Below are 57,671 nucleotides of genomic sequence, written 5' to 3' on the forward strand. Positions count from 1 at the left end.
GAAAGCGCCCTACTCTCGTCCATTCCCACGCGACTTTGGATCGGCGGACCGGTGGATGCCACCGGTGGCGCGACCTTCCCGGTGCACAATCCGGCGACGGGTGAGGTCATCGCCCAGGTCGCCGACGCGGCACCCGAGGACGCGGTGCGCGCCCTCGACGCGGCCGCGGCCGTGCAGGCCGAATGGGCCGCGACCCCGGCCCGGCAGCGCGGGGAGATCCTGCGCGCGGTGTTCGAGGCGATCACGGCGCGGGCCGAGGAGTTCGCCCTCCTGATGACCCTCGAAATGGGTAAGGCCCTGCCGGAGAGCCGCAATGAGGTCCGCTACGGCGCGGAGTTCTTCCGCTGGTTCAGCGAGGAGGCGGTCCGCATTCACGGCCGCTACCAGCCCGCCCCGGCCGGGACCGGGCGAATCCTGGTGCACAAGCAGCCCGTCGGCCCGTGCCTGGCCATCACGCCCTGGAACTTCCCGCTGGCCATGGGCACCCGCAAGATCGGCCCGGCGCTGGCGGCGGGCTGCACCATGATCGTGAAGCCCGCGGGCGAGACCCCGCTGACCATGCTGCTGCTGGCCCAGCTCTGCAGCGAGGCCGGCCTGCCCGACGGCGTGCTGTCGGTCATCACCACCTCGCACTCGGGTGCGGTCACCGCGCCGCTGCTGAACGACCCGCGGCTGCGCAAGCTGACCTTCACCGGTTCCACGCCGGTCGGCAAGAAGCTGGTCGAGCAGTCCGCGCACGGCCTGCTGCGCACCTCGATGGAGCTCGGCGGCAACGCCCCGTTCGTGGTCTTCGACGATGCCGACGTGGATGCCGCCGTGCAGGGCGCGCTGCTGGCCAAACTGCGCAATGGCGGCGAGGCGTGCACCGCGGCCAACCGCTTCCATGTCCAGAATTCGGTTCGCCAGGAATTCACCGACAAGCTGGTGGCGGCCATGGCGGAGTACCGGCTCGGCAATGGTGTGGACCCGGATACCACGCTGGGCCCGCTCGTCAACGAGAACCAGCTCGACACCGTGAACGAGCTGGTCGACGACGCGGTGTCGGCGGGCGCGCAGGTGAAGCTGGGCGGCAAGGCCCCCGGCGGCCCGGGCTGGTTCTATCCGGCCACGGTGCTCACCGATATCCCGGCGCAGGCCCGCATCCTGCGCGAGGAGGTGTTCGGCCCGGTCGCCCCGATCGTCGGCTTCGACACCGAGGAGCAGGGCCTGGCCGCGGCCAACAACACCGAATTCGGCCTGGTCGCATACGTGTACACGCGCAGTCTGGACCGGGCGCTGCGGGTGGCCGAGGGCCTGGAGAGCGGCATGGTCGGAGTCAATCGGGGCGTCATCTCCGACCCGGCCGCGCCCTTCGGCGGCGTGAAGGAATCCGGTTTCGGCCGGGAGGGCGGCTTCGAGGGCATCGAGGAATACCTCGACACCAAGTACATCGCCCTGCCCTAGCCGGCCGGCGCGAGACCGTTCAGCACCGAGTTCAGCGCCAGCGCCCAGCGCCGGTCCACGGATTCGGTGGTGCCGCCGAGGCGTCGCGCTGCCTCGGCGGCCGCCATGCCCTGTACCAGCGCCACCACCACGTGGGCGATGTCGGTGGCGTCGCCGCGCACCACGCCCGCGTCCACGCAGCGTTGCACCAGGTCCACTATGAAAACCCGCAGTGCGGCACTGCGTTTCAGCTCCTCGGGGCCGGGGTCGAAGTCGGTGAACGGCCGGGCGAACATGATCTCGGCGAGTTCCCGGTTGTCGAGCATCCATTCCCGGTAGGCATGCATGACGGCCTCGAGATCGGCTCGTGGATCAGTGGTCCGGGGGACCTCGTCCAGGTGCGCACGCAGTAAGCGGAAGCCTTCGAAGTACACCGCGCGCACCAATCCGGCCTTGTCACCGAATAGTTCGTACAGCGCGGGGGTGGAAGTCCCCGCCTGGTTTGCGATGGTCCGGGCGGTGAACCCGGCGACGCCGTCCCGAGCGAGCAGTCCGACGGCGGCGGTCAGGAGCTGCTCGCGAAGCTCGGGGGTTCGCTGTTTGGCGCGGGGCACGGCGACCAGCCTATCGAAACAGTGTCACGATTCCTGCCATTAATCGGGACAGCGTTTCGAAACAGTGTTACGTTCTGCTCGTCGGCATCGGACACACCCGCCCATGAGGAGAGCAGCAATGGGACAGCAGCAGCGAACGGCCACGCTCGGCGACCCCGAAACCTGGGGTGAACTGCGCGAACGCACGGTGACCTGGCACGACCCCGGGGCCACGGTGGCGCTCGGGCTTTCGATGAGCGGTTCCGAGTACCTGACCGCCATGGCCGAGGGGAGGCTGCCGTCCTCACCGATCGTGTCGACCGCCGGAATGGAGGCGGTCCGTATCGAACCCGGCGACGTGCTCATGCGCTGCGTCGCCGACGAATCGTTCCTCAATCCGATCGGCGTGGTGCACGGCGGGCTGATCAGCATGCTGCTCGACTCGGCCGCATCGGCCGCGGTGCACAGCACGCTGCCCGCGGGCGTCGGCTTCACCACAATCGAGATCAAGGTGAGTTACCTGCGCGCGGTGCGCGCCGGCGACGAACTGCTGGTGCACGGCTGGGTGGTCAAGCCGGGCTCGCGGATCGCGTTCGCGGAGGCGGACATCCGCTCGGCGGAGGGCAAAACGGTGGCCACGGCCTCGACCAGCCTGCTCGTCATCGGCGGCTGAGCTCCGGACAAGACAAAACCGCCCCGGGGTCGAAACACCCGGGGCGGTCTGGGGAAGCTGCATCCGTGGCGCGCATGCAGCGCGGTCTGTGTAGGGCCGCACTTCGCGGCGCACCGCATGTTGTATCGAGCACGCGATGCCCGGCGTTAACGGGCCCTGGCGAAGGCGGCAGGGCCGAGGTTTCGGGGGTTTCGGGGGGTTACGAGAGTTGTCAGTGTCCGAGGCGGCCGCGACCCAGGCGCAGCAGCAACATCGCCAGGGTGTGGCCCTCCTGGCCCAGCTCGCTGAATCGCTCGAGCACCTTCATCTCGCGGGAGTGGACGAGCTTGGGCCCGCCGTTCGCCATACGCGTTCGCCCGATGATGCGCGAGACCTCGGTGCGGCGCTTGATAGCGGCGAGGATTTCGGCGTCCAGCTTGTCGATTTCCAAGCGCAGCTTGTCGATCTCAGCCTCGGAGGGCAGGGCGGAGTCCGAGCCGGTGGCAGACTCGGAATGTCCCGTCGTCGAGATGCTCATTCTTCAACTCCTCGTGGTCCAGAACGTCGATCGGCGGGTGGACCCAACCTGTTACCGATCGGTTCTTCACCAAGAATCAGACCTGTTGGCCATACATTGTCCCCCTGGGACCGCACCACATTGTCCCCCCGGGATCGGGCTCAGGTGCAATGCGTCGCCTCGGAGCCGGTCATGCGACGAGTGTGCCATGCATAGGGACCTATGCAAAACAGGTACGTTTGTGAATCTCCTGAGTTTCCCGACCGGGTGCGGTTCACCGGATGTTCGCCGGACCGGCACTTATCGGACACCTGCGCGGTCCGCCCCGCCGCCTGTCGGTGCGCGCCGGTAGCGTGGATGGGCGATGAATACGACGGTGGCACAGGACGAGCAGAAGACCGAGCGGTTGCTCGAGGGATTGAATCCGCAACAGCGCGCCGCGGTGATGCACACCGGCACCCCGCTGCTGATCGTGGCCGGGGCCGGGTCCGGAAAGACCGCTGTCCTCACCCGTCGCATCGCCTATCTGCTGGACGCTCGCGGGGTGCGGCCCGGCGAGGTGCTGGCCATCACGTTCACCAACAAGGCCGCCGCCGAGATGCGCGAGCGGGTGGCCGGGCTGGTCGGCCCGCGCGCGGCCGGCATGTGGGTGTCCACCTTCCACTCCAGCTGCGTGCGCATCCTGCGTACCCAGGCGTCGCTGCTGGCGGGGCTGAACTCCAACTTCTCCATCTACGACGCGGACGATTCCCGGCGGCTGCTGGGCATGATCATTCGCGACTTCGAGATCGACGCGAAGAAGTACTCGCCGCGCCTGCTGGCCACCGCCATCTCGAACCTCAAGAACGAGCTCATCGACCCGCCGCAGGCCGCGGCCGACGCCGAGACCGAGGACAGCGAGCTGCCGCGCATCGTGGCCCGGGTCTACGACGAGTACCAGCGGCGGCTGCGCGCGGCCAATGCCCTCGACTTCGACGATCTGATCGGTGAGACGGTGTCGCTGCTGCAGCGGCATCCACAGGTGGCCGAGTACTACCGGCGGCGCTTCCGGCACGTGCTGGTCGACGAGTACCAGGACACCAACCACGCGCAGTACGTGCTGGTGCGTGAACTGGTGGGCCACCATCGGGGCGGGCGGGGCGACGATGCCGCTGCCGAGGATCGGGTGCCGCCCTCGGAACTGTGCGTGGTGGGTGACGCGGACCAGTCCATCTATGCCTTCCGCGGCGCCACCATCCGCAATATCGAGGAGTTCGAGCGCGATTTCCCGGATGCGGAAACCATTCTGCTGGAACAGAACTACCGCTCCACCCAGTACATTCTGACCGCCGCCAACGCGGTGATCGCCCGCAACGAGGGCCGGCGCGAGAAGAAGCTGTGGACCGATCAGGGCGACGGCGATCTGATCGTCGGCTATGTGGCCGACAACGAGCACGACGAGGCCTCGTTCGTGGCCCGCGAGATCGACAGGCTGGTGGACCAGGGCGACGCCAACTACGCGGATGTGGCCGTCTTCTACCGCACCAACAACAATTCGCGGGCGCTGGAGGAGATCTTCATCCGTATGGGGCTGCCCTACAAGGTGGTCGGCGGGGTGCGCTTCTACGAGCGCAAGGAGGTTCGCGACATCGTGGCCTACCTGCGTGTCCTGGAGAACCCGGATGACGCGGTGAGCCTGCGGCGGGTACTCAACACCCCGCGCCGCGGCATCGGCGACCGCGCGGAGGCGTGCGTGGCCGTGCACGCCGAGCAGCGGAATATCGGCTTCGCGCAGGCGCTCCGGGACGCGGCCGCGGGCAAGGTGGCTCTGCTCAACAGCCGCTCGCAGCGGGCCATCGCCGGATTCCTGGAGCTGCTGGAGGAGATCCGGGCGGCGGGCACGCAGGCCGACATGGACTTCCCGGATGTGGGTTCGGTGGTGGAGGCGGTGCTGGACCGCACCGGCTATCGGGCCGAGCTGGAGGCCTCCGACGACCCGCAGGACGGCGCGCGCCTGGACAATCTCAACGAATTGGTCAGCGTCGCACGCGAATTCAGTTCCGAGGCGCGCAACAATGTGGAGGCCGCGCGGGCCGAGGGCATGCTGCCCGAGCAGGCCGAGGGCGAACCGGAGCCGGGTTCGCTGGCGGCGTTCCTGGAGCGCGTCTCGCTGGTGGCCGACGCGGACCAGATTCCCGAAGAGGGTTCCGGCGTGGTCACGTTGATGACCCTGCACACCGCCAAGGGCCTGGAGTTCCCGGTCGTGTTCGTGACCGGCTGGGAGGACGGCCAGTTCCCCCACATGCGCGCCCTGGGCGATCCGACGGAGCTGCAGGAGGAGCGCCGGCTGGCGTATGTGGGCATCACGCGCGCCCGCAAGCGCCTGTATCTGACCCGGGCCGTGGTCCGTTCGGGGTGGGGGCAGCCGGTCTCCAATCCGGAATCCCGCTTCCTGCAGGAGATTCCGGGCCATCTGATGGATTGGCGGCGGCTGGAGCCGGCCCCGTCGCAGACCTCGCGCGGTTTCCGCCGGCGTGGCGAAGACGAAGGGCTGGAACGGGATTGGACCCGCGGTGACGGCTGGTCGGAGCCGCGTCCCGGTCTGCGCGATCGCGGCGAGCGGCGGCCCGCGCCGGCCGCCGCGGGGGTCAAGCGCAACAACACCGGTCTGGTGCTGGCCGTCGGCGACCGGGTCAACGACGACAAGTACGGCCTGGGCCGGGTGATCGCCGCCGAGGGCTTCGGCTCGCTGGCGACGGTCACCATCGACTTCGGCACGGCCGGCAAGATCCGGCTGATCCCGCAGTACAGCCGGACCCTGACCAAGCTCTGATCAGCTGGTGTGGCGGCTGAGGACGTCGTAGGCGCGCACGGCGTCCTCGGGAAAGACCAGGATCCGGAAGCGGTCCTGGAGGTTTCGCCAGCGGTGGATGCGCGCCCGGCCCATGGTGGCGCGCACCCCGTGGGTGTGCAGCAGCTGCCGGACGGCGCGCGCGGACTGCATGTCGTAGACCGTGGCGGCGGGCACCAGCAGCCCGTATTCCTCGCCGTCGGTGCGTGTCCGGAGTTTCATCCTCGACTCCCGTTGTCCTGCTTGGCTTTCAGCATGGTGAGCTGTGCGTGCTCCTCATCATGATGCTGGGCGGCGAGGAGCGCGCGCTCCTCGGGTGGGTCGGCGGTGAGGAACCCGCCGGGTCCGGGTTTGCCCGCGGAGCCGAGCGTGCTCATCTTCTTGGGGACGGCCGCGCCCTGGTACTCCAGGGGAATCGGATGGCCGTGCCGGTCCACCGGACCGAGCGACTGGTGCACCTCGATGTACTCGCCGTGCGGCAGCCGTTTGATGATGCCGGTCTCGATGCCGTGCTCGAGCACCGCCCGGTCGCTGCGCTGCAGGCCCAGGCAGAACCGGTAGGCCACGGCGTAGGCCAGCGGCGGCAGGGTCAGCAGCGCGATCCGGAAGAACCAGGTGGTCGCGTTGAGGGAGACGTCGAACTTCAGCGCGATGATGTCGTTCACGCAGGCGACGGTGAGCACCAGGTAGAAGGCGATGGCCATGGCTCCGATCGCGGTGCGCACCGGCACATCTCGCGGCCGCTGCAGCAGATTGTGGTGCGCGGTGTCCTTGGTCAGCCGCTTCTCGATCCAGGGGTACAGCGGGATCACCGCCAGCACGATGCCCATCACCACCGCCACCCAGAAGGGCGCGGGAATGGTGTAGCGGCCCAGGTAGATCTCCCAGGGCGGCATGAGCCGGGCCAGGCCGTCGGTCCACATCATGTAGAAGTCGGGCTGGGATCCGGCCGACACCTGGGCCGGGTTGTAGGGCCCCAGATTCCAGATCGGGTTGATCTGGAAGAGCCCGCCCATGAGCGCGACGGTGGCCAGGGTGAAGGCGAAGAACGCGCCCTGGTCCAGGGAGAACACCGGAACGATGCGCGCGCCCACCACATTTCGCTCGGTGCGGGCGGGCCCGGGGAACTGGGTGTGCTTCTGGTACCAGACGAGTGCGATGTGAGCGCCGATGAGCGCCAGCATGATTCCCGGGAACAGCAGCACGTGGGTGATGTAGAGCCGCGGGATCAGGACGGTGCCGGGGAATTCCCCGCCGAAGAGGAAGAAGTGGATCCAGGTGCCCACCACCGGGACCGCCATGGTGATGCCGCCCAGCGGTGACCTCAGTCCTGTGCCGGAGAGCAGGTCGTCGGGCAGCGAGTAACCGAAGTAGCCCTCGAACATGGCCAGGATCAACAGGACCGCGCCGATCACCCAGGTGGCCTCGCGGGGTTTCCGGAAGGCGCCGGTGAAGAACACCCGGAACATGTGGATGATGATCGACGCCGCGAACAGCAGGGCGGCCCAGTGGTGGACCTGCCGCACGAACAGCCCGCCACGCACGTCGAAGGAGATGTCCAGAACGCTGCGGTAGGCGGCCGACATCCGGACGCCGCGCAGCGGCTGGTAGCTGCCGTTGTAGGTCACCTCGGTCATGGACGGCTCGAAGTAGAGCGTCAGGTAGACCCCGGACAGCAGCAGAATGATGAAGCTGTAGAGCGCGATCTCCCCGAGCAGGAACGACCAGTGGGTCGGGAAGACCTTGTTGATGGAGCGTTTCAGGCCCGCGGCCAGGTGATACCGCTGGTCGGCGGCATCGGCGCGGTTCGCGGTGGCGTTCATGAACATGAGACGCCGGAGCGGGCCGAAACGTGACACCTGGATCGAGGAGTTGTCCCGGATCACACCCCCGCGCCTCGGGCTGCGGCGGGAAGCGTGGGGTCGCAGCCCGCGCGGTGTCGTCGGGGCGAGTGTCAGCCGATGCTGGTCTGGGTGTCGACGTAGGCGCGCTGGATGATCGCCTCGGTGTCCACGCCGGTGGGCAGCGTGCCGAAGGCGATGCCCCAGTCGCCGCCGAACCTGGTGGCGCAGAAGGCGTCCGCGACGGCCTGGTGGCCGTGCCGGACCAGCTGCGCGCCCTGCAGTACCAGCGCCATCAGTTCCACCACGCGGCGGGCGCGGTACTCGATGTCGGCGAAGTCGGTGAGCTCCTTGCCGATTCGGTCGATGGCCTCGTCCAGGTGGCGGTCGGCGCCGCGGGACAGGTTCACCTCGGTGAAGAACGCCTCGACCGTCTCCGGCTGCCGGCCCATGGCGCGCAGCGCGTCCAGCGCGGCCACATTGCCCGAGCCCTCCCAGATGGACATGAGCGGGGCCTCGCGGTACAGCCGCGGCATGCCGGACTCCTCGGCATAACCGTTGCCGCCGAAGCATTCCAGCGCCTCGGCCGCGTGCGCGGGGGCACGCTTGCACACCCAGTACTTGGTGACCGCCAGCGCGATGCGGCGCAGCGCCGCCTCGGCGGGATCGGCGTCGGCGCGGTCGGTGGCACCGGCCAGGCGCATCATGATGGTCGTCGCGGCATCGGATTCGATCACCAGGTCCGCCAGCACATTCCGCATGGCGGGCTGGTCGACCAGGTGCTTGCCGAACACCTGGCGATGCCGGGCGTGGTGGGTGGCGTAGACGACCCCCGCGCGCATGCCGGTGGCCGAGCCGATCACGCAGTCCAGCCGGGTCATATTGACCATTTCGATAATGGTCTTCACGCCCGCGCCCTCCGCGCCGACCAGCCAGCCGATGGCGTTCTCGTACTCCAGCTCCGAGGAGGCGTTGGACTTGTTGCCCAGCTTGTCCTTGAGCCGCTGGATGCGCAGCGCGTTGCGGGTGCCGTCGGGCAGCACCCGGGGCAGCAGGAAGCAGGACAGGCCGCCCGGCGCCTGGGCCAGGGTCAGGAACAGGTCGCCCATGGGGTGCGAGGTGAACCACTTGTGGCCGACGATGCGGTAGGTGCCGTCGGCGAGCGGGGTGGCCGTGGTGGTGTTGGCGCGGACGTCGGAGCCGCCCTGCTTCTCGGTCATGGACATGCCCGCGATGAGACCGGCCTTGCTGGACGGCTCGCGCAGGCCGAAGTCGTAGACGCGAGAGGCCAGCAGCGGCTCGAACTTCGCGGCCAGTTCGGGATTGTGGCGCAGCGCCGGCACCACGGCGTAGGTCATGGAGATGGGGCACATGTGCCCGGCGTCGGCCAGACCCCAGGTGAAGAACTTGGCGGCGCGGGCCACGTGCGCGCCGGACCGGTCGTCCTGCCAGGGCGAACCGTGCAGACCGTGCGACACCGCGGTGTCCATGAGGTTGTGCCAGTACGGGTGGAACTCCACCTCGTCGATGCGGTTGCCGTAGCGGTCGTGGGTGTGCAGGATCGGCGGGTTCTCGTTGGCCAGCCGGCCCCACTCCTGCGCGGCCGCGCCGCCCGCGAGCACGCCCAACTCCCGCACCTCGGCCTCGGCCCAGCCCGCACCTTCCCGGTGCAAGCCCTCGAGCAGCGCGGGATTGCGCGAATTGTCGAAGGGGACGATGGGCGGCACCTGGTTGAAGACGTCGTGCGTGTGCATTGCGGGTGACTCCTATTCGTGTGGGACGCCGCGAGATTCGGGGTGGTCACCGGAGGCGTCCGGCTGGACACCGAGGGCGCGCAGGGCGAAGGCGACCAGTTCCGGCAGCACCGATTCGCTCTGGAGTTGTTCGGAGAGCGGGCCGACGAGCACCTCGCCGATGGCACCGACCAGCGCGGTCGCGGAGGTGCGCGGATCCTGCGGGGGCAGTTGACCGGTGGCGATGCCGTCGGAGATGGCGGACACGTAGGTCTCGGCGAATGCCCGGCGGAAGCGCAGGCGTTCGGCGTCGACGGCGGCGTCCACCGGTTCGGCGAGCAGCACGTAGGCGAGTTTGGGGTTCTTGAGGGCGCGGCCGGCGAAGGTCTCGACCGCGGCGGTGACCCGGTCCGGGGCGGTGCGCCCCTCCCCCGCCGCCCCGGCGGCGGCGACGGCGTCGACCTCGCGGGTGACGACCTCACGGAAGACGGCGGTGACGAGTTCGGCCTTGCCGCTGAAGTTCTTGTACACCGTCCCGGTCGCGACCCCGGCCTCGGCGGCGACCGCGGCCATGGACAGTCCGGCGAACCCGTCCCGGGACAGCACGGTCATGGCGGCGCGCACGATCGACCCCGCCTGAGCATCCAGGCGGGCCTGGACAGCGGGGGTTCTGCGATAGGCCATACAAGAAGTGAACCACCGATTCATTTCTTGACGCAAGCCCCGGTTTACGGCGTACTGTCGGCGCTGTGACAGTACGAGTGGAGCGCAACGGCCCCGTCTACACCGTGATCCTGCACCGCCCCGAAGCCCGCAACGCGGTCGACGGCCCCACCGCGAAAGCCCTGGCCGACGCCTTCCGCGACTTCGACGCCGACCCCACCGCCGCGGTCGCCGTGCTCTGGGGCGACGGCGGCACCTTCTGTGCCGGCGCCGACCTCAAGGCCCTCGGCACCGAACGCTCCAATCAGGTCACCGAGGACGGTGACGGGCCCATGGGCCCGACCCGCATGAAGCTGTCCAAGCCCGTCATCGCCGCGGTCTCCGGGTACGCGGTCGCGGGCGGCATCGAGTTGGCGCTCTGGTGCGATCTGCGAATCGCGGAGCAGGACAGCACCTTCGGCGTGTTCTGCCGCCGCTGGGGCGTGCCGCTCATCGACGGCGGCACCGTCCGGCTGCCCCGCGTCATCGGCGAGGGCCGCGCCATGGACCTGATTCTCACCGGCCGGGCCGTCGGCGCCACCGAGGCGCTGCAGATCGGGCTGGTCAACCGGGTGGTGCCGAACGGCGACTCCCGCCGCGCCGCCGAGGAACTCGCGCTCGAGCTGGCCACGCTGCCGCAGACCTGCCTGCGCTCGGACCGCATGTCGGTGCTGGAGCAGAACGGCCTGGAGGAGTCCGAGGCCATCGCCAACGAGCTGCGCCACGGCACGAAGGCCCTGATGGACGGCGCATTGGACGGGGCGCAGCGCTTTGCCTCGGGCGAGGGCCGCCACGGCCGCCCGGCCTGATCCGGGCTCCGGTTCGATCGATCGCGCGAAAGCCCCGAATACGCGCGGCAGCACCCCATCGAACCGATCGGTACGCTAGCCGTTCGATGGATCGGCTGAGCGTGCTGGACGAGATCTTCCTGCGGTCGCATCGGGGCATGGGCACCCCGATCGTCCTGCAGGGGCTCTGGCGTACCGCCGAACCGGTCCATCCGGCCCTGCTCTGGCGGGTGCACCGCGATCTGCGCACCGGGCCGCTCGGCCGCCGGGTGGTGCGCTCGCGGGTGCTCGGGGCACGCCCACGCTGGCAGCCGAACGAGACCGCGCACCCGTTCACCATGACGCCGGAGCCGATTCCGCGTGCGGCCGTACTGGATTGGGCCGACCGCCAGGGCGCGGACCTCGATCCCGAGGCCGGGCCGGGCTGGCGGCTGTCGGCGGCACGTCTCGACGACGGCGGCTGCCTGGTCGCGCTGACCTGTTCGCACGCGCTGGCCGACGGCCGCGCGCTGACCCTGGCCATCGACAACGCACTGTCCGGCATCCCACTCGCGGCGCCCCGTGCGGGACATTCGGATTGGGCCGATGCCCGGCACATGTGGGCCACGGTCCTGGGTGGGACCGCTCGCGCGCTGCGGCGCGGCATTCCCGCCCGCCCGGCCGCACCCGAGGCGCGAAAAGTGGTGCCGGGCACCGTGAATGCCCTGCCCGGAACCGCCACCACCTGCGGGACGGTGCTCGAGATCCCGGCCCGGGACTGGAACCGTGTCGCGGTCGCGCACGCGGGCACCGCCAACAGCCTGTTCGTCCATCTGATCGCGAAGATGCTGTGGTCCAGCGGTTTTCCCGCCGACACCATTGCCGCCAGCCTCCCGGTCGACACCCGCGACGAGCCGCGCGTGGACAACGACATGTCCATGACCGAGGTCGCCATCACCCGCGACGACACCCCGGCGACCCTGCGCCGCAAGGCCCGTGCGGCCTACGAGCACCGCATGACCAGCCCGGGCGGCATCCCCGAGGAGATCCTCCAGGTCATGCCCGACCGGTGGGCGTATCGGCTGGCGCGGGGCGCGGGCGAGCGGGACGTCCTGTGCTCCAATATCGGCAACCTGCCCGAGTCGCTGCTGGCGCTGGGTCCACACTCGTGCACCGGGGTGGCGGCCCGCGCCATCCACCCCGGGCTGCGGCCCGACGCCCTGCCCCGGACTCGGCTCTCGGGGTACCTGACCCGGATCGCCGACACCTACACGCTGTCGCTGATCGGCCTGGATCCGGACGCCATCCCGACCTCCGCCGCGCTCACCGCGCTGGCCGAGACGGAACTGTCCGCGCTCGGCCTGTCCGGTACGGCCTGGTGACCGCCGCTCAGGTGAGGGCGGGGATCCGAACCCCCTGCCACGCCAGGCGTTTGGCGCGGTCCGGGTCGAGTTCGACGCGGCCGGGCGAATCGATGATCAGCGTCGCGCGCTGCTCCTCGGTGTAGGCGGGCCAGGCCGACAGCGGAGTTCCGGTGCGGGCGAAGGCCAGCCAGTTGTCCTGGAACTGGCTCGACACCTCACGGAAGCCGCGGTGGCCGCCGAGCGTGGTCATGGCACGGCCGAAGGACGAATCGACCGCACCGAAGACGGGGATCAGATCCAGGGCGTGCGTGGCGCCGAAACCACTCAAATGCATTGCGCGCGGCGCGAAGTCGTAGCGGTACGCGTAGGTCGGCGCATACCGGCTGTGCGCCTCCATGACGCGGACCGAGGGCCGCCAGAAGGTGAAGTCGCCGCCCATGCGGACGGCGGCCCGCTTGCCCGGAAAACCGGGATAGGCCGCGGTGACCCGGGATTCGACGGCCGCACCGAACTCGGCCAGCGTCTCGTGCAGCCGCTCCTGCGAGGTCGGCATGGACTGGCCGAGTTTGGTGAAGACGGGGCTGTCGCCGCCCTCGCCCAGGGCCTGGTCCACGTGGCGCAGCAGCCAGCGCATGCGATCGGGGGTGGTGGGCAGGGTGTCGTCGAAGCGCACGAACAGGGTGGCCTCGTCCCGGTTGGTCCCGATGATGAGCGGCACCCGGTGCGCGGTGCCGGCGGCGAACGCGGCCAGTGGTGCGGCGGGCAGGAATTCGCCGTCCACCACCGGGGCCACCGGGAACAGCCCCGGCTGCTCGCGCATGATCCGGGCGACCGCGTGATCGACGGCCTTGCGGATATCGTTCGCACCGGCGGTGCGCAACGCCTTGGCGGCGTCCCCGGGGGCGATGCCGAGGTCGTCGAGGCAACGGCGGGCGAACAGCCGGGCCTCGGCCTGACTGGGAGCCCAGTCCGCGGGCGGGCTCTGGGCGATGCCGCGGTGGAACAGCCCGGCCGCGGCGGGGGTGGCCATGAGGGCCAGCACCGCGTGCGCCCCGGCCGATTCGCCGAAGATGGTGACATTGTCCGGGTCGCCGCCGAACGCGGCGATATTGCGCTGCACCCATTCCAGGGCCGCGACCTGATCGCGCAGGCCCAGGTTGGAGTCGAATCGGCTGTCGGGCGTGGAGTATTCACCGAAGTCGACGTAACCGAAGGCGCCGAGCCGGTAGTTGACCGACACCACGATGACGTCGCCGCGGAGCGCCAGCCGGGCGCCGGAATACAGCCGCAGCGCGGAGGTTCCGATCATGTAGCCGCCGCCGTGGATGAACACCATGACCGGGCGGGGCGTGGCCGACGGCGCGTTCGGCGCGGTCACGTTCAGCGTGAGGCAATCCTCGCCGGTCAGCTGCGCCTGCCGCGGCCCGATCCGCGCGCCGTCGCGGTGTTGCATTGCGGCACAACCGAAGTCGGTGGCGTCGCGCACCCCGCTCCACGGTTGCACCGGCCGCGGCGCCCGGAAACGGAACTCCCCGATCGGAGCCGCCGCGAAAGGAATGGACCGCCAGCGTGAAACGCGGCGGCCCCGGAGTCCGCGAACCGTGCCGTCCGCGGTCGTGATGTCTGTCGTTGCCACCATTCACAAAGGGTAGTCCCAACTCTCGGGGGCTCCCAGGGTCTCGGCCCGCGGACTCCGAAGGTGGCGGGAACGGCCGACCCGCCGGCCGGCGGGAACGGCCGGACGGCGGGTGGTCGGTTACTGCAGGTAGCCCTCGACCTGGCGGGCGGGGTTGACCTGGGCCTCGTCGGGGTTGCGCCCCTGGTCCATGCGGGCGCGGCGCTGACGCAGCAGGTCCCAGCACTGGTCCAGCTGGACCTCGATCTCGGCCAGCTGGCGGCGCTCGGCCTCGGGGTCGAGTTCGCCACCGGTGGTCTTGGCCCGGAGCTCGTGCTCACGATCCACGAGTTCCTTGATGCGCGCGTGGATGTCCTTTTCGGTCATGCGGACCACTCTACGACCCGGGCCAGCGCCGCCCCCGCCGACCGAACCGCGCGGGGCAGCTCCGCCGCAGGCAGGGCGGCATATCCGAGGGCGACGCCGAAGGTGCGCCGGGCGCCCAGATGGTGGCGGGCCAGCGCGTCGAGGTGGACGCCGAGCTCGCGGGCGGCGGCCACCGCGCGGTCCTCCTGCTCCGGGGTGGCGAGCGGCACGAAGACGTGTGATCCGGCGTCGTCGCCACGTACGTCCAGGCCGCGGCCGCGCAGCTCGTCCACCACCAGGGCGCGGCGGGCGGGCATGTCGCGGCGCAGGCGGCGCAGATGGCGGGCCAGGTCACCGTGCCGGGCCAGTTCGGCCACCACCTGCTGACCCGCCGGGGCCGGACCGGTGCCGGTGAGTTCGCGATGGGCGAGCACCGCCGCGGCGACGGCCGGATCCGCCACCAGCCAGCCGATGCCGAGGGTGGGCGTGAGGATCTTGCTGGTGGTGCCCAGATGCACGACCACATCGGGAGCCAGGGTGGCCAGCAGTGGCAGCGGCGCGGTGTCGTACCGCAATTCGCCGTCGTAGTCGTCCTCGACCACGAGTGCGCCGCTGCGGCGGGCGAATTCGATGAGCTCGACCCGGCGGGCGGCGGGCATGCGCGCGCCGAGCGGAAACTGGTGCGCGGGAGTGCAATACACCAGGCCCGCATCCTCCGGCAGCAGGTCCACCCGCAGGCCCTCGGCGTCCACGGGCACCGGGACCGGCCGCATACCCGCCGCCCGGAACGCCCCGGCCGCCCGCTGATAGCCGGGGTCCTCGATGGCCACCACGTCGCCGGGCCGCAGCAGCGCCGCCGCGAGTTCGCCCGCGGCCGCACTGGTTCCGGCGGTCGCGAGCACCGTGGTCCCGCTGCCCGCGCCCAGCCCGCGATGCCGCAGCAGGTGTTCGGCGACGGCCTCCCGATAGTCGGTCTCTCCGCGTCGGTCCTTGCGGATCAACGGCATTCGATCCGAGGCGGCCCGCCACGCCCGCCGCCAGGCGGCCGGGTCGATGGCCTCGATGGACGGCGCGCCCGCGCCGAGATCCAGCAGTCCCGCCAGCGGTTCGGGCAAGTCGGGCCCGCCGGTCTGCGCGCCCACCGGTGCGGGCGCGGCCGTCAGGTAGGTGCCCGAGCCGTGCCGCCCGTCCAGCCAGCCCTCGGCGTGCAACTGGTCGTAGGCGGCGGTGACGACGGTCCGGCTCACCCCCAGCCGATCGGCCAGCTCACGGGAGGACGGCAGCCGATCACCACCGCGCAGCGCGCCGGTGGTCGCGGCCCGGCGCAGTCCATCGGCCACCTGAACGGCCAGCGGCACGCCGCTGTCGCGTTCGACGACGAATGGCAGATCGTCGTCGACCAGCCGATTCACCCGCAAGTGGCCTCCTGATCATCCGACAACTGATGGATATCAGAATGCCACCCCGCCCACGACAGTGCGATCAACGATGTCCCTTGACGGCCGAAACTACCGTGGAAACGAGCGCATACACCACGAAACCCGTTACAGCGCTGGTGATTGCATAGGCCAGCACGTGCCGCACGCAGTATGCGAGCGTGAACGGCATGGATCTCCCCCGAAGTGGTCTGTAGATCTTGCGGAGAATTGGCTATTCAGGAATGCCATTTCCCCTTCGACACTGGTCCTATGAGTGAGACAGCTTCGAACCGGACCGCATTGTCACCGACCCCGCGCAGCAGCCTCACCCGGTCCAAGGAGCGGGGTCGCACCGACCGCGCCGAACTGGACGGGGTCCTCGACGCCGGGCTCATCTGCCACCTCGGCGTGGTCCTGAACGGCAGCCCGGTGGTCATCCCGACCATCTACGGCCGCGACGGCGACACGCTGTACCTGCACGGATCCACCGGCTCCGGCAATCTGCGGGCCGCCATGACCGGCGACGTCTCGCTGACCGTGACGCATGTGGACGGCATCGTCTATGCCCGCTCCGCCATGCACTTCTCCATGAACTACCGCTCGGCGGTCATCCACACCCGGCCGGTCGAGCTGACCGACCCGGACGAGCGCATGCACGCGCTGCGCGTCATCGTCGAACAGGCCGCACCCGGCGCGTGGGACGCGGTCCGCTCGCCGAACAAGAAGGAGATGGCCGCGACCACGGTCCTGGCCCTCGACCTCACCGAGGCCTCGGTCAAGGTCCGCACCGGCGGCCCGCGCGACGAGCAGGCCGATATCGACACCGGTGGCGTCTGGGCCGGCGTCCTGCCGCTGCGTCAGGTCTTCGACGCCCCGATCCCGGCCGCGGATCTGAAAGCGGGGGTGGAGATTCCGGCACACGTGCTGGACCGCCGCACCGATCCGGTGGCCGTGGTCTAGGGGCTACTTCAGCAGCCGGGACATGCGGCGGTCGGCCAGGATCTTGCCGCCGGTCTGGCAGGTCGGGCAGTACTGGAACGACTTGTCCGCGTAGGAGACCTCGCGGACGGTGTCGCCGCACACCGGGCACGGCAGGCCGGTGCGGGCGTGCACCTGGAAACCGGAACGCTTCTCGCCCTTGAGGCGGGCGGCGTCCTGGCCCACCGAGCGCAGGATGGCGTCGGACAGCGTGGCACGCATGGCCGCATACAGGCGCGCCACCTGTCCGGCGTCCAGCGAACCGGAGGTGGCGAACGGCGAAAGTCTTGCCGTGTGCAGGATTTCGTCGGAGTAGGCATTGCCGATGCCGGCCAGCAGGCTCTGATCGGTGAGCGCGTTCTTCACGCGCTGCGAGGTGCCGCACAGGATCTCGGCGAATTCCGGTTCGCTCACGGCCAGGGCGTCGGGCCCCAGCCGCGCGATGCCGGGCACCGAGAGCGGATCGCCGGTGACCCATACGGCCAGCCGCTTCTTGGTGCCGGCCTCGGTGAGATCGAAAGCGGGGGTGGCGCCTTCAGGAGTGAAGAAGTGCACGCGCAGGGCCAGCGGTCCCTTGCCGGGCTTGGGCGGATTGACCCCGGGCTCGTCGATCCACCGCAGCCAGCCGCCGCGCGACAGGTGCGTGATCAACCACAGCCCGTCGCAATCCAATCCGAGGTGCTTGCCCCAGTGCCCAACCCCGGTCACGTCGCGCCCCGACAGCGCGGTCACCGGCGGATCGAAGGTCTTCAGCACACTCAGGGCCGCCACGTCGACCCGCCCGACCACCGCCCCCACCGCATGCTCGGCCAGGAACTGCTCGAGCGCCACAATCTCCGGTAGTTCGGGCAACGGATCTCCTCCAATGGGCGACCATTTCCGTCGTCCACCCTAACCGCACACCCCGACACCCGGCGGATTCAGCGCGCGGCGCCCGCCTGCCGCAGCAGGTAGATGTCCATGATCCAGCCCTTGGCCTCGCGCAGAGCCGCCCGCCGGCGGGCGATGCGGCCCTCGACCACGCGCAGCGGGCCCTCCACGATCACCTCGTCGGGCATGCCCAGGTACGCGCCCCACCAGATGTAGACGTCGTCGCCCGGCACCTGCGTGAACGAGCACTCACCGTCCAGCATCACCAGCGTGGACTGCCCCGGGACCAGCCCCTCCTCGCGCAGCCGCCGCCCTGTGGTGATGTGCAGCGGCTCGCCGATCTCGTGCAGCACGATGCGGTGCGCGGCGGCCAGCGCCTGCGCGCTGGTGACGCCCGGAATCACCTCGTACTCGAACTGGATGCGCTCGCGTTCGAGCACCCGCTCGACGATGCGCAGCGTGCTGTCGTACAGCGACGGGTCGCCCCACACGAGAATGCCGCCCACCCCGTCGGTTTCGGCGAAGGCCCGCTCCAGCAGCTCGGCCCGCGCCTCGTGCCAGTCCGCGACCGCGCCCTGGTAGACGGCGTCCGCGCCGCTGCCGGGCACGCCCCGGTCGCGCGGCGGGTCGATGATCTCTACTATCGAGTGCGGCTGGCGCGCGTACTCGGCCAGGATGGTCGACCGCACGTCCGTGAGCTCCTGCTTCTCGGCCCCCTTGCCGATGAGAAAAAACACGTTTACCTGGCACATCGCCTTGATGGCCTGCACCGTCACCTGGTCCGGGTCCCCCGCCCCGATTCCGATCACAAACAACTTCCGCACGGTGCGTAAGCTTGCCAGGCGTGGAGAGCGCCCGAGATACCCAGTACGAGGACCTGCTCCGACTGGTGCTGGAATCCGGCACCCCCAAGGCGGATCGGACCGGAACCGGCACCCGCAGCATTTTCGGGCATCAGCTGCGCTACGACCTGTCGCAGGGCTTTCCCCTGATCACCACCAAGAAGGTGCACCTCAAGTCGATCGTCTACGAGTTGCTGTGGTTCCTGCGCGGTGACTCCAATGTGCGGTGGCTGCAGGAGCACGGCGTCACCATCTGGGACGAATGGGCCGACGCGCAGGGCGAATTGGGCCCGGTCTACGGCGTGCAGTGGCGGTCCTGGCCGACCCCGGACGGCACCCACATCGATCAGATCTCGCAGGTGCTGCAGACGCTGCGCACCGATCCGGATTCGCGGCGCATCATGGTCTCGGCGTGGAACGTGGCCGAGCTGAACAAGATGGCGCTGGCCCCCTGCCACGCCTTCTTCCAGTTCTATGTGGCCGACGGCAAGCTGTCGTGCCAGCTGTACCAGCGCAGCGCGGACCTGTTCCTGGGCGTCCCGTTCAATATCGCCAGCTACGCGCTGCTGACCCACATGGTGGCCCAGCAGACCGAGCTGCTGCCCGGTGACTTCATCTGGACCGGCGGCGATGTGCACATCTACGACAATCACGTGGCCCAAGTGCGCGAGCAGCTGACCCGCGAGCCCTACCCGTTCCCGCAGCTGCACCTGCGGCCCGCGCCCACGCTGTTCGACTACTCGTACGCGGACGTGGAAATCCAGGGCTACCAGCATCATCCGGCCATCAAGGCGCCGGTGGCGGTGTGAACCGGACCATCGGGCTGATCTGGGCCCAGACGCCGCGGGGAATCATCGGGCGGGACAATACGATTCCGTGGCGCGTGCCCGAGGACATGGCGCACTTCAAGGACGTCACCTTCGGGCATCCGGTGATCATGGGCCGCAAGACCTGGGATTCGCTGCCGGTGCGCTTCCGTCCGCTCGACGGCCGCCGCAATATCGTCGTGACCCGGCAGGCGGACTGGTCCGAGGCCGGGGCGGAGCGGGCGGGCTCGCTGGCCGAGGCCCTGCACATGACCGGCGAGAAGTCGGTGTGGATCATGGGCGGCGGCGAGATCTACCGTGCCGCAATGCCTTTCGCGACCGAGCTGATGGTCACCGAGATCGACGCGGACATCGACGGCGACACCCTGGCGCCGGCCATCGATCGCGTGTGGCAGACGGATGCGGCCGACTGGCGCGAGTCGTCGACGGGTCTGTGGTATCGCTTCCGCCGTTATCGCCGCGCCGCCCCGGGCTTGCGGTAACGCCTGTATTCCTAGTCCGGCAATTCCTGCAAACACCGCCTCGAAACCGCCGATCGGTCCGGGCGCGTCCGGCATACTCAGCGATATTCCGGCGAAAGGCAGTCCATGGACAAGAAATCGCTGACCGCGGTTGCTCGCCAGCAACTGAAGCTGGCGGCCACCGCCTCGAGCGGGCGCAGTTCGTTGACCATCTATGGCGGCCACACCCACACCCTGCGCCAGACGGTCATCGCGATGACGGCCGGACAGACGCTGGCCGAGCACGAGAATCCGGGCGAGGCGACCCTCGTGGTGCTGAGCGGGGTGCTGGTGGTGATCAGCGGCACCAACGAGTGGAAGGGTTCGGCGGGTGACCTGATTGTGATCCCCAACGCCCGCCACAGCGTGAAAGCCATAGATGACGTGGCATTTCTGCTGACCGTCGCCAAGTAGTCCGGCAGACGCGGGCATACCGGACGGGTCGGCGGTCGGCCGCAGCGCATAAGGTGGTGCCCATGGGTGAGCCACAGCCGATCCTCGACCCGCTCACACCGGCCGCGATCTTCCTCGTCGTCACCATCGACGAGGGTGGCGAGACGGTGGCGCGGGATTTGCTCGCAGATCTGCCCGGGTTGCGCCGCTCCGTCGGATTCCGGGTGCCCGGATCCGGCCTCGCGTGCATCACCAGCATCGGGTCCGCCGCCTGGGACCGCCTGTTCTCCGGGCCGAAACCCGCACAGCTGCATGAGTTTCCGGGTTTCATCGGTGAGCGGCACCAGGCCCCGGCCACGCCGGGCGACCTGCTGTTCCACCTCAAGGCCGAAACCCAGGACGCCTGTTTCGAATTGGCGATGAAGATCGCCGAGCGGCTGTCCGGCGCGGCCACCATCGTGGATCAGACGGTCGGCTTCCGCTATTTCGAGCAGCGCGATCTGCTCGGATTCGTGGACGGCACCGAGAATCCGGAGGGACAGCTCGCCGCCACCGCCGCGCTGGTCGGCGACGAGGATCCCGAGTTCGCCGGTGGCAGTTACGTCATCGTGCAGAAGTACCTGCACGATCTGGACTCGTGGAAGGCGCTGTCCACCACCGAACAGGAAAAGGTCATCGGGCGAACGAAACTCGACGACTTCGAACTGTCCGACGCCGACAAGCCCGCGAATTCGCATGTGGCCGTGAACGATCAGGACGAGATCGGCAATATCGTGCGTGCCAATATGCCGTTCGGCTCGATCCAGGACGGCGAATTCGGCACCTACTACATCGCCTACGCCGACGACCCCGCCATCACCGAGAACATGCTGGTCCGCATGTTCCTGGGTACGGCCGACGCCGCCTACGACCGCATCCTGGATTTCTCCACCGCGGTCACCGGCACCTCCTTCTTCGCCCCGCCCGCGGGGTTCTTCGACGCGCTGCCGGACGCACCGGCGCCGGCGGCGGCCACCCAGCGGGAATCCCCGGACGGCAATGGCGTTGTGCCCAGGGATGGATCCCTCGGCATCGGAGCCCTACGCAATCGCTGAACCGGCGCTACGGAATCGTTGAACCGAACGGAGCTGACGCATGAACAACCTGCATCGCGAACTCGCGCCCATCACCTCGGAGGCCTGGTCGGCCATCGAGGAGGAGGCGACGCGAACCTTCAAGCGGCACATCGCCGGCCGCCGCGTGGTCGATCTGTCCGGCCCGCACGGCACCGACTACTCCGCCGCCGGACTGGGCCGCACCTCCACCATCACCTCCCCCGGTGACGGTGTGCAGGCCCGCCAGCGCGTGGTGCTGCCGCTCGTGGAGCTGCGGGTGCCGTTCACGCTCTCCCGCGAGGAGCTGGACAATATCGAGCGCGGCGCGCACGACGCCGATCTGGATCCGGTGAAGACGGCGGCCAAGAAGATCGCCTTCGCCGAGGACCGCGCCATTTTCGAGGGCTATCCGGCGGCCGGGATCATCGGCGTCCGGGCTTCCACCTCGTGCGAGCCGGTGAAGCTGCCCGGCGACCCGCGCCTGGCTCCGGAGGCGGTGGCGCAGGCGCTGAGCAAGCTGCGGCTGGCGGGTGTGGACGGGCCGTACTCGGTGCTGCTGTCGGCGGATCTGTACACCGCGGTGAGCGAGACCTCCGATCACGGGCACCCGATCCGCACCCATATCGAGCGGCTCATCGACGGTGACATCATCTGGGCGCCGGCCATCGACGGCGCGTTCGTCCTGTCCACGCGCGGCGGCGATTTCGATCTGCAGATCGGCCAGGATCTGTCCATCGGCTATCTCTCGCACGATGCCGAGACGGTGCAGCTGTACTTCCAGGAGAGCCTGACGTTCCTGGTGTACACGGCCGAGGCGGCGGTCCCGCTCGAGGCGTGACCAGCTGATCCGAGGCGAGACTAGGTGAGCCGGAAGCGGTTTCGATACTCCGTCGGCGTGGTGTCCAGGACGCGCCGGAAGGCCCGGGTGAGGGTGTCTGTGGTGTTGAAACCGCTCAGGGTCGCCACCCGCTCGAGCGTGTGATCGGTCGTCTCGAGCTGGTTGCGCGCGAATTCGACTCGGGCGGACTCGATATAGGCCGCCGGAGTGGCGCCGAGATCGGTCTTGAAGATGCGGGTCAGCTGCCGTTCGCTGACATGGGCCCGCGCCGCCAGGTCCGCGACCGTCAACGGCTCGGCGAGATGGCGGGCGATGTAGTGGCGCAGGTCGTCGATCCGGCGCGTGGTCGAGAGGGGTTCGAGTGACACGCTGAACTGGCTCTGTCCGCCGGGCCTTTTCAGGAACATGACCAGCTGCCGCGCCACGCGCAGTGCGAGGGCGTCGCCGAAATCGTCGGCGACCAGTGCCAGGGCCAGATCCAGGCAGGCGGTGAGTCCCGCACCGGTCCAGATGTTCTGGTCGCGAATGAAGATCGGATCGGCGTCCACGGTGACGGCCGGATGTTCCGCCGCGAGCTGCTGTGCGGTGGACCAGTGGGTGGTGGCGCGCTTGCCGTCCAGCAGCCCGGCGTCGGCGAGAATGTGCGCGCCGACGCAGACCGAGGCGATGCGGCGGCTGGCGGCGGCCAGCTTCGCCACCCACGCCACCACCCGCGGGTCGCTGAGCGCGCGCACCCGGCCGTCGCCGTCCACCTCCACCGAGCCGGGCACCACCAGCGTGTCGATCGCGCGCCCGGCGAGGTCGGCGAAGGTGATGTCGGGCAGCACTCGGACCCCGGCGGAGGTGGTGACGGGGTCGAGGGTCCCGGCGGCCAGCGCCACCTGATATCCGGTGTCCCCGTTCATCTCTCGCTGGAGCAGCGCGAAAACCTCCGGCGGCCCGGTCGCATCCAGCAGATCGACCCGGTCGAACAGCACGATGACGACGAATCGCGCCGGTGCACCCACGGTTCCCCCTCCCTCGCTATGTCCGAATCTGCAGGCTACATGACATTTCCGACATGCCCGCCGGCCCATAGCGTGGAAAACGTCCACCGCACAGGGCGGTTCGGATGTGCAAACCCAGGAGGATCTCCATGCCCGCGCAGACCCTGCGTGACCTCAGCGGCTTCGATCAGACCCCGGCCACCCTGGCCGACGCGACCCTGATCCTCGTCGACTACCAGAACACCTACACCCGCGGCGTGATGGAGCTGACCGGCTGGCAGCCCGCCCTCGACGCCGCCGCCGACCTGCTGGCCCGCGCCCGCCGGGCCGGCTCGGCGATCATCCACATCGTCAACGACGGCGGCCCCGGCACACCCTACGACATCACCGCCGACATCGGCGCGATCCACCCCGCCGTGGCCCCGGCCGACGGCGAACCCGTTGTCGTCAAACAGGTTCCGAACGGCTTCCACGACACCGACCTGTCCGCCCAGGTGGACGCCGCGGGCAACAAGAACCTGATCATCGCCGGCTTCATGACCCATATGTGCGTCATCTTCACCGCCGAGGGCGCCTTCCTGCGCGGCAACCACCCCACCGTCGTGGCCGATGCCTGCGCCACCCGCCCCCTCGAGTCGGCCGTCGGCGAGGTGACCGCCGCACAGCTGCACGACAGCGCCCTGGCCACCATCGCCGATCTCTACGGTGTCGTCGTGGCCTCCGCCGCCGAGCTGAATTGACCCCAGCCGTCCGGGTATCGCGTCAGGGCTGGCGGGGCATCGCGCGGCTGGTGTGCAGGTAGCGGGCAGCGGGGTCACCGTCTCCGTCGATCAGGCCGTAGACGGCGTGCCGGCCACGGACGGGGCGCGCGGCGATCAGGGCGTCGGAGCGGAGGTGCAGAAGCTCCATGCGGTCCGGGGCGGAGACCAGGGCCGCTTCCGCCGTCAGGGGAATCGTGGACAGCCACGCCCGGCCGTCGGGGTCGACGTCGATGGCGTGCTCGTACATGACCGAGCGGTACCGGCCGCTGACCCGCGCCGCATCCACCGGTTCGGGCCGCGCGGGCGGCACGGGCCGGGCGGGCAATCGGATACCCGCGTGCACCCACAGCAGGTCCGCGACCAGATCCTGGTAGAGCGCGAACGCGTCACCGCCATTGGCCAGCAAGGCGATTGCCACGCCGGCGGCGGGCGCGATGCGCAGGAAGGCGTTCTGGCCGATCGTGCTGCCATCATGCCCGAACAATCCGGTTCCAGCGGGATCGAACAGCTGCCAGCCCAGACCCCAGTGGGTGCCGTAGCCGATATCGGGCACCTCGACGTGCGGCCGGGTCATCGCCTGTACCGCGGTCTCGGGGAGGACGGGGACGCCCTCCACGGTGCGACCGCCGGACAGGTGCAGCCGGGCGAATCCCAGCAGATCGCGCGCGGACATCGCCAGCCTCGCGCCGGCCGGAGCGTTGGAGGCCGGAAGCGCCCAGACCGGCGTGGGTTCCGGGCGCACGCCCGGCGCGGATCCGATATGCCCTACCGCGGCGCGGAACAGGATGGCCTCGTCGGCGTCGGTGGCCACCCGGGTCAGCCCGAGCGGGGTCACCAGCCACTCCCGCAACACCGCGTCGAAAGGCTTGCCGCGCAAGACTTCCAGGATTCGGCCGAGCAGCACGTAGCCGCTGTTGCAGTAGGAGAACATGTCGCCGGGGCGGTGCACCTGCCCGGCGTCCGCGATGGCGGGCACGAACTTCTCCACCGCGTCCGCGCCGCGCCCGGTGTCGAGGAACAGGTCGCCGTCGATGCCCGAGGTATGGCCGAGCAGCTGCCGGACCGTGATGACCGCCGCGGCCGCCGCGTCGCGCACCTGGAACTCGGGCAGGTACCGGCGCACCGGGGCGTCCAGCTCGATCAGCCCCTCGGCGGCAAGCTGCATGATCAGCGTCGCGGTCCACGCCTTGGTGACCGAGCCGATCTGGAACACCGAATCCGTGGTCGCCGCAACACCGGTCGCGGTGTTCAGCACCCCGGCCGCCGCGTCCGTGATCTCGCCGCCGACCAGCACCGCCACTTGCGCGCCGGGGACTCCGTGCTCCTCGATCGAGTCGGCCAGTCGGCGCTCGAGGTCGACGGCGTGCGGCATCGGTCGCTCCTTCGGGTACTGCGGGACCAGCGGTGGGCGATGGTAGAGGCACGGTAGGTCGACAAGGGCGTCCATGTCGAGATCGGCTGGGAATCCTCCGGTTTCGACCGCCTCAGGAGTCCATCTGCATGACGTAGAAGCGGTTACCGTCGGGGTCCTGGAAGGCGAACATGAGCGGCACCGAATCCCAGTCCAGCAGCGCGCCGACGGTGAGGCCGAGGCCGGCGAGTGTGGCATGGGCGGCACGGGCATCCGTGGTCGCCAGCCGGATCCCGGTGTCGATGCCGGCGGGCAGTTCCGCGGACGCGCGCACCAGCGCCAAGGCGGCCGTCCCGCCGGGCAGCGACATCTCTATCCAGCGGAAGCCCGGCTGCAGTTCGGCGTCCATGCGGGTCGCCAGCCCGAGCCGCTCGAGCAGCGCCTTGGTCCGGTCCTGATCGGTCACGGGCACCGCGATATTGACGACGGCGGTGAAGGTCGATGGCGTCATGCGGATGAAGACGATCCGTCCGCGTCGAATTCATCGACGACGCGCACCGGCGGGTACGGTGACCGGCAGTCGGTTTCGGGAGGCGTAATGACGATGGTGCGCGCGGGCGTGGTGCCGGGGCGGCGCATGGCCGGGTACGTGGCCGCGGGGATACTCGTGGTGGCCGTCGTCTGCGCCGGCACGGTCGGGGTGTTCGGGCTGAATCGAGTGTTCACCGGGTTGTTCTTCGGCGCGGCCGCCGCCGTGGGGCTGATGGTCGCGCTGTTCGGGCGGGACCGGGTGGAGCTGACCGAGGATGCGATCGTGCGGCGGACGCCGTGGGGCGCCTCGGCGGTGGCCTGGGATCGGGTGGTGGCCGGACGGTTCGCACTGGACGAGAAGGGCCGCTGGACCCTCGCACTGGATCTCAACGGCGGCGACGAGCCGCATCGGGAACTGGTGCTGCTGTCCATTCCACCGGTGCGGCGGCCCATTGCCAGCGCCTACGACATGCGCAAGCGTGAACAGGTCGATGAGATTCGAACCATGTTGCGGCACAGGCGGATTCCGGTGACCATCCTGCCGGAGATCGCCAATGCCCTGCAGCGGCACTGGAAGATCGCCCCGCCCACCCGCTGAGCCCGCACACCTAGGGGATCTCCCTGAGCGACCGGCGACCGCAGGACGATGCATCCACCCCGGTCACGGCCCGAGAATCCTTGGTGTGGCTGGTGATCGCAGCGTCCTCTACGGAACCTCACAGCCACGGCGGAACGAATGCACAGCCGCAGGTGTGAGGGTGATGATCGTGGCGTTGAGCGTTGTGGCGGAGGACTTCCGCCAGTATGGATGGACGATCGAGACGACCGGCGACGGCGTCGACTTGATCACCGGCGAGCAGATCGCGGCCATCGAACTCACCGGGTCCGTCGCTGCCGGGGTGCGCCGGTACCTGCGCGCCAACAACCTCTCCGGCCCGGTCATCGAGGTCCCGGGTCCGCAGCGGCGGGAAATCCATCTGGTCGTCGGCGTGGCCAAGGCCGCGCGGGCCATCGAGAGCCTGCGCGCCGCGGGGGCGATCGTGCACACCGACGGTGACCGGGTGCCGCTGCCGCAGCCGGGCCGCGGGACCGCGTGGAGCGTCATGCCCCACGAGGCGCGCTGGGTGCCGCCGGTGGTCGCCATCGCCGCGGCCGTGCGCGCCGTCGCGGCCGGCGACCGGGCGCGGCTGCGGACCGTGGCCTGCTGACACCGGCCCGACGACGCGGGCGCCCGCGATGACAAGGGCGCCCGCGCCTCCCGCGCTACCGCGGCTGGCTAGGGTGGGACGGGTGATTCGCACCGCGGCACTGGCGCATATCCGGGATCGTCGCATGTTGCAGACCCGGTCCACCGGCAAGGACGTCTTCTATATGGCGGGCGGCAAGATCGATCCGGGCGAGACCCCGGAGATGGCCCTGCACAGGGAGATTCACGAGGAACTCGGGGTGGCCGCCACCGGCGTCAGCGAGTTGGGCGTGTTCGAGGCGGAGGCCTACGGGCACGCGCCCGGCACCCGCCTGCACATGACCTGCTTCCTCGGCGAGCTGACCGACGAGCCGCGCCCCTCCGGGGAGATCGCCGAACTGCGCTGGTTCACCCTCGGTGAATACGCCGCCATGAACGCGGTCGCCCCCGGCTCGCTGCTGGTCTTCGGGCGGCTGCACGCGCTCGGCCTGATCGACTGACCCTCGCACTGTAACCACCCGCGCTATTCCTGAATGGCAACTACGCCAACCGGATCCGCGCCCCGAGATGCGCCGGTCCGGATTCCGGATCGCACCGAATCAAGGGTGATTGCAGTGATCAAACCGCTTACTCTGCTCGCGACGGCCGTGATGGCCGCGGGTGGCCTCGGCTTCGGTACCGTGGCGGACACCCGTTTCGACTCCGGCACCGACTGCCTGTGGGCGGGCGGCACGCACCCGCGGGGGTCGCAGGTGGTGGCGGGCGGCTCGGCCTTCACCTGTGGCAGCGACGCGGCCGGTCCGCACTGGTACCGGAGCGGCGCGGCGAGCGGGAGCACCGTGCCGAATCCCGGGGCGGATGCCAATCCGGCGGGCCGCTTCAGCGCGGGGGCACGCCAGCCCGGCACCGATTACGACGACTACTGCGTCGGCGATCAGCTCATCCCCGGTGTCGGGGACGTCTTCGAGGCGGTCCCGACCAGCGGCGGCCTGCTGTGGAAGTCGGCGGGCCCGGTCTCACAGTGGACCTTCGACCCCGGTGTGGTGCAACCGAAGACGTCCACCCGCTCGTCCGGGATGTGCCTCGACGGTCAGCTGCTCTGAGCGTCCTCGTCCTCGTCCGACGCCGGGTAGGGCTGGTTCGGGATGAGGGCGGCCGAGGCCAGGCCGACGAGCAGGAACAGTGCCGCGGCCAGCAGCGCGGTCCGGGTGGAGTCGGTGAAGGCCCGGCTCAGCGCGTCCACGATGGCCGCGGCGCCGTGGTGCTCCCGCAACCCGCTGATGGCCCCACCGGCCGACTGCCGGGTCGCGGTGGCGAGGGTGTCGGCGGCCGGCTTCTGCAGATCGGGCACGTGTGCGAGCCGTTTGGGCAGATCGTGGGCCAGCGCCGCCGACAGCAGCGCACCGATGACCGCGGTACCGAAGGCCGAACCGATCTGCCGCACCGTGGACTGGGCGGCCGATCCCTGGCCCGAATACTCCGGCGGCACATCGGCGAGCACGGTCCCGGTCAGCTGCGCCGAAGCCATCCCCAGCCCGATGCCGTACCCGATCAGCAGCACCGCCAGCCACCAGCCGGAAATGTGCGGGGTGACGAACAGCGCGGCCAGCACCACGGCGACGGCCTCGAAGACGAGGCCCAGCTGCACCACCCGCACCGGTCCGAACCGGCGCACCAGCCCCTCGGCGAGCCCCGCGGCCAGGAACGCGCCGACCGCCATGGCGGCCAGCACATAGCCCGCGCCGAGGGTGGACAGCCCGAGCACGTTCACCATGAACAGCGGCAGCACGAACAGCAGGCCGAATTCGCCCAGCGCCACCAGGAACGCGGTGATATTGCCCCAGCGGAAGCTGGGGATCCGGAACAGCGCGGGATCCAGCAGCGCCGAGCGGCCGATCAGACGGCGGTGCTGCTCCCAGCGGATGAACAGGTACAGCGCCACCACCCCGAGCACCAGCAGGATCGGGATCAGCGAGACCGGCGCGCTGGCCGGCCAGTTCCACCCGACGAGCGGGAATTCCCGCAGTGGCTTCCCCCAGCCGTAGGTCTGACCCTCGATGAGCGCGAACACCAGCAGCGCGAAACCCGCTGCGCTGAGCAGGAATCCGTCCACGTCCAGGCCCGGCGCGGCCTTGCCCATGCGGGTCTCCGGGACGTACAGCACCAGCCCGACCAGCACCACCGCGCCCAGCGGCAGGTTCACCAGGAAGATCCACGGCCAGGTGAAGTAGGTGGTGAGCCAGCCGCCCAGCAGCGGGCCGATGGCGGCGACACCGGAGACGACCGAGCCCCAGACCGCGAAGGCGATCACCCGGTCACGGCCCCGGAAGAGGGCGTTCATGGTGGCCAGCGTGCCGGGCAGGACACCGGCCGCGCCGATGCCCTGCACGGTGCGTCCGAGGAGCAGGGGCCAGGCGCTCTGCGCCGCTGCGGAGAGCACGCTGCCGAGTACGAAGATCACCACGCCCAGGGCGAACATCCTGCGCCGTCCGAGCCGGTCGCCGAGGCGGCCGCTGGTGATCAGCAGCGCGGCCAGCACGACCGCGTAGATGCTGTTGATCCATTGCGCCTGAGTGAAATTCAACTGCAATTGGTCGATGATGACGGGCAGGGAGACCGCGACGATGGTGCCGTCCAGCACCACCATGGACAGTCCCAGCGCCAGGACACCGAGGGTGATCCATTTGTTGCGACCCAGGTCGAGCTGCGTTTCCGTCATTCGTCGCTCCCGCCGCTGAACAGCCGTCCGAAGAGTCCGATTATCCGTTAGCCGCCTATGCGCCAATTGTCCGTTCAACAGTGTATGTCGAGGCGGCTGGGCAGCCGAATATTTGCCGACAGGTGACCTCTGAACGGCGGATGTCCGGATCGGATACCTTGAATCGTGTGTCGATGCTGAAGGGTTCCAACGTTCCGGTGGTGACGTCCGAGATTCGGATCGAACTGGGGTGGCAGTCGGGACCCGGGGTTCCCGACGCCGACGCCTCCGCCCTGCTGCTGTCGAGCGGCCGGGTGCGCTCGGACGCCGATTTCGTCTTCTACAACCAGCCGCAGCATGCCTCGGGCGCGGTCCGCCACCACGGCAAGCAGACGGGACCGGTGATCGTGGACGCCCTCTCGGTGCACCTGGGCCGGGTGGAACCGCAGATCGACGCCATCGTGCTCGCCGCCTCGGCCGACGGCGGCACCTTCGCCCAATTCCAGGGCCTGCACGTGCGTTTGGTGGATATGGGCGGCGTGGAGCTGGCCCGCTTCGACAGCACCGACGCCACCTCGGAGACCGCCTTCGTGCTCGGCGAGCTGTATCGCCGCGACGGCGGCTGGAAGTTCCGCGCCGTCGGTCAGGGCTACGACTCCGGACTGGCCGGGCTGGCAACAGATTTCGGTATCTCCGTCGATGAAGCGCCTGCCCCGCAGCCGAATACACCGCAGCCCGTCGCCCCTTCGCAGCCCCTCACGCCCCCGCAGCCGGTCACCTCGCCCCAGCCCGCGGCCGCCCGACCGCCGATCGCTCCCCCGCAGCCGATGCCGGCGCAGCAGCACACCTTCGGGCCGCCGCCGACGCCTGCACCCCGGCCGAATACCGGCAAGATCTCGCTGACCAAGGAGGCCCCGGCGGTCTCGCTGACCAAGCAGGGCGCGACCGGCGGAATCATGCGGGTCAACCTGAACTGGTCGGTGCCGAGTTCGGGCGGTCTGTTCGGGCGCAAGCGGGCGAACGGCGGGCTCGACCTGGATCTGTGCGCGTTCTGGGAGCTGGCCGACGGGTCGAGGGGCTGCGTCAGCGCGCTGGACACCTTCGGCGATCTGCACAAGCCGCCGTTCATCGCGCTGGACCGCGACGATCGCACCGGCGGCAGCGCGACCGGCGAGAACCTGTCCATCAACCTCGATCACATCGCGGATTTCCGCCGCATCCTGGTATTCGCCTCGCTCTACGAGGGCGCGCAGGACTTCCGTGGCGTGCACGCCACCGCGACCCTGTTCCCCCGCAATACGCCGCCGATCGAGATGGAAGTCGGCGGCTGCCAGGATGATTCGCGCGAGATGGTGCTGGCGCTGATCGAGAATGTGCACGGCGAGCTGGTGGTGCGGCGCGAGGGCCGGTTCGTGCGCCCGCCGGAGGGTCGCCGGTTCTGGGGCAAGCTGGCGGTGGATCAGGCCTACGGCTGGGGCCTCAAGTGGGGCACCTCGAAGGGCAAGTCCTGACGCGGATCACTCCGGAGCGAGTCGCCGCGCCAATTCCAGTGCGGCGACCCGGGTTTCGGCCAGCGAACCGGGCCAGCAGAGCAGCCGCAGGATGGCGTCGGGAATGAGCTGCTCGGCGTACTCCGGCGCCGCGCCCTCATCGGAGCGCATATTGATGACCGACTCCACCAGCCGGAACGGCAGCAGTTCGGCCCCGGCCACCGCGCCCGCACCGGCCGCGGCGATGACGGACCCGGCCTCGGCGATGACGGCGGCGGACAGCGTCTCGTAGTGGCCGCGCAGCTCGTCGCGACGTTCCCGGAAGCGGGCGAAGCGTTCGCTGCGCAGTTCCGGCAGCAGGTAGAGCGCGCCGAGATTCCAGCGGCTGGCGCACAGCTGGCTGACGTCGTACCAGGCCAGCGCGTACAACCGCACGGCCGCGGGCTCGGTCCGCCCGGCCAGCACGCTCGCCAATTCCAGTGGCGTGGTGACCGTTTCGGCGAGCAGGGCGTCGAGAATGTCGTCCTTGGCGGCGAAGTGGTGATACAGCGAGGCCTGCCGGATGCCGACGGCGTCGGCGACCGCGCGGGTGGAGGTATTGCCGTAGCCGTGACTGGTGAACAACTCGGCGGCGGCGTCGAGGATTTCGGCGCGCGGCGTCTGGCCTGCGCGCCGGCGCGGTTCGAGACGAGGACGGCCGGGTCCGAGTTGGGTCACCCTGCCATTCTGTCCTACCCGCACCAACGGCCTGCCTACGCGCATGGCCGGGCCGCCTACCCGAGCGGCCGACCTGCACAGTGAGGTTCCTGTCATTTGACAGAAATACCGGCAATACAGAAGTTACGGCGGGCCATCCGACCGATACAGCGGCGTCACCTGAGCCGCGATCGCGACCGGAAAACTTTCAAGCGATAGATATTCGCCTCGCGAAAGACTCACCGCCATGGTTGCCTCCGCCGACGCCATCATTCCCCAGCCCCCACCGGTCACCGCCGAAACCAGCTCGGACAGCGCCGATCTCGCGCGCTTCGGCTATCAGCCGGTGCTGCACCGCAAGCTCGGCCGCTACGCCTCCTTCGCGGCCGGATTCTCCTTCGTCTCCATCCTGACCACGATCTTCCAGTTCTTCGGCTTCGGCTACTCCTTCGGAGGCGCGGCCTTCTTCTGGACCTGGCCGATCGTGTTCGCGGGCCAGTTCCTGGTGGCACTGAACTTCGCGGAACTGGCCGCCCGCTACCCGATCTCGGGCTGCATCTATCAGTGGTCGCGCCGGCTGGCCGGGGAGGTCGTCGGCTGGTTCGCGGGCTGGATGATGATCATCGCCCAGATCGTCACCGCCGCGGCGGCCGCGATCGCGCTGCAGGTGGTGCTGCCGACCATCTGGTCCGGATTCCAGCTCATCGGCACGAACAGCGATCTCACCTCCCGCGACGGGGCGTCGAACGCGGTGCTGCTGGGCAGCGTGCTGCTGGTGATCACCACCCTCATCAATGTGGTGGGCATCGACTGGATGGCGCGCATCAACTCGCTCGGGGTGACCATCGAGATCATCGGTGTGATCGCGGTGATCGCGGTGTTCTTCACCCACACCGACCGCGGGCCCGGCGTGGTCACGCACACCGATCAGGCCGCGGCCGGGCCGTACTGGGCCGCCTTCCTGGCCTCCGGATTGATGGCCGCCTACGTCATGGTCGGATTCGATTCCGCCGGTGAGCTTTCCGAGGAGACCAGAAATCCGCGGCACGTCGCGCCGCGCACCATTCTGTCGGCGCTGGCCGTGTCCGCGCTGGGCGGCGGGCTCATCCTGCTGGGCGCGCTCATGGCCGCACCGAGCCTGTCCGACGGCTCGCTGGCCAGCGGCGGGCTGGCGTACGTGATCGAGGCCAAGCTGACCAGCGTTCCCGGCAAGGTGGTGCTGGCCTGCGTGGCGTGCGCGATCACGGTGTGCACCCTGGCGATTCAGACGGCCGGTTCGCGCCTGCTGTTCTCGATGGCTCGCGACGGGCGGCTGCCGTTCGCCAAACCGCTGTCGACGGTGCATCCGCGCTTCGGCACCCCGGTGTGGCCCGCCGTGGTGATCGGCGTGCTGGGAATCGGCCTGCTGGTGGTGAACCTGGGCAATGCCGCCATCTTCGCGACGCTGGCCAGTGTCTGCATCGTCATGCTCTACCTCGCGTACCTGCTGGTGACCATGCCGCTGCTGGTGCGCCGGATCAAGGGCTGGCCCGCCGATATCGCCGGTGACGCCGCGGGCACGAAACTGTTCGCGCTGGGCCGCTACGGCATTGCGATCAATGCGCTCGCCGTGATCTGGGGCATCGCCATGGCGGTGAACCTGGCCTGGCCCCGCGCCGCGGTCTACACCCCGACCGGCGGTGGCTGGTGGATGCTCTGGGCCGCACCGCTGTTCGTGCTGCTCACGGTGGCGGTCGGCGCGGTGGTGCACCGGATGGTGACCCCCGCGCGCGGCGTAGTCACCGATCCCATTCCCCAAATCGCCTGATCCACACGACATTCCGATGATATCGCCGGAGCCCGGCCAACGCCCGCACCGCCGGCCGAGTCTCCGGCGATCCCCGAGAAACGGAGTAGCAATGAGCACAGCCAACACCACCGGCGCGCGGGATCATGCCCGCTCCCAGGCGGCCGCCGCCGAACGCGTCGGGCCCGAGCTCCCCGTGGACGTCGACATCGCGAAAATCACTTTCGCCCAGCGGGTTCCGTCGGGTGGATACGCGAATGTGGTGCTCGCGCGCGGTACCCGGGTACGGCTGTCGGATCCGTTCGGCGCGGCGTGTGCGCATCTGCTGCTGCTGCGGGCCGAATCGCCCTGGGAACGGCTGAATGTCGCCGACACGGTGAAGGTGCCGTGGCAGGCGTATCTGGGCGTCGGCCACCCGCTGCTCTCCGATCAGGGGCGAGTGCTGGCCACGGTGATCGCGGACTCCTCCGGCCGCCATGACACCCTGTGCGGTCCCTCACCTGCCGCGCGGCAGAGCCTGCGGCTGGCCGGGGTCAAGCAGGGGCTCGAGCCACGGGATATCGGCCCGACGGTGTCGTTCTTCCGGGGTGTGCGCGTGGAATCCGATGGCGCGCTGACGATCACCGGCGGCGCGGCGGCGGGCACGGCGGTCGACCTGCTCGTGCAGCTGCCGGTGACCCTGCTGGTCGCCAATGCCGAACACCCGCTCGACCCCACTCCCCCGACCGAGCTCGACCTCGTGGCGTGGTCCGCCCCGGAAGAGCTCGCACTCGCGCACGGTACCGACCCGGAATACCTGCGCGCGGTGGAGAACACCGAACAGGACTGGCACGCACGCACTCTGGAGGCCCGCGCATGATCACCGCCGCCCGCACCGTCGTACTCGACGAGACCGTCCCCGCCCGCGCCCCCTGGTCGGCCGTGGTGCGCGCGGGAGACCAGCTGGACATCATCGATCTGCACGGCAATCAGGCGGTGGACTGCCTGCTCTACAACGCCGCCGATCACACCGACCGGTACAGCGCGCAGACGACGATCACGACCCAGCGCAATATCTTCCTGACCACCGGCAGCGTCCTGCTGACCGAGGCGGGCACCCCGCTCATGACGGTGGTCGCCGACGAGGTCGGCAATCACGACACCGTGGCCGGGGCGTGCTCGCAGGAGTCCAATACCCTGCGCTACGGCCACCACACCCGCCACCAGCACGCCTGTGTGGAGAACTTCCTGGCCGAGGGCCTGAAGTGGGGGCTGGGCAAGCGCGATCTGGTCTCGAACATCAACTGGTTCATGAACGTTCCCGTCGAGGCGGACGGCACGCTCGGCATCGTGGACGGGCTCTCCGCGCCGGGCAAGAAGCTCACGCTGCGCGCCGAGATCGACACCCTGGTGCTGGTCTCCAACTGCCCGCAGATCAACAACCCCTGCAATGGCTTCGACCCCACCCCGGTGCGCATGGTGGTGACCCGATGACCGCCGTGCTGCCGGACCTCACCGCACCCGAGCACTCGTCCCCCGCCGCGACATTCCAGGTGATCCGGCCGGGCATGCAGACGACCGTGCAGGATTGGCCGGGCCGGGTGGGCTACTGGCATGTCGGGGTGCCGCCGTCCGGCCCGATGGACGACCTGTCGTTCCGGCTGGGCAATCGGGCGCTCGGCAATCCGGAGGGCGCGGCCGGGCTGGAGTGCACCCTGGGCGGTCCGGCCCTGCGCTTCGACGCCGCCACCTGGGTGTGCGTCACCGGTGCGCCGGTGCCCGTGACCGTGAACGGCCGCGCGGTGCGACAGTGGCGCAGTGTGCTGGTGCCGGCGGGCGGCGTGCTGGACATCGGCATGGTGCGCGGGCCGGGAATGCGGTGCTACCTGCTGGTGGCCGGCGGTATCGAGGTGCCCGAATACCTGGGCAGCCGTGCGACTTTCACCCTCGGCAAGTTCGGCGGCGGCACCGGCCGAGCCCTGGCGGCGGGCGATGAGTTCGGGCTCGGCGCGCCCGGGCGGGTGACGGCCGGGGTGACCGGCGACGATCAGCCCGTGCTGACCCGGCGCTGGGAGCTGGCGGTCACCGAGGGACCGCACGGCGCGCCGGAGTTCTTCACCCGCGGCGATTTCGACACCATCATCGGCACCGACTACGAGGTGCACTTCAACTCCGATCGGACCGGGGTGCGGCTCATCGGCCCGAAACCCCAGTGGGCGCGGCGGGACGGCGGCGAGGCGGGACTGCACCCGTCCAACATCCACGACAACGCGTATTCCGTTGGCGCACTGGACTTCACGGGTGACACCCCGATCCTGCTCGGCCCGGACGGCCCCAGCCTGGGCGGCTTCGTCTGCCCGGTCACCGTGGTGGCGGCCGAGCGCTGGAAGCTGGGTCAGCTCACGCCGGGCGACCGCGTGCGCTTCGTCCCGGTCCGCGCCGACCACGCGGCCTCGCTGCGGGAGCTCGGGGCCGAGCGCCGGGCCGCCTGGCCGGTCGTGCTGTCCACGGGCGGCGACGGTGACGACGGCGTCCTGGCCCGCCGCGACGGCGCGGACACCGCGGTCACCTACCGGCGCGCGGGCAATGACGGCCTGCTCGTCGAATACGGGGACATGACACTGGATCTGGAGCTGCGCGCCCGCGTGCACGCCCTGCACCAGGCGCTGCTGGAACGGTCCGAACCGGGGATCACCGAACTCACCCCGGGCGTGCGATCGCTGCAGGTGCGCCATGACCCCGGCCGGCTGCCCACCCGCACCCTGCTGGGCCTGCTCGCCGAGGTGGAGGGCGAGCTGCCGCCCGCCGACGAGCTGGTGGTCCCCAGCCGCACCGTGCGGCTGCCACTGTCGTGGGACGATCCGTCCACCCGCGAGGCCATCACCCGCTACATGCACGGCGTCCGCGCGGATGCCCCGTGGTGCCCGTGGAATATCGAGTTCATCCGCCGGATGAACGGATTGGCCTGCGTGGACGAGGTTTTCGACACCGTGTTCGCGGCCGAATACCTGGTCCTCGGCCTCGGCGACGTGTACCTGGGCGCGCCCGTGGCCACGCCGACCGATCCACGGCATCGGCTGGTCACCACCAAATACAACCCGGCCCGCACCTGGACGCCGGAGAACGCGGTCGGCATCGGCGGCGCCTACCTCTGCATCTACGGCATGGAGGGTCCCGGCGGCTACCAGTTCGTCGGGCGCACCACCCAGGTGTGGAACCACCGCTCCAGCGGCGTCGGCGAAGACCCGTGGCTGCTGCGGTATTTCGACCGCATCAGCTGGTATCCGGTGAGCGCCGAGGAACTGCTCGACCTGCGCGCCGACACCGCCGCGGGCCGCGGCGAGCTGCTGGCCGAGGACGGCGAGTTCCGTCTCGTCGACTACCGGAAGTTCCTGTCGGACAATGCCGCATCCATCGACGAGTTCCGCGCCCGGCAGGCCGACGCCTTCGCCGCGGAACGCAATTCCTGGCGCGAGGCGGGCGAACTCGCCGAAACACCCTGAGCGCCTCGGCCTGTTCGCTCCCATCCCAGATCTAGGAGACCCCATGACCGTGTGGATCCACCACCGCCCGGACGCCGAGGTGGACGCCGAAATCGCCACCGCCGCAGGCGCTCTGGCGGGTCTGCGTCTCGCCGTCAAGGACAATGTGGATGTCGCCGGCCTGCCGACGACCGCCGCCTGTCCCGACTTCGCGTATACGCCGGATCGGGACGCACCGGCGGTCGCCGCGCTGCGCGCGGCCGGTGCGGTGGTGGTCGGGAAGACCAATCTCGACCAGTTCGCCACCGGCTTGGTCGGCACCCGCTCGCCCTACGGCGTCGTCGAGAACGCGCTGCGACCCGGATATGTCTCGGGCGGTTCGAGTTCCGGGTCGGCGGTCGCGGTCGCGACCGGGCAGGCGGATATCGCCATCGGCACCGACACAGCCGGGTCCGGGCGCGTTCCGGCCGCGTTCCACGGCCTGGCCGGTATCAAGCCCACCGTCGGCGTGATCTCCACCGAGGGCGTCGTCCCCGCCTGCCGCTCCTATGACTGCGTGACGATCTTCGCCGCCGATCTGCGCCTGGCCGATCGGGCCATGGGCGTCATGGCGGCGGGTGCGCCGGGCCGGGCGTGGCCCGCCGACGTCCGGCTGGCCGCGCCGCCGCAGCCGGTGATCGCGGTTTTCAGCGCGCTGCCGGAGCTGGATCCGCAGTGGCACAGCGCCTTCGAGCGGACGGTCGCGGCACTGCGCGATCGGGGCGCGACCATCGTGGACGTCGATCCGGAGCCTTTCCTGGCCGCCGCCAGACTGCTGTACGACGGCGCGCTGGTCGCCGAACGCTACGCGGCGGTGGGCGAATTCATCGACGCACACCCCGAATCGGCCGATCCCACGGTCGGATCCATCATCCGTGCCGCCCGCGAGCTACCCGCGCATCGGCTGGTCACCGATCTGGCCGCGCTCGAACGTCTGCGCGCCACCGCCATGGCGAGCCTCGCGGGAGTGGACGCGCTGCTGACCCCGACCGCGCCGGCCCACCCGACCATTGCCGAGGTCGCCGCCGATCCCGTTGCCGTGAATGCCCGGCTCGGCACCTACACCAACTTCTGCAATCTCTTCGACCTGTGCGCGGTCGCAATCCCCACGGATGAGCCATATTTCGGCGTGACCGTGCTGGCCCGCGCCTTCGAGGACGCCGTGGCGCTCGATATCGCCGCTCTGATCACCGGCGCCCCGCTCGACCCCGGCGAGCCGGGCTGGCCCGCGACGGCCGCGGCCGCCCACGATCTGATCGTCTTCGGCGCGCACCTGCGCGGCCAGCCCCTCGAACACCAGCTGACCGGCCTGGGCGCGCGCTGGTGCGGCCCGGTCGAGACCGCTCCGCACTACCGCCTGGGCGCGCTGGACACGGTGCCACCCAAACCGGCCGTAACCCGGGTCCCCGCAATGGAATCCGGTGTCGCGGTGGCCGGGGAACGCTGGCTGCTCTCACCCGCCGCCCTCGGCCGCTTCCTCGCGGCCCTGCCCGCGCCCATGCAGCTGGGCGCGGTCGAACTCGCCGACGACACCTGGCACACCGGGTTCGGCTGCACGGGCGCGGCCGCCGAATCCGCCAAGGACATCAGCGAATACGGTGGCTGGCGCGCGGCGCTGGCGGCCGGGGCGGTGAGCTGACGGTCCGTCAGTTCTGCCAGAGCGCCAGGACGCGGTCCGCGTCCGCCTTGCCCTGCGCCCGGCCGGCTTCCAGGGACGGGACGCGGGTGGCGGTGTCGAGCGGGTTGAGGCCGAAGGCCGCGGTGGCCGCCTCGTCCGGGGCGATCACCTCGACCCGGGCGCCGGCCGCGACCAGGCCCGCCACCTGGGCCTCGAGTTCCGCGTCCGGCATGGGCGCGATCACCAGCACCCGGGCGTAGCCGGTGGCGAGATCGGCGTTCACCGACGTCCGGACGCCGCCATCGGTGTAGCGCGCGCCGTCGACCGTGGCACAGGGCCACACCATGGGCACCGCGGAGCTGGCGGTCACCGCGTCGACCAGTGCGACACCGGAATCCTTGTCGAAGACCCGCAGCTCGCCCGTCTCGGCGTTCACCGCGGTGATCCGGACATCCCGATCGGACCATTCGTGCACGGGCAGCCGGGTCTCGATGACGGCCCGCCGCTCCGGCTCCGGGACCGACTCCGCGCGCAGCGCGAGCGCGCCGATGCGCTGCCGGCGCTCGACCGAATCCACCTGCAGTTCCTCGATAATGGCGGCCAGCGTCTCCCAGAGCCCGGCGAACTTCTCCATCGAAGGCACGATCTCGCGGCTCTGCACCGCCGGATCCACCTGCCGCCGAACCAATTCCGCGAGGTCGAGCCCGCTGCCCACCTGGGCGGCCACATTGGACCCGGCGGAGGTGCCGAGCAGCAGATCCGCGCCGGTCACGTCGGCGCCCGCATCCGCCAGCCCGGCGAGAATGCCTGTCGCCCAGGAGATCCCGGCCACCCCGCCGCCGCCGATCACCAGCGCACGTTCCGTCGTCATACCCGCACTCACTTTCCTACCCGCTGAGAAAGACACCCTGCGGTACGCAAACTACCGGCTAGGCCGCCGGAGCGGCGGCTATGGCTCGATTTCCACCTCTCATTCCGAGACGTGCGTCGCGTCGGGATTGGTGGCGTCGCGAATGATGCGCAGGCTCGCGGTGAGCTGGTCGAGTTGCTCAGGGCTGAGCAGGCCGGTGAACCAGCGGTCCACGCCGTCGAGGTAGACGGGCAGCACGCGCGCCACGCGGGTGGCCCCGGCGGCGGTGAGCACCGCGTAGGAGCTGCGCCGGTCGGCGGGATCGGCCTCGCGGCGGACGAAGCCATTGCGCTCCAGGCGGTCCACCAGCCGGGTGACACCGGAGGTGGACAGGCTGGTCTGGATGGCGAGATCCGTCATGCGCAGCTTGCGGCCGGGTGAACGGCTCAGGCGCAGCAGGGCATTCAGGTCGAGTCCTGACAGGCCATTGCGCTTCCAGGTCTCCTCGAGCCGGGCGATGAGCCCATCGTGAGCCTCGTAGAGCAGGCCGATCGCGGTCAGCCGGGGGTCGTCGAAGAGATTGGGATCCACGGTGACCAGCCTAGACCAGACGTTTTCAGTGCGGATAGTTGACATGCGGAACATTTTCGATATCTTGTTGCTAACGCAATATTCCGCACTGCAACTACATGGAGGTTCCGATGACGACCGAGCGCTGGGTGGCGGGATTCCGTGCGCCACTGGTGAATCCGGCCGAGGAGATCAAGCTCGCCGAGCCGCGGGCCTTCGCCGGCGAGACCGTGCGACAGGTGGTGCGGGTCGCCGGCGGCGGGTCACGGCTGCGCGTGCGACTGACCAATCGCTACGGCACGGACGAACTCGTGATCGGCGCGGCGCGGATCGCCGTGCGCAAGACGGGTGCCGAGATCGTGCCCGAGACCGATACCGCGGTGCGGTTCGCGGGGTCCGGGTCCATCCGGATCCCGGCCGGGGCCGATATCGTCAGCGACCCGGTGGACCTGGCCGTCGAGGCGGGAACCGAACTCGCGCTGAGCGTGTACCTGCCCGAACCGGCGCTGCCCGCGTTCGCGCAGTTCCCGGTCGAGAGCAGCTGGATCAGTACCGGCGATCGGACGGGCGACGCTGCTCCGTCCGATGCCGAGGAGACCGCGGCGCGGTTCCTCCTCACCGGAATCGACGTCGCTGTCGACTCCGAGGTTCCGGTGCTGGTGGCCTTCGGCGACTCATGGTTCGAAGGCTTCGGCTCGACCCATGGCGCGAACCGGCGGTCGGTGGATGTGCTGAGCCAGCGGCTGACCACCGGGTGGGCGGTCAATCAGGGCATCGGCGGCAACCGGCTGCTCACCGACGAGATCGGCGAGCACGGGCTGGCCCGGTTCGAGCGGGACGTGCCATCGGTGCCGGGGATCGCGGCCGTGTGGTCCAACTTCGGCATCAATGACCTGATCCTGGCCGGCACCGCGACCGCCGAGGCCCTCATCGCCGGCTTCACCGCGCTGGCCGAGCGGGCGCACGCGGCCGGACTGCCGATCTACGCCAACACCATCGGACCGTTCGGCGGGGCCATCTACCCGGGTCTGGCGGTGGCCGAGGGCATTCCGGTGCGGCGCGCGGTGAACGAGTGGCTGCGCACCACCACGGTGTTCGACGCCGTCTTCGATGTGGCCGCGGCCGTGGAGAATCCGGCGGATCCGGACTTCATCCGGCCCGAGTTCGACAGCGGCGACGGCATGCATCTCAATGACGACGGGGCCCGGGCCATGGCGGAGGCGGTGGATCTCACCGCGCTGCCGCCGGCCTTCCGGTAAGAGGCCGGGGCGGCGGGTCAGGGCAGGTTGGGGCGCGGGCGGGGTCGAATGGTCTTCAGGAGCGACGAAGGCGCTGTTCAGCGCGGTTTGACCTCGGCGAGCAGCTCGGGTCCACGGGCCTCCAACCGGGTGGTCGCCCAGCGGATTCCGAGTGCGGCGCCCACCGCGCCGAGCAGTACGCCGATCGGCAGTGCCGCCCACTGGAGTAGCGAGTTGTGGAGTGCCACACCGGTTCCCAGTATCGCGAGCACCGGGGCCGCCATCAGGAACTGCACCAGGCCCACCGCGAGCTGCATGAGGATCTTCAGGCAGCCGGGATTGCCCGAGCCCGCGAACGGGTTGCCGCGCTGCGGCGGCAGGGCGAAGGCGGCATGGGTGGACAGGAACACCACGGCCCCCACGCCGACGCCGACCAGCACCGGCAGCGTCGACAGCGCCCAGACGTACAGGTACGGCCGGCCGAGCGCGCCGGGCAGGATGAGGGTGGCGAGCACCGACGGCGGGGTGACCAGGAGCAGCCAGGCATAGGCGCGGCCCCGCACATCCGCGCGTGGCGCGCCGGGCGTCACCAGCGTTTGCCAGATCGCGGTGCCATCGAATCCGTACAGGTTGGTGCTGGACATGGTGGCCAGCCACACCACGAAAGCGCCCGAGAACGGGATGGTTCCGCTACCGCCGGTGCGGAGCGACAGGAAGATCGGCAGCACGAAACCGATGATCAGCAGCGGCAGCAGGGCGGCGCGGCGACGGCCGTCGCGCCACCACGTGCGCAGCTCCTTGGCGACCACGGCGCCGACCGCGGTGGCGGGGATGAAACGGTCGAGCAGACCGCCGCCGGTGTCGACCACCTGGCCGGCGGGTGCGGCCGGGGTGGTGAGGCGGCGTTCCAGCAGGACCGCCCAGGACTGCCACAGGATCAGCGACAGCAGCGCCAGGCCCAGCAGGGACAGCAGGGCGAGCAGGTAGTCGCCGCGGGCCGCGGCCTCGACGGCGTAGGGCGCCCAGCCCGACGGGACCGCGCGCAGCGTCACCGACAGACCGCTGTGGTCGCCCTCCAGTTTCGGGCCGACGGCCGAAACCAGCAGGTTCAGTGGGTAATACGCCAGGCCGATGAGGGCGGCGAAGAGCACACCCAGGTCCTTGCCGCGCCGGGACCGCATGGCCGCGCCGAGCCAGGCCACCACGACCCGCGACAGCAGGACCACGAATACCAGTTGCAGGACCGCGCCGAGCGCCGCGATCGCGGTGGCGCCCAGGCCGATCGGCGCGGCGAGCAGGACCAGGCCGCCGAACGCGATCAGGTTGACGATGGGCGCCGGCCCGACGAAGGCCGCCGCGCCGAGCCCAGAGGCCAGTTGCCGAGTCGTCAAGGGCAGCAGGCGGAATTGCTCGGGTTGCAAGGTCTCGTCGCTGCTGCCGGTGAGCACCGGGCCACAGATCCAGCCGAGGGTCCAGGCCGCGAAGATCGCCGCCGCCACCGTCACTCCCCCGTGCACGGTCTCGCGCGCGCCGGCGATGATGAGCGCGGTGGCCACCGCGGCGATCAGGCCGAAGATGCTGCCGGTCCAGAAGTTCAGTGCCGCACGGCCTTCCCGCATCTGCCGCGCGGTGATGCGCAACCGCATGCGGATCAGGACGCCAACCACGACAGCCCCTCCTCGCCGCCCACGCGTCCGCCCACCAGCCGCACGAAGGCCTCCTCCAGGGTGCCCTCGCCGCGCACCTCGGTGAGCGTCCCGCCCGCCACCACCCGTCCCCGGTGGATCACGGCGACCCGGTCGCAGATGGATTCCACCAGTGCCATCACATGACTCGACAGCACCACCGATCCGCCCGCGGCCACGAACCGCTGCAGGATCGTTCGAATCGTTCCCGCCGACACCGGGTCCACCGCCTCGAACGGCTCGTCCAGCACCAGCAGTTTCGGTGCGTGCAGCAGCGCGGTGGCCAGGCCGATCTTCTTCCGCATACCGGCCGAATAGTCGACCACCACAGTGTTTTCCGCGCCGTCCAGCTCGAGCACGTGCAGCAGCTCGTCCGCCCGTCCGACCACGGTCGCCTTGTCCATCCCGCGCAGCAACCCGGTGAAGTTCAACAACTCTCGTCCGGTGAGCCGCTCCGGCAATGCCAACCCATCCGGCAACACCCCCACCACGGTCTTCGCCCGCACCGGATCCGCCCACACCTCGTGCCCGAAGATCCGGGCCGCCCCATGATCCGGGCGCAACAACCCCACCGCCATCGACAAGGTCGTCGTCTTCCCCGCCCCGTTCGGCCCCACCAGCCCGAAGAACGACCCGGGCGGCACCGCCAGGCTCACCCCCTCGACCACCCAGGGCCCGCCGAACTTCTTGTAGAGCCCGTCCAACTCGAGCGCCAGTTGCCCGTTGGTAGTCATTTCCCCTCCTTGAAGCGCGCCGGCGGCACCATTGCCCACGATACGTACGAGCCCGCTGTTCAAAGAGTCATCGCCGCAGAACTCGACTACGCAACGAAGCGCGCGAATATATACTCGACAACGCCGTCGATATAAGGAGCTGACATGACAAAGCGACTGATCGAGATCGATGACGAGCTACTCGACTCAGCCCAGCGTGAGCTGGGCACGACCGGTGTGTCGGATACCGTGCGCGCGGCCCTGCGGGACGCGGTTGCGAAGGGCGCCCGGCTTCGCGAGATCGAATGGCTCGTCGGCGGCGGCATGGAGTCGATGGCCGACCCGGACAAGAGAGGCGAAGTGTGGCGCTGACCGCCCGGTTTCTCATCGACACAAGCGCCGCGGCCCGGATGAGGCATCCCGCCGTAGCACGCGAGCTCGAGCCACTGATCGAGCACGGCCTGGCAGCCACCTGCGCCACACTGGACGCCGAGGCTCTGTTCAGCGCCAGGACCCCCACCGAGTACGAACAGATCAAGTCCCGTCGACGTATCGCCTACGAGTACCTCCCGGCCGACGACGAACATTGGCAGTGCGCGTTCACCATCCAGCGAGAATTGGCCCGCACCGGCCGCCATCGCGCGGTCGGCATGCCTGACCTCTTGACCGCCGTCCTTGCAAGCCAGCACCGACTCGTCCTGATCCACTACGACGCGGACTTCGAGACGATCGCCTCCGTCATCGACCTCGACCACCGCTGGGTCGTTCCCCGGGGCAGCCTCGAAAACCCTTGACACCTCGCGAGGCCCGGCGCAGAGTGCGTCGAGCCTCGCGAACAGGGTTCAGCGGGTGAGGGTGGTGAAGAATTCGCGGATGTCGCCGGTGAGCAGGTCGGGGACTTCCAGGGCGGGGAAGTGGCCGCCGGAGTAGAACTCCGACCAGTGCACGATGTTGTGGGCCTTCTCCGCGAAGCGGCGGATGGCGAAGTCCGCGGTGGTGAACACCGCGACGCCGGTCGGGACCGTGCCCCTCGGCTTCGGGGCGAACATCGTGTAGTCGTGGAAGCGTTCGTAGTAGTAGTTGGCGACGCTGCGGGCGGTGTCGGTGAGCCAGTAGATCGCGACGGTGGTCAGGATCTTGTCCCGATCGATCGCGTCCTCGGGCAGCTCGTGGCCGGCGTCTGTCCACTCCTTGTACTTCTCCACGATCCAACCCAGCTGTCCCGCAGGCGAATCCGCCAGCAGCTGCGCGATCGTGTTCGGTCGCGACCCGGCCAGGTTCATGTAGGCGGAGCCGTCGTCCTGGAACTGCTTCATCGCCGCCAATCGCTGCTGTTCCGCCTCGGTGAGCGCGGCCATGTCGGCCGGGTCGCCCGTGGGGAAGGTGACCAGCGCATTGACGTGCACCCCGATCACCCGGTCGCTGAAATCGCGGGCCACACGCGGCGCCACGAATGCGCCGTGGTCTCCGCCGTGCACCCCGAACCGCTCATACCCGAGCCGGGTCATGAGCTCGGCCAGCGCGACAGCGACTTTCCCATCGTCCCAACCGGTTTCGGTCAGCGGCCCGGAGAAGCCGTGCCCCGGCAGGGTCGGGATGACCAGGTGGAAGGCCGGGGCGTCGGCCTCGCCGTGGGCGGCCGGATCGGTCAGCGGGCCGATCATGTCCAGGAAGTCGGCAGGCGTGCCGGGCCAGCCGTGGATGAGCAGCAGCGGTGTCGCGTCGTCCCGTTCGGAGCGAATGTGCAGGAAGTGCAGGTGCTGCCCGTCGATGGTGGTGGAGAACTGCGGGTGGGCGTTCAGCGCGGCTTCGATGGCCCGCCAGTCGAACTTCTCGGCCCAGTGGGTGGCAAGTTCACGCAGGTACGAGGTGGGAACGCCACGTTCCCAGCCCATGCCCGGCATCTCGTCGATCCACCGGGTGCGAGTCAGGCGCTGGTTCAGGTCGTCGAGTTCGGCCTGCGGGATGTCGATGCGGAAGGGGCGAATGCCGTTGTCGCTCATGACATCGAGCTTTCCGATAAAGAGGGGCCCTCCACATCACGACAATTCGTTATTCCCCGCGCCGCACCGCCCGGAGGTCAGCCGTGCAAGATGGCGACAACCATGTTCACCACCGCGTTCCTTCGGTACACCTCCACAACCCCAGCCCACCCACCACCATCGCAGCCCGTGGTGTTCACGGTGGTGTCGAGTTCGTGGGGGGAGATGCCTCCAGTTGATCTGCGAGTTGTCGGGGGTGGGCGAGCGGGATCATGTGGCCGCCGTCGATCTCGTGGGGAACGACGCCGAGGCGTTCGGCGACGATACGGCGCATGAAGGCAGCGGGCAGGAAGCGGTCATGGCGGCAGAGCAGGAAGGTCGTCGGCGTCGCCGGCCATGTGGGCAGGGGCCAGGGTTCGGTGAACGGGGTGGCGGATTGCCGACGGCTGTGTTCCCGGGCCTGGGCTGCCAACTCGGGCGGGACATCGTGGAAGAACAGAGCATCCTCGTCGTCGGGGTGCCGGCCGTCGCATTCGTCCTGCCGGCGGCGGGCGTGCTCGTAACCGGTATTGGCCCACCACTCACCGGGGGCTTCTCCAGGCCGCGGGATCATCGCGGACAACAGCACCAGTCGCCGGACCGGGACGCGCCGGCAGACCAGCGGGGCGGTGAACCCGCCGAAGGAGTGGGCAACCAGCACGGTGTCGGTGTGATCGCTGATGGCAGCGGCCACGGTGTCGGCATACTCGGGCAGCCCGGCCGCGTCGTCGTCGCAGGGCAGGTCGGGAGTGGCCACGCGGTGGCCGCGGGACCGCAGCTCGCTCGCGAGCCGGTGCCAGTACCAGGAATCGGACCCGGCCCCGGGGATGAACACGTACTCGGTCACGCCTGCCCCCGCTGCGCGAACTCGGCCGCTGTGGAGCCGCCGGGGAACCGGGCCTGGAAGTCCAGCACCCCCACCCAGGTCGGCCGCACCGCGATCCGGGCCATCCGTACCCCGGGGACGTCGACGGCCGCGACCTGGGCCGCGGCTTGCTCCTCACCTCCGTAGCGGCGCAGGGCCAGCCCGTACTCCGGCACGATCCCGTCGATCACGGTGACCTCGGCACGACCGCGCAGCAGCAGCGCCCGCGGTGGGGTTCCGGCGGCGTCGATCGTGATCGCCACGTCGGGTCTGGCCCGCAGTGCCTCGATCTTGCGGGCGGGGACGAATGTGGACAGGACCACTTCCTGCCCGGTCCAGTGGAACAGCATCGGAAACACGCGTGGGGTGCCGTCGGCGGCCGCATACGCCACGCGCGCCAGCTCGGTCGAGGTCAGCAGGTCCTGTGCGATGTCGCTGTCCAGCAGGCGGATATCGCCTTGCGGCAGCGCCGCCAGTTCCTCGCGCGTCAACATGTGCACAACCAGCTCCTCGGGGTCATCGACCGCGTCGGTCGCGGTCGTGCCCCTGTGAGACCGGCAGTGCGCGAAAAAGGAATCGGAGCCGAATCAGGGCAGGGCCGCGGGCAGACCGAACGCGGCGAACACCTCGGGCCCGAACGCGGTGATCTCGACGATCTGCCCGTCCTCGACACGCACCACGTTGAGCACCTGTGCCCGGTAGACCTGCTCATCCGGTCGGCAGAGGTAGCCGGCCATGGCCGGCAGCCGGTTCGCCCGAACCGGCACGCCCCGCCACCGCCCCTGATGCAAGGTCGAGCCCGGCCCCAGCGCGTTCTCGGCGAACGCGGCGACCTCCGAACGGCCGACGAAGGAGTACGGCAACGGCGGCATGGACAGCCGCACATCCGCGCTCAACAGCTGCGCGAACGCCGCGATATCGGCGCGCTCGTGGGCGGTCATGAAACGCCGCAGGAGCTCCCGCTCTTGCGCAGTCGGGACCATAGCCTGCCCGGAGCCGCGTTGCGGCAGATGCGCCCTCAGCACAGGTCGTGCCCGCTGCAACGCGCTCTTCACCGCGGCCACGCTCATGCCCAGCAACTCACCGGTCTCCGCCGCTGACCAGCCGAGCACGTCTCGCAGGATCAACACCGCGCGCTGCCGAGCCGGCAAGTGCTGGATCGCCACCAGGAATGCCAGCTCGATGGTCTCCCGCGCGACCACCACGGCCTCCGGCTCCGCCTCCGGGTCGGCCGGCGGCTCCAGCAACCGATCCGGAAACGGCTGCAACCATCCCACCTCCGCCGGTCCGCCGGCCTCACCCGCCGCCGGCTGCCGTGGGTGCCGGTCGAGGAAGTCCAGGCACGCGTTCGTCGCGATCCGATACAGCCACGCCCGAAACGTGGAGCGGCCCTGGAAACTTCCTCGATAGCGCCACGCCCGCAGCAACGTCTCCTGCACCAGGTCCTCGGCCTCGTCGAACGAGCCCAGCATCCGATAGCAGTGCACCCGCAACTCCCAGCGGTAACGCTCGGCCAACCCCGCGAACGCCGCCTCGCCCCCAGCATCCGCCGCCGCGACGCTCTCACTCTCCACAACCCGACCGTACCCACAGGCCGTTTGCCGCCGGTGACGAACGGGACGTTCGTCACCGGCGGGGCGGGGGTCAGTCGATGAGGCGGATGTCTTCGCCTGCTTCGTCTCTCGGCTCGCCCGGGGTTGTGAACCAGTGGGTGACTTCGCCGTCTTCCAGGTCGGCGGGGGTGTTGCCGGTGGGGAGGACGGAGAGGGCGCCCGCGGTGGCGGAGGCCAGGAATTCGTCGATCGCGGGCTGGTCGGTGGAGGCGGTGGTGTACGTCGTGGACTCGTAGTCGACGTCGTTGTCGGCGCGCAGGGTGGCTGCGCGGTCGAGGGCCTCGGACTGGGTGAGGGTGGCCCAGGTGTCGCCGTCGCGGTAGACGAAGGCGGGGTCGGATTCGGACAGAGGGCGGACGCGGTCGGTGTAGGAGACCGGGTGCGCGGGGCGGGTGGCCAGGTCGGACTGGACCTTCGGGTCCGACGGGACCAGCCAGCGGATCGAGCTGGCGGCCGGTTCCTGGGCGATGCCGAAACCGGCTCCGGCGGCGAGGATGTCGCCGAAGGAGAGGCCGTCGGCGAAGAGCACCGCGGCTCCGGCCTTGTGGATGGCCCAGACCGCGACCACCGCGTCCACCGTGTGCGGGAGAGCCACGGCGACGACGTCGCCGGGGCCCGCACCGCGCTCGATGAGCAGGCGGGCCAGCTGGGAGCTGCGGCGGTCCAGGACGGCGTACGCGATCTCCTGGCCGTCGGACAGCAGGGCGGGCGCCTGCGGATCCTCTTCGACGACCTCGGCCAGCACATTGGCCACGGTCGCGGTGCCGACGCGCGCCGCGTCCGCCGCGGAATCGGCGGGGGTGACGGCGCTTTCGGCGAGGATGCGGGCGCGCTCGGTGGCATCGAGGATGTCGATGTCACCGACCAGGCCATCGGCGTCTCCGACCAGTGCGTCCAGGATCCGGTTGAAGCGCGCGGCGAGGATGGCGACCTCGTCGGCGGTGAACCGGCTGCCCAGGTAGCGCATGGAGATGTCGATGGTCTCGCCCGCCATGATGACCAGGCTCATCGGGTAGTGGGTGTTGTCATTGATGCCCACACCGCTGACGGACATGCCGTCGATGGAGCTGGCCGCGGCGATGGCGTCCTTGTCCACCGGGTAGGACTCGAACGCCATGATGGTGTCGAATTCCGCTCCGGCACCGGCCAATTGCTGGATTTCGGTGAGCCCGATGTGGTGGTGCTCGAGCAGGTCGGCCTGATCGTGCTGGACCCGCTGGAGCAGCCCGCCGATGGTCAGGCGGTCATCGACGCGGATGCGCACCGGCACCGTGTTGATGAACAGACCCACCATGGATTCGACGCCCGGCAGGTCGCCGGGGCGGCCGGAGACGGTCGCGCCGAACACCACGTCGCTGCGCCCGGTGAGGCGGCCGATCAGCACCGCCCAGGAGGTCTGGATCAGCGTGTTCAGCGTGACGTTGAGTTCACCGGCGCGCTTGGTGAGCGCGCGGGTCCGATCGGCGTCGATATCCAGTGTGTAGCGGCCGATTTCGTAGTTCTCGTCCCGGGTCGCGGCGGGCGCGAGCTGGGTGGGCTCGCTGACGCCGGCCAGGGCGCGCTTCCACGCCTCGATCGACTCGTTCCGGTTCCGTCCGGCCAGCCAGGCCAGGTAGTTCCGGAACGACGGCACCCGCGGCAGCACCGACATGTCGCCGCGCACCGCGTACAGCACCAGCAGGTCCTGCATGAGCAGCGGCATGGACCAGCCGTCCACCAGGATGTGGTGGGTGGTGATGACCAGGTGCACCAGGTCGTCGCTGATCCGGAACACGGTGAACCGCATGAGCGGCGGCGCGGACAGATCGAAGTGATCGGCGCGATCGGCCTCGATCATCTCCCGCATGCGCGGATTGCGTTCGGCCTCGGGCAGATCCGTGAGATCGATGACGGTGAACGGCGCCTCGACATGGTCCAGCACCACCTGGTGGGCCTGGCCGTCGGCGTCGGTGACGAACGCGGTCCGCAGGCTCGGGTACCGGTCCAGGATGGCCTGCGCGGCCACCTTCAGCCGATCCGCGTCCACCACACCGCTCAGGTCGAGCACGGTCTGAATGGTGTAGACGTCCACCGTGTTCTGGGTGAGCAGCGCGTGGAACAGCAGACCCGACTGCAGCGGCGAGAGCGGCCACACATCGGACAGCGCCGGGTACGTCCGCTCCCACACCTCGATGTCGGACTGGTCCACCCGCACCAGCGGCAGGTCGGACGGCGTGAAGCCGCCCGCCTCCGGCCGCTTGGCGTGCGCGGCCAGCGCGGTCAGCGCCGCCACGAACAGGTCGGCGAACTCCTGCACCCGTTCGCGCTCGAGCAGCCCACTCGGGTAGGAGAAGGCCGCGCCCAGCTCCGGGCCGTCCGCGCCGTCGGTGACGATGGCGTTGATGTCGAGGGTGGCGTTGGCGGGCATGTCGGCGTCCATGTCGCCGTCGAGGCGGCCCAGGTCGTCGACCGGCACCCAGCCCAGTTCGGCCATGCCCTCGGGCACCTCGCCCGCGGACATCCGGCCCAGGTAGTTGAAGCTGATCTGGCCGACATCGCGCAGCTGCGTGGCGGTTTCGGGGTTGAGGTAGCGCAGCAGACCCCAGCCCAGACCCTTGTCGGGCAGCGCCAGCAGCTGTTCCTTGACCGATTTCACGATGTCGCCCAGGGCGTTTCCGCCCTCGAAGGCATCGGCGAGATCCGCGTCGTTCAGGTCCAGTCGCACCGGGAAGGCGGCGGTGAACCAGCCGACCGTGCGCGAAAGATCCGCGCCCGGAACGATCTCCTCTTCACGGCCGTGGCCCTCGAGCTTGATCAACGCCGAACCGCCGGTGGCCTCCCCGCGCCAGCGCGCGACCGCCAGGGCCAGCGCCGACAGCAGACCGTCGTTGACGCCACCCCGGTACAGGCCCGGGACGGCGGTCAGCACGGCCTCGGTGACCGATGCCGGCACCGTGACCTCGATCCGCTCGACGGTGGCGAAGGTGTCGACCTTCGGGTCGAACGCCCGCGACCCGAGCAGCGGATCCGGAGTCTCGGTAACCCGCTGCCAGAACGGCAGTTCCGCGACCCGCGCCTCGCTGCGCGACTCCTCGACCAGGGCGTGCGCCCAGCGCCGCATGGAGGTGCCGGTCTCGGGCAGCGCCAGCGGCTGCTCGAACGCCACCTGGGACCAGGCCAGGCCCAGGTCCGGAATCAGGATGCGCCAGGAGACGCCGTCGACCACCATGTGGTGCGCGACGATGAGCAGCACGTCCCGGCGGACGCGTGCCTCGTCGGAACCCTCGGGGGCGAAGGCGAACCAGACGAACTGCACCATGGCGGCATTCGCCGGATCCAGACGGCCCAGCGCCGCATCGAATTCGATGCTGCCGACCCGGGTCAGCTCCTCGTCGGAGATGTCCGCGGCCAGCTCGACCCGGTGCACCAGCGCGTCGACGTCGACGGCCCCGCGCGGCAGCGCCTCGAATTCGAAGCCCTCCGCGGCATTTCCGAGGAGTCGCGACCGCAGCACATCGTGGTGGTCGAACAGCGCGCCGATGGCCCCGACCAGCACCGTCCGCGTGATGCCGTCCGGCAGTCGCAGCGGCATGGTCTGCGAGAACCGTTCGTAGGACGACCCACTCGACAGGATCGCGTGCATGATCGGCGTCAGCGGAATGTCGCCGACCCCGCCGCCCGGCAGTTCCGCCAGCTTCTCCTGCGCGGTGTCCCCGCCCAGCGTGGCGACCTCGGCCAGTCCGGCGACGGTCCGCTTCTCGAACACGTCGCGCGGCGAGAACACGATGCCGCGCGCCTTGGCCCGCGAGACCAGCTGGATGGACAGGATCGAGTCGCCGCCGAGCGCGAAGAACGAGTCGTCCGCACCCACCTGCTCGACGCCGAGCACGTCGGCGAAGACCTCGGCGATGGTCGCTTCCAGTTCGGTGACCGGTGCGCGGAAGTCCCGCGCGGTGAACACCGGCTCGGGCAGCGCCCGGCGATCCAGCTTGCCGACCGGGGTCAGCGGGATGGCGTCCAGGATCGTGATCGCCGTCGGCACCATGTATTCCGGCAGGCGGCCCGCGACATGCTCGGTCAGCGCCGGGATGTCGATGGTCCGGCCCGCCACCGGCAGCACGTAGGCCGCCAGGATGGTGGCCCCGGCGTCGGTCTTGTGACCGACCGTGACCGCGAAGTCGACCGTCTCGTGCGAGGCCAGCGCGGCGTCGATCTCACCGAGCTCGATGCGGAAGCCGCGCACCTTCACCTGGAAGTCGTTGCGGCCCACGTACTCCACCTCGCCGGTGGGTGTCCAGCGGACCACGTCACCGGAGCGGTACATGCGCTCGCCGGCCACGAACGGGTTGGCGACGAACCGCTCGGCCGACAGGCCCGGGCGGTCGTGGTAGCCGCGCGAGAGCTGGATACCCGACAGGTACAGCTCACCCGCGACGCCCACCGGCACCGGACGCAGGCGCGCGTCCAGGATCAGGGCCTGCATGCCGCGGATCGGACCGCCGATGGTGACCAGATCGCCCGGCACCAGCGCATCGCTGATGTTGGTCATGATCGTGGTCTCGGTGGGGCCGTAGCCGTTGTGGAACGCACGAATCGTGCGGTTCTCCAACGGAATCGCCCACTTCGCGACCAGATCGGCCGGGACGGCCTCACCACCGGCGACCAGCACCCGCAGCGAGTCCAGACCCTTCGGGTCGAGGGTGGCGAGCGCGGCCGGGGTGACGAAGGCGTGCGTGGCCCGCTCGCGCTTGATCAGCTCGGCCAGTTCCTCGCCGCCGTAGACGCCCGGCGGGACCACCACGAGGGTGCCGCCCGCGCCGATGGCGAGCAGGTACTCCAGCACCGACGCGTCGAACGACGGCGAGGCGAAATGCAGTGCCCGCGAGCCGGAGTCGAGGTGGTAGCGCACGATCTGCTCGGTCGCGAAGTTGGCCAGACCGGAGTGCGTCACCACGACGCCCTTCGGCATGCCCGTGGTACCCGAGGTGTAGATCACGTAGGCCACGTGGTCCGGCCGGACCGGCGCCCACCGCTCCGCGTCGGTGACGGGTTCGGCGAAGTGCGAGGCGATCTCGGCCTGCACCATGGGATCGTCGAGCGAGATCCAGCCCGCCAGGCTCTTGACCGGCGGCAGCCCCTCGAGCTCGGCGTCGACCGTGAGGCCGAGCACCGCGCCGGAGTCGTTGACCATGTGCGCGATGCGGTCCGCCGGGTAGGACGGATCGACCGGCACGAAGGCCGCACCCGACTTGGCGACGGCCCAGATGGCCAGCACCGATTCGAAGGAGCGCCGGATGGCCACGGCGACACGGGTTTCCGGTCCGGCGCCGCGCTCGATGAGCACGCGCGCCAGGCGCGAGGAGGCCGCGTCGAGTTCGGCGTAGCCCAGGGCCTGGCCCTGGTACACGACCGCCTCGCCGACCGGGTTGTTGGCGACGGCCTCGGCCAGCAGCTCGGGCAGCACGCGCGGTTCGATGGCCGGACCGCCCGTGCGGGAGATCAGGTCGGCGCGCTCGTCGGCGGCCAGGATCTCCAGGTCGCCGACCGCGGTGCGCGGCGCGGCGATGATCTCGCCGAGCAGGCGGAGGAACCGCTCCGCGAAGCCCTCCACCGTCTCCTGGTCGAACAGGTCACGGGCGTAACCGAATTCGGCGTACATGCCCGCGTCCGCGTCGGCCGGAGCCTCGGTCAGGGTGAGCATGAGGTCGAACTTGGCGATCTCGTTCTCGAAGTCGACCGCCGCGGCCCGCAGCGCGGGCAGCTCGAACGAGCTGTCGGGCAGGTTCTCGAACGACAGCGCCACCTGGAACAGCGGGTGCCGCGCGGTGGACCGCTCCGGGTTGAGCAGCTCGACGAGCCGCTCGAACGGAATGTCCGCGTGCGCGAACGCCTGCAGGTCACTGTCCTTGGCCTTGGCCAGCAGCTCGGTGAAGCCGGCCTGTCCGCTCACCTCGGTGCGCAGCACCAGGGTGTTGACGAACATGCCGATCAGGTTGTCCAGCTCGGCCTCGCCGCGGCCCGCGATGGGCGCGCCGATGGCGATGTCGGAGGTGCCGGACAGGCGCGCCAGGAACACCGCGAGGGCGGTGTGCACGACCATGAACATGGTCGCGTTGTTGGTGCGCGCGATCTGCTGGAGTCCGCGGTGCAGGTCCTTGCCGATCGGGAACAGCACCCGGCCGCCGCGGAAGGACTGCGCGGTGGGGCGCGGGCGATCCGAGGGCAGGTTCAGCTCGTCGGGCAGATCCGCCAGTGCGGTGCGCCAGAATTCGGCCTGCGCGGCGATCAGGCTGGTCGCGTCGTCCTCGGAGCCGAGCACCTCGCGCTGCCAGATCGAGAAGTCCGCGTACTGCACGGGCAGCGGCGCCCAGCCCGGCGCGACACCGGCGGCGCGGGCGGCGTAGGCCACCATGACGTCGCGGGTGAGCGGGCCCATGGACCAGCCGTCGGCGGCGATGTGGTGGGTGACGAAGACGAGCACGTGCTCGACGGCGGCGGTGCCGTCGATGGACTCCGTTTCGGCACCGTCGACGCGGAACAGCTTGGCGTGCAACGGCACTTCCGCGGTCACGTCGAAGCCGGTGGTGACCAGCGCGGCGATCCGCTCGGTCACCGACTCGGCCGAAACGACGACCGGCGTCAGATCCGGAACCGCCTGCGCCACTGGCACGATCACCTGCGCGGCCGCGCCGTCCACCTGCGGGTAGACGGTGCGCAGCGTCTCGTGGCGGCCGATCACGTCGGCGACGGCCTGCTGCAGCGCCTCCACATCCAGCGCACCGGTCAGGCGCACCGCCACGGGGACGTTGTAGGCGGCCGACGCGGTGTCGAACTGGTTGAGGAACCACATGCGCTGCTGTGCCAGCGACAGCGGCACATTGTCGGGCCGCGGTGCGGCCGTGAGCGCCTTACGGTCTCCCGCGCCGGCGTGCTGCTCGACCTTGGCGGCCAGCCCGGCGACGGTCGACGCCTCGAACACCGCGCGCACCGGCACCCGCGCGTCCAGGGCCGCGCCGATGCGCGCGGCGACCTGGGTGGCGAGCAGCGAGTTGCCGCCGAGGGCGAAGAAGTCGTCGTCCGCGCCCACGCGCTCGGCGCCGAGGACCTCCGCGATGACGCCCGCCACGATCTCCTCGATCGGGGTGGACGGCGCCCGGAAGGCGGTGGTCTCGAACTCGGGCTCCGGCAGCGCCTTCCGGTCCAGCTTGCCGTTCACATTGAGCGGCAGGGCATCCAGCACCACGAAGGCCGACGGCACCATGTACGACGGCAGCGCCGCCGACAGCGCCGACTTCACCAGCGGCACATCGACACCCGAGCCCGACGGCACCAGGTAGGCCACCAGGCGGTCACCCGTCTTGGCGTCCTGCTTGGCCAGCACCGCGGTCTGCGCGATCTCCGGCAGCGCCAGCAACGCCGCCTCGATCTCGCCGAGCTCGATACGGAAACCGCGGATCTTCACCTGGAAGTCGGTGCGGCCCCGGTACTCCAGCTCGCCGTTGCCGGACCAGGCGACGAGGTCACCGGTGCGGTACATGCGCTCGCCGACGGCGAACGGGTCGGCCACGAAGCGATCCGCGGTCAGATCCGGACGCGCGAAGTAACCGCGGGCCAGCTGCGCGCCGGCGAGGTAGAGCTCGCCGGAGACGCCGTCGGGAACCGGGTTCAGGCGCGCGTCGAGCACGTAGACCCGCGAATTCCATTCCGGCGCACCGATGGACACCGAACCCTGGTCGGCGTCGGTGACCAGGTGGCTGGTGATGGACACCGCGGCCTCGGTCGGGCCGTACAGGTTGAACAGTCGAGTTCGCCGGTTCGACGCCCGGAAGCGCTGCGCGACGGTCGCGGGCAGCGCCTCACCGATGGCGAGGACCCGCCGCAGTGAATCGTTCAGCGTCCCGTCGGCCGCGGTGAGCAGCGCGTCCAGCATGGACGGCACCACGTGCAGGGTGGTGACCCGCTCGCGCGCCATCAGCTCGTTGAGGTACGCCGGATCCCGGTGCCCGTCGGCCGCCGCGATCACCAGGCGGCCACCGGACACGGCGGCCGACCAGAACTCCCAGACCGAGAGGTCGAAGGTGGCGGCGGTCTTGAGCAGCACCGCGTCGTCCGCGCCGAGCTCGAATTCCGCGCTCTTCCACTGCAACTGGTTGGCGATGGCCGCGTGCGGCAGCGCCACGCCCTTCGGGCGACCGGTGGAACCGGAGGTGAAGATGACGTAGGCGGTGTGCTCGGGCCGCAGCGGGGCGACCCGCTCGGCATCGGTGACCGGGGCGAGGTTCGCGCCCGACAGGGTGAGCTCGTCCATCCGCACCAGCGGCGCGATTTCGGTCGTGAACTCGGCCGCGGCATTGGTCAGCACGCACACCGGCGCGGCGGTTTCCAGGATGTACCCGGTCCGCTCGGCCGGCTGGTCCGGGTCCACCGGCACGTACGCGCCACCGGCGACCGAGACCGCGTACATGGCCACGACCAGGTCGACGGAGCGCCGCAGCGCCAGCGCGACCCGGGCCTCCGGGCCCACGCCCAGCGAGATCAGGTGGCGGGCAAGGCCGTTGACCCGGGCGCCGAGTTCGGCGTAGGTCAGCGTCTCGCTGTCCGGTCCGATCAGCGCGATGGCGGTCGGCTTGGCCGCCACCGTCGCATCGAGCATGGACACCAGCGTCGCGGCCGAATCCACCTGGTGCGCGGTGGCATTGCGCCGCTCCAGGATCTCGGTCCGCTCGGCCCCGGCCAGCAGCTCGATCTCGCCGACCGCGGTGCGGGGTGCGCTCACGATCTCGCGCAGCAGGTGCACGAACCGATCCGCGAAGCCGTGCACGGTGTCCCGGTCGAAGATATCGGTGGCGTAGGTCAGGATGCCGGTGATGCCCTGGGCCGCACCGTCTTCGCCGTAGATGTCGGAGACGATCAGGTGCAGGTCGAACTGCGACAGCTCGGTGTCGACGTCCAGGCCGGACACGCTCAGGCCCGGCAGTTCCAGGGTGGAGCGGGTCAGGTTCTGGAAGGACAGACCCACCTGGAACAGCGGGTGCCGCGCTGTCGAGCGGGCCGGGTTGAGCACCTCGACCAGGCGCTCGAACGGCACGTCGGCATTGGCGTAGGCCTGGATGTCGGTCTCGCGCTGACGCGCCAGCAGCTCGGCGAACGGCTGCCCGCCGTCGACCACGGTGCGGAACACCAGGGTGTTGACGAACATACCGATGAGGTCGTCCAGGACGGCCTCGCCACGACCGGCCATCGGGGTGCCGATGGCGATGTCGTCGGAGCCCGACAGGCGCGAGAGCAGTACCGCGAGCGCGGTGTGCACGACCATGAACAGCGTCGCGCCCTCGGTGCGGGCCAATTCGACCAGCGCCGCGTGCAATTCGG

The 57,671-nt window shown here is 69.9% G+C and carries 50 protein-coding genes (2 of these 50 only partly in view); 25 read left to right on the plus strand and 25 right to left on the minus strand.

What is annotated here, in order from left to right:
• A protein-coding gene (locus tag ABZV44_RS15335) for an NAD-dependent succinate-semialdehyde dehydrogenase (protein ID WP_354836311.1) crosses the window boundary here: on the plus strand, positions 1-1,443 show its 3' portion. The gene continues 9 nt to the left of window position 1, outside the view; the window shows 1,443 of its 1,452 coding nt (coding positions 10-1,452); its start codon lies beyond the left edge, outside the window; the stop codon is at positions 1,441-1,443.
• Here the strand turns inward: ABZV44_RS15335 and ABZV44_RS15340 are convergent.
• Positions 1,440-2,036 (minus strand): TetR/AcrR family transcriptional regulator, encoded by a 597-nt coding sequence (locus ABZV44_RS15340; RefSeq protein WP_354836313.1) that lies wholly within the window; start codon positions 2,034-2,036, stop codon positions 1,440-1,442. The two genes, ABZV44_RS15335 and ABZV44_RS15340, sit on opposite strands and share 4 nt — an antisense overlap.
• A gap of 118 nt (positions 2,037-2,154) precedes the next feature.
• On the opposite strand from ABZV44_RS15340, the gene ABZV44_RS15345 reads away from it, so the two are divergent.
• A complete protein-coding gene (locus ABZV44_RS15345; RefSeq protein WP_354836315.1) occupies positions 2,155-2,688 on the plus strand; it encodes a PaaI family thioesterase in 534 nt (177 codons plus the stop codon).
• Between the two features lie 211 nt (positions 2,689-2,899).
• On the opposite strand, the gene ABZV44_RS15350 is transcribed toward ABZV44_RS15345, so the two are convergent.
• Positions 2,900-3,205 carry a chorismate mutase gene (locus tag ABZV44_RS15350; protein WP_354836317.1) on the minus strand — a complete coding sequence of 102 codons (306 nt, stop codon included), beginning with the start codon at positions 3,203-3,205 and terminating at the stop codon, positions 2,900-2,902.
• Between the two features lie 343 nt (positions 3,206-3,548).
• On the opposite strand from ABZV44_RS15350, the gene pcrA reads away from it, so the two are divergent.
• Entirely contained in the window at positions 3,549-5,996 is a 2,448-nt protein-coding gene (gene pcrA / locus ABZV44_RS15355) for a DNA helicase PcrA (RefSeq protein WP_354836319.1), read from the plus strand.
• Here the strand turns inward: pcrA and ABZV44_RS15360 are convergent, their stop codons facing one another.
• The 4 genes from ABZV44_RS15360 to ABZV44_RS15375 form a co-directional block, all read right to left on the minus strand.
• Positions 5,997-6,236 (minus strand): hypothetical protein, encoded by a 240-nt coding sequence (locus ABZV44_RS15360; RefSeq protein ID WP_354836321.1) that lies wholly within the window; start codon positions 6,234-6,236, stop codon positions 5,997-5,999.
• Complete coding sequence (locus tag ABZV44_RS15365; protein ID WP_354836571.1) at positions 6,233-7,837, minus strand: cytochrome bc complex cytochrome b subunit; 1,605 nt, start codon at positions 7,835-7,837, stop codon at positions 6,233-6,235. Before ABZV44_RS15365 ends, ABZV44_RS15360 begins: the two co-directional genes overlap by 4 nt.
• A 131-nt stretch (positions 7,838-7,968) precedes the next feature.
• Positions 7,969-9,609 carry an acyl-CoA dehydrogenase family protein gene (locus ABZV44_RS15370; protein ID WP_354836323.1) on the minus strand — a complete coding sequence of 547 codons (1,641 nt, stop codon included), beginning with the start codon at positions 9,607-9,609 and terminating at the stop codon, positions 7,969-7,971.
• Positions 9,610-9,621: 12 nt separating this feature from the next.
• Positions 9,622-10,272 (minus strand): TetR/AcrR family transcriptional regulator, encoded by a 651-nt coding sequence (locus tag ABZV44_RS15375; RefSeq protein ID WP_354836325.1) that lies wholly within the window; start codon positions 10,270-10,272, stop codon positions 9,622-9,624.
• A 65-nt stretch (positions 10,273-10,337) separates the two neighbouring features.
• On the opposite strand from ABZV44_RS15375, the gene ABZV44_RS15380 reads away from it, so the two are divergent.
• Positions 10,338-11,099 carry a crotonase/enoyl-CoA hydratase family protein gene (locus tag ABZV44_RS15380; protein ID WP_354836327.1) on the plus strand — a complete coding sequence of 254 codons (762 nt, stop codon included), beginning with the start codon at positions 10,338-10,340 and terminating at the stop codon, positions 11,097-11,099.
• Positions 11,100-11,185: 86 nt separating this feature from the next.
• Positions 11,186-12,439 carry a hypothetical protein gene (locus tag ABZV44_RS15385; protein ID WP_354836329.1) on the plus strand — a complete coding sequence of 418 codons (1,254 nt, stop codon included), beginning with the start codon at positions 11,186-11,188 and terminating at the stop codon, positions 12,437-12,439.
• A 7-nt stretch (positions 12,440-12,446) separates the two neighbouring features.
• Here the strand turns inward: ABZV44_RS15385 and ABZV44_RS15390 are convergent, their stop codons facing one another.
• From ABZV44_RS15390 to ABZV44_RS15400, 3 genes are all read right to left on the minus strand, one after another.
• Complete coding sequence (locus ABZV44_RS15390) at positions 12,447-14,060, minus strand: carboxylesterase/lipase family protein (protein WP_354836331.1); 1,614 nt, start codon at positions 14,058-14,060, stop codon at positions 12,447-12,449.
• A gap of 117 nt (positions 14,061-14,177) precedes the next feature.
• On the minus strand, positions 14,178-14,423 hold the full coding sequence (locus tag ABZV44_RS15395) for a DUF2630 family protein (RefSeq protein ID WP_354836333.1): 246 nt from the start codon (positions 14,421-14,423) through the stop codon (positions 14,178-14,180).
• Complete coding sequence (locus ABZV44_RS15400; protein ID WP_354836573.1) at positions 14,420-15,814, minus strand: PLP-dependent aminotransferase family protein; 1,395 nt, start codon at positions 15,812-15,814, stop codon at positions 14,420-14,422. Before ABZV44_RS15400 ends, ABZV44_RS15395 begins: the two co-directional genes overlap by 4 nt.
• A 276-nt stretch (positions 15,815-16,090) precedes the next feature.
• Between ABZV44_RS15400 and ABZV44_RS15405 the strand changes: the two genes are divergently transcribed.
• Positions 16,091-16,780: a pyridoxamine 5'-phosphate oxidase family protein gene (locus ABZV44_RS15405; protein ID WP_354836335.1), complete on the plus strand. Its 690-nt coding sequence runs from the start codon at positions 16,091-16,093 to the stop codon at positions 16,778-16,780.
• Between the two features lie 3 nt (positions 16,781-16,783).
• Here the strand turns inward: ABZV44_RS15405 and ABZV44_RS15410 are convergent, their stop codons facing one another.
• Together ABZV44_RS15410 and cobF are read right to left on the minus strand one after the other, a co-directional pair.
• Complete coding sequence (locus ABZV44_RS15410; protein WP_354836337.1) at positions 16,784-17,650, minus strand: DNA-formamidopyrimidine glycosylase family protein; 867 nt, start codon at positions 17,648-17,650, stop codon at positions 16,784-16,786.
• 68 nt (positions 17,651-17,718) lie between these two features.
• Positions 17,719-18,492, minus strand: a complete 774-nt coding sequence (gene cobF, locus ABZV44_RS15415; protein WP_354836339.1) for a precorrin-6A synthase (deacetylating) — start codon at positions 18,490-18,492, stop codon at positions 17,719-17,721.
• A gap of 20 nt (positions 18,493-18,512) precedes the next feature.
• Between cobF and ABZV44_RS15420 the strand changes: the two genes are divergently transcribed.
• From ABZV44_RS15420 to ABZV44_RS15440, 5 genes are all read left to right on the plus strand, one after another.
• The gene (locus ABZV44_RS15420; RefSeq protein ID WP_354836341.1) at positions 18,513-19,319 is read left to right on the plus strand and encodes a thymidylate synthase; all 807 of its coding nucleotides are present in this window, start codon (positions 18,513-18,515) and stop codon (positions 19,317-19,319) included.
• Positions 19,316-19,819, plus strand: a complete 504-nt coding sequence (locus ABZV44_RS15425) for a dihydrofolate reductase (protein ID WP_354836343.1) — start codon at positions 19,316-19,318, stop codon at positions 19,817-19,819. Before ABZV44_RS15420 ends, ABZV44_RS15425 begins: the two co-directional genes overlap by 4 nt.
• Positions 19,820-19,924: 105 nt before the next feature.
• Entirely contained in the window at positions 19,925-20,251 is a 327-nt protein-coding gene (locus tag ABZV44_RS15430) for a cupin domain-containing protein (RefSeq protein WP_354836345.1), read from the plus strand.
• A gap of 62 nt (positions 20,252-20,313) precedes the next feature.
• A complete protein-coding gene (locus ABZV44_RS15435; RefSeq protein WP_354836347.1) occupies positions 20,314-21,324 on the plus strand; it encodes a Dyp-type peroxidase in 1,011 nt (336 codons plus the stop codon).
• A gap of 40 nt (positions 21,325-21,364) precedes the next feature.
• Positions 21,365-22,162 (plus strand): family 1 encapsulin nanocompartment shell protein, encoded by a 798-nt coding sequence (locus tag ABZV44_RS15440; RefSeq protein WP_354836349.1) that lies wholly within the window; start codon positions 21,365-21,367, stop codon positions 22,160-22,162.
• Between the two features lie 20 nt (positions 22,163-22,182).
• Here ABZV44_RS15440 and ABZV44_RS15445 read toward each other — a convergent pair whose 3' ends face one another.
• Positions 22,183-23,169, minus strand: a complete 987-nt coding sequence (locus ABZV44_RS15445) for a DJ-1/PfpI family protein (RefSeq protein WP_354836351.1) — start codon at positions 23,167-23,169, stop codon at positions 22,183-22,185.
• A 128-nt stretch (positions 23,170-23,297) separates the two neighbouring features.
• Here ABZV44_RS15445 and ABZV44_RS15450 point away from each other — a divergent pair, with 128 nt between their 5' ends.
• Positions 23,298-23,888, plus strand: coding sequence for an isochorismatase family protein (locus tag ABZV44_RS15450; RefSeq protein WP_354836353.1), 591 nt, complete (start codon positions 23,298-23,300; stop codon positions 23,886-23,888).
• Between the two features lie 22 nt (positions 23,889-23,910).
• Here the strand turns inward: ABZV44_RS15450 and ABZV44_RS15455 are convergent, their stop codons facing one another.
• Together ABZV44_RS15455 and ABZV44_RS15460 are read right to left on the minus strand one after the other, a co-directional pair.
• Entirely contained in the window at positions 23,911-25,281 is a 1,371-nt protein-coding gene (locus ABZV44_RS15455) for a serine hydrolase domain-containing protein (RefSeq protein ID WP_354836355.1), read from the minus strand.
• 112 nt (positions 25,282-25,393) lie between these two features.
• Positions 25,394-25,771 (minus strand): VOC family protein, encoded by a 378-nt coding sequence (locus tag ABZV44_RS15460; RefSeq protein ID WP_354836357.1) that lies wholly within the window; start codon positions 25,769-25,771, stop codon positions 25,394-25,396.
• An 87-nt stretch (positions 25,772-25,858) separates the two neighbouring features.
• On the opposite strand from ABZV44_RS15460, the gene ABZV44_RS15465 reads away from it, so the two are divergent.
• The 4 genes from ABZV44_RS15465 (at position 25,859) to ABZV44_RS15480 (ending at position 28,080) form a co-directional block, all read left to right on the plus strand.
• Complete coding sequence (locus ABZV44_RS15465) at positions 25,859-26,389, plus strand: hypothetical protein (protein ID WP_354836359.1); 531 nt, start codon at positions 25,859-25,861, stop codon at positions 26,387-26,389.
• A gap of 169 nt (positions 26,390-26,558) precedes the next feature.
• A complete protein-coding gene (locus ABZV44_RS15470; RefSeq protein WP_354836361.1) occupies positions 26,559-26,999 on the plus strand; it encodes a hypothetical protein in 441 nt (146 codons plus the stop codon).
• A 28-nt stretch (positions 27,000-27,027) separates the two neighbouring features.
• Positions 27,028-27,477 carry an NUDIX domain-containing protein gene (locus ABZV44_RS15475; protein ID WP_354836363.1) on the plus strand — a complete coding sequence of 150 codons (450 nt, stop codon included), beginning with the start codon at positions 27,028-27,030 and terminating at the stop codon, positions 27,475-27,477.
• Positions 27,478-27,591: 114 nt separating this feature from the next.
• Positions 27,592-28,080, plus strand: coding sequence for a hypothetical protein (locus ABZV44_RS15480; RefSeq protein ID WP_354836365.1), 489 nt, complete (start codon positions 27,592-27,594; stop codon positions 28,078-28,080).
• On the opposite strand, the gene ABZV44_RS15485 is transcribed toward ABZV44_RS15480, so the two are convergent.
• A complete protein-coding gene (locus ABZV44_RS15485; RefSeq protein WP_354836367.1) occupies positions 28,068-29,696 on the minus strand; it encodes an MFS transporter in 1,629 nt (542 codons plus the stop codon). The two genes, ABZV44_RS15480 and ABZV44_RS15485, sit on opposite strands and share 13 nt — an antisense overlap.
• 173 nt (positions 29,697-29,869) lie before the next feature.
• On the opposite strand from ABZV44_RS15485, the gene ABZV44_RS15490 reads away from it, so the two are divergent.
• Entirely contained in the window at positions 29,870-31,186 is a 1,317-nt protein-coding gene (locus ABZV44_RS15490; protein ID WP_354836369.1) for a TerD family protein, read from the plus strand.
• 6 nt (positions 31,187-31,192) lie between these two features.
• Here the strand turns inward: ABZV44_RS15490 and ABZV44_RS15495 are convergent, their stop codons facing one another.
• The gene (locus ABZV44_RS15495) at positions 31,193-31,882 is read right to left on the minus strand and encodes a helix-turn-helix domain-containing protein (RefSeq protein ID WP_354836371.1); all 690 of its coding nucleotides are present in this window, start codon (positions 31,880-31,882) and stop codon (positions 31,193-31,195) included.
• Positions 31,883-32,108: 226 nt separating this feature from the next.
• On the opposite strand from ABZV44_RS15495, the gene ABZV44_RS15500 reads away from it, so the two are divergent.
• The 5 genes from ABZV44_RS15500 (at position 32,109) to atzF (ending at position 38,786) form a co-directional block, all read left to right on the plus strand.
• Positions 32,109-33,668: an amino acid permease gene (locus ABZV44_RS15500; RefSeq protein ID WP_354836373.1), complete on the plus strand. Its 1,560-nt coding sequence runs from the start codon at positions 32,109-32,111 to the stop codon at positions 33,666-33,668.
• A gap of 91 nt (positions 33,669-33,759) precedes the next feature.
• Positions 33,760-34,506, plus strand: a complete 747-nt coding sequence (locus tag ABZV44_RS15505; protein WP_354836375.1) for a DUF1989 domain-containing protein — start codon at positions 33,760-33,762, stop codon at positions 34,504-34,506.
• On the plus strand, positions 34,503-35,120 hold the full coding sequence (locus ABZV44_RS15510) for an urea amidolyase associated protein UAAP2 (RefSeq protein WP_354836377.1): 618 nt from the start codon (positions 34,503-34,505) through the stop codon (positions 35,118-35,120). Before ABZV44_RS15505 ends, ABZV44_RS15510 begins: the two co-directional genes overlap by 4 nt.
• Positions 35,117-37,129: a 5-oxoprolinase/urea amidolyase family protein gene (locus tag ABZV44_RS15515; RefSeq protein ID WP_354836379.1), complete on the plus strand. Its 2,013-nt coding sequence runs from the start codon at positions 35,117-35,119 to the stop codon at positions 37,127-37,129. Before ABZV44_RS15510 ends, ABZV44_RS15515 begins: the two co-directional genes overlap by 4 nt.
• Before the next feature lie 43 nt (positions 37,130-37,172).
• Positions 37,173-38,786 (plus strand): allophanate hydrolase, encoded by a 1,614-nt coding sequence (gene atzF, locus ABZV44_RS15520; RefSeq protein ID WP_354836381.1) that lies wholly within the window; start codon positions 37,173-37,175, stop codon positions 38,784-38,786.
• Between the two features lie 7 nt (positions 38,787-38,793).
• On the opposite strand, the gene ABZV44_RS15525 is transcribed toward atzF, so the two are convergent.
• Together ABZV44_RS15525 and ABZV44_RS15530 are read right to left on the minus strand one after the other, a co-directional pair.
• A complete protein-coding gene (locus ABZV44_RS15525) occupies positions 38,794-39,636 on the minus strand; it encodes a patatin-like phospholipase family protein (protein ID WP_354836383.1) in 843 nt (280 codons plus the stop codon).
• Positions 39,637-39,735: 99 nt separating this feature from the next.
• Positions 39,736-40,206, minus strand: coding sequence for a MarR family transcriptional regulator (locus tag ABZV44_RS15530; protein WP_354836385.1), 471 nt, complete (start codon positions 40,204-40,206; stop codon positions 39,736-39,738).
• Positions 40,207-40,316: 110 nt separating this feature from the next.
• Here ABZV44_RS15530 and ABZV44_RS15535 point away from each other — a divergent pair, with 110 nt between their 5' ends.
• On the plus strand, positions 40,317-41,444 hold the full coding sequence (locus ABZV44_RS15535; RefSeq protein ID WP_354836387.1) for a GDSL-type esterase/lipase family protein: 1,128 nt from the start codon (positions 40,317-40,319) through the stop codon (positions 41,442-41,444).
• 77 nt (positions 41,445-41,521) lie between these two features.
• On the opposite strand, the gene ABZV44_RS15540 is transcribed toward ABZV44_RS15535, so the two are convergent.
• Positions 41,522-43,090, minus strand: coding sequence for a hypothetical protein (locus tag ABZV44_RS15540; RefSeq protein WP_354836389.1), 1,569 nt, complete (start codon positions 43,088-43,090; stop codon positions 41,522-41,524).
• Positions 43,075-43,842: an ABC transporter ATP-binding protein gene (locus ABZV44_RS15545; RefSeq protein ID WP_354836391.1), complete on the minus strand. Its 768-nt coding sequence runs from the start codon at positions 43,840-43,842 to the stop codon at positions 43,075-43,077. Before ABZV44_RS15545 ends, ABZV44_RS15540 begins: the two co-directional genes overlap by 16 nt.
• Positions 43,843-43,986: 144 nt before the next feature.
• Here ABZV44_RS15545 and ABZV44_RS15550 point away from each other — a divergent pair, with 144 nt between their 5' ends.
• Positions 43,987-44,193, plus strand: a complete 207-nt coding sequence (locus ABZV44_RS15550) for a type II toxin-antitoxin system VapB family antitoxin (RefSeq protein ID WP_354836393.1) — start codon at positions 43,987-43,989, stop codon at positions 44,191-44,193.
• On the plus strand, positions 44,184-44,615 hold the full coding sequence (locus ABZV44_RS15555) for a PIN domain nuclease (protein ID WP_354836395.1): 432 nt from the start codon (positions 44,184-44,186) through the stop codon (positions 44,613-44,615). Before ABZV44_RS15550 ends, ABZV44_RS15555 begins: the two co-directional genes overlap by 10 nt.
• A gap of 48 nt (positions 44,616-44,663) precedes the next feature.
• Here ABZV44_RS15555 and ABZV44_RS15560 read toward each other — a convergent pair whose 3' ends face one another.
• The 5 genes from ABZV44_RS15560 to ABZV44_RS15580 form a co-directional block, all read right to left on the minus strand.
• Entirely contained in the window at positions 44,664-45,824 is a 1,161-nt protein-coding gene (locus ABZV44_RS15560; protein ID WP_354836397.1) for an epoxide hydrolase family protein, read from the minus strand.
• Positions 45,825-45,999: 175 nt separating this feature from the next.
• Positions 46,000-46,689, minus strand: coding sequence for an alpha/beta hydrolase (locus ABZV44_RS15565; protein ID WP_354836399.1), 690 nt, complete (start codon positions 46,687-46,689; stop codon positions 46,000-46,002).
• Positions 46,686-47,201 carry a pyridoxamine 5'-phosphate oxidase family protein gene (locus ABZV44_RS15570; RefSeq protein WP_354836575.1) on the minus strand — a complete coding sequence of 172 codons (516 nt, stop codon included), beginning with the start codon at positions 47,199-47,201 and terminating at the stop codon, positions 46,686-46,688. Before ABZV44_RS15570 ends, ABZV44_RS15565 begins: the two co-directional genes overlap by 4 nt.
• Before the next feature lie 93 nt (positions 47,202-47,294).
• Positions 47,295-48,281, minus strand: coding sequence for an RNA polymerase subunit sigma-70 (locus tag ABZV44_RS15575; RefSeq protein ID WP_354836401.1), 987 nt, complete (start codon positions 48,279-48,281; stop codon positions 47,295-47,297).
• A 70-nt stretch (positions 48,282-48,351) separates the two neighbouring features.
• A protein-coding gene (locus ABZV44_RS15580; protein ID WP_354836403.1) for a non-ribosomal peptide synthase/polyketide synthase crosses the window boundary here: on the minus strand, positions 48,352-57,671 show its 3' portion. It continues 34,945 nt past the right edge of the window; the window shows 9,320 of its 44,265 coding nt (coding positions 34,946-44,265); its start codon lies off the right edge, out of view; it ends in the stop codon at positions 48,352-48,354.

It is taken from the genome of Nocardia sp. NPDC004860 (assembly GCF_040609015.1).
In the GTDB taxonomy this organism is placed as follows: Bacteria; Actinomycetota; Actinomycetes; order Mycobacteriales; family Mycobacteriaceae; genus Nocardia.

What these genes read in the sequence shown, in the direction of transcription:
- ABZV44_RS15350 (WP_354836317.1), bottom strand. Translation starts at nt 3,205, where the DNA reads ATGAGCATCTCGACGACGGGACATTCCGAGTCTGCCACCGGCTCGGAC.
- ABZV44_RS15475 (WP_354836363.1), top strand. Translation starts at nt 27,028, where the DNA reads ATGACAAGGGCGCCCGCGCCTCCCGCGCTACCGCGGCTGGCTAGGGTG.
- ABZV44_RS15570 (WP_354836575.1), bottom strand. Translation starts at nt 47,201, where the DNA reads ATGTTGACGCGCGAGGAACTGGCGGCGCTGCCGCAAGGCGATATCCGC.
- ABZV44_RS15490 (WP_354836369.1), top strand. Translation starts at nt 29,870, where the DNA reads ATGCTGAAGGGTTCCAACGTTCCGGTGGTGACGTCCGAGATTCGGATC.
- ABZV44_RS15385 (WP_354836329.1), top strand. Translation starts at nt 11,186, where the DNA reads ATGGATCGGCTGAGCGTGCTGGACGAGATCTTCCTGCGGTCGCATCGG.
- ABZV44_RS15505 (WP_354836375.1), top strand. Translation starts at nt 33,760, where the DNA reads ATGAGCACAGCCAACACCACCGGCGCGCGGGATCATGCCCGCTCCCAG.
- ABZV44_RS15510 (WP_354836377.1), top strand. Translation starts at nt 34,503, where the DNA reads ATGATCACCGCCGCCCGCACCGTCGTACTCGACGAGACCGTCCCCGCC.
- ABZV44_RS15395 (WP_354836333.1), bottom strand. Translation starts at nt 14,423, where the DNA reads ATGACCGAAAAGGACATCCACGCGCGCATCAAGGAACTCGTGGATCGT.
- ABZV44_RS15450 (WP_354836353.1), top strand. Translation starts at nt 23,298, where the DNA reads ATGCCCGCGCAGACCCTGCGTGACCTCAGCGGCTTCGATCAGACCCCG.
- ABZV44_RS15435 (WP_354836347.1), top strand. Translation starts at nt 20,314, where the DNA reads ATGGGTGAGCCACAGCCGATCCTCGACCCGCTCACACCGGCCGCGATC.
- ABZV44_RS15465 (WP_354836359.1), top strand. Translation starts at nt 25,859, where the DNA reads ATGACGATGGTGCGCGCGGGCGTGGTGCCGGGGCGGCGCATGGCCGGG.
- ABZV44_RS15345 (WP_354836315.1), top strand. Translation starts at nt 2,155, where the DNA reads ATGGGACAGCAGCAGCGAACGGCCACGCTCGGCGACCCCGAAACCTGG.
- ABZV44_RS15370 (WP_354836323.1), bottom strand. Translation starts at nt 9,609, where the DNA reads ATGCACACGCACGACGTCTTCAACCAGGTGCCGCCCATCGTCCCCTTC.
- ABZV44_RS15535 (WP_354836387.1), top strand. Translation starts at nt 40,317, where the DNA reads ATGACGACCGAGCGCTGGGTGGCGGGATTCCGTGCGCCACTGGTGAAT.
- ABZV44_RS15500 (WP_354836373.1), top strand. Translation starts at nt 32,109, where the DNA reads ATGGTTGCCTCCGCCGACGCCATCATTCCCCAGCCCCCACCGGTCACC.
- ABZV44_RS15365 (WP_354836571.1), bottom strand. Translation starts at nt 7,837, where the DNA reads ATGAACGCCACCGCGAACCGCGCCGATGCCGCCGACCAGCGGTATCAC.
- ABZV44_RS15545 (WP_354836391.1), bottom strand. Translation starts at nt 43,842, where the DNA reads ATGACTACCAACGGGCAACTGGCGCTCGAGTTGGACGGGCTCTACAAG.
- ABZV44_RS15440 (WP_354836349.1), top strand. Translation starts at nt 21,365, where the DNA reads ATGAACAACCTGCATCGCGAACTCGCGCCCATCACCTCGGAGGCCTGG.
- ABZV44_RS15360 (WP_354836321.1), bottom strand. Translation starts at nt 6,236, where the DNA reads ATGAAACTCCGGACACGCACCGACGGCGAGGAATACGGGCTGCTGGTG.
- atzF (WP_354836381.1), top strand. Translation starts at nt 37,173, where the DNA reads ATGACCGTGTGGATCCACCACCGCCCGGACGCCGAGGTGGACGCCGAA.
- ABZV44_RS15560 (WP_354836397.1), bottom strand. Translation starts at nt 45,824, where the DNA reads ATGAGCGACAACGGCATTCGCCCCTTCCGCATCGACATCCCGCAGGCC.
- ABZV44_RS15405 (WP_354836335.1), top strand. Translation starts at nt 16,091, where the DNA reads ATGAGTGAGACAGCTTCGAACCGGACCGCATTGTCACCGACCCCGCGC.
- ABZV44_RS15430 (WP_354836345.1), top strand. Translation starts at nt 19,925, where the DNA reads ATGGACAAGAAATCGCTGACCGCGGTTGCTCGCCAGCAACTGAAGCTG.
- pcrA (WP_354836319.1), top strand. Translation starts at nt 3,549, where the DNA reads ATGAATACGACGGTGGCACAGGACGAGCAGAAGACCGAGCGGTTGCTC.
- ABZV44_RS15375 (WP_354836325.1), bottom strand. Translation starts at nt 10,272, where the DNA reads ATGGCCTATCGCAGAACCCCCGCTGTCCAGGCCCGCCTGGATGCTCAG.
- ABZV44_RS15460 (WP_354836357.1), bottom strand. Translation starts at nt 25,771, where the DNA reads ATGACGCCATCGACCTTCACCGCCGTCGTCAATATCGCGGTGCCCGTG.
- ABZV44_RS15390 (WP_354836331.1), bottom strand. Translation starts at nt 14,060, where the DNA reads ATGGTGGCAACGACAGACATCACGACCGCGGACGGCACGGTTCGCGGA.
- ABZV44_RS15550 (WP_354836393.1), top strand. Translation starts at nt 43,987, where the DNA reads ATGACAAAGCGACTGATCGAGATCGATGACGAGCTACTCGACTCAGCC.
- ABZV44_RS15515 (WP_354836379.1), top strand. Translation starts at nt 35,117, where the DNA reads ATGACCGCCGTGCTGCCGGACCTCACCGCACCCGAGCACTCGTCCCCC.
- ABZV44_RS15485 (WP_354836367.1), bottom strand. Translation starts at nt 29,696, where the DNA reads ATGACGGAAACGCAGCTCGACCTGGGTCGCAACAAATGGATCACCCTC.
- ABZV44_RS15455 (WP_354836355.1), bottom strand. Translation starts at nt 25,281, where the DNA reads ATGCCGCACGCCGTCGACCTCGAGCGCCGACTGGCCGACTCGATCGAG.
- ABZV44_RS15525 (WP_354836383.1), bottom strand. Translation starts at nt 39,636, where the DNA reads ATGACGACGGAACGTGCGCTGGTGATCGGCGGCGGCGGGGTGGCCGGG.